Source organism: Salegentibacter holothuriorum (assembly GCF_900168045.1).
Classification (GTDB): Bacteria; Bacteroidota; Bacteroidia; order Flavobacteriales; family Flavobacteriaceae; genus Salegentibacter; species Salegentibacter holothuriorum.
The window spans coordinates 865071-920825 of sequence record NZ_FUYY01000002.1; the positions used below are offsets into that span (position 1 = coordinate 865071).

Consider the following 55755-nt stretch of genomic DNA (forward strand, 5'->3'; position numbering starts at 1 on the left):
CGATGGGGAATAAGGTAAAAGTGATAAAAATAGATGTAGATAAGAATGCGCAACTTGCCGAGGCCCTTAGGGTAAAAGTGTTGCCAACGCTTATAATTTATAAATCTGGCGAAATGAAATGGCGCCAAAGCGGTGAACAGGATGCTGCAACCCTGGTAGGGATTCTTAAGGAATATGTTTAAAGCGCTTTAAAACTAAAGCCTTTTTGAGTATAATAATCCAATACTTTCGGCAACACAAACTTAAGGCTTTCTGAAGCTTTAATGCTGTCGTGGAATACAACAGTACTTCCTGCTGAAACATTTTTCAGCACATTTCTTAAACATTTATTTTTAGAAATTCTGGAATCAAAATCACCACTTATTACGTCCCACATCACTATTTTGTAATTCTGCTTTACAAGTTTTTTAGCCTGGGAGTTTTTAATCTTTCCGAAAGGTGGACGGAATAGTTTTAGGTTTAAGGTTTGGGTTTGAAAGTTGCGGGTTGCGAGTTGCGAGTTTTGCTCCCCGATTTCTCGGTTTCTGGTTTTTGTTTTTTTGTTCTTGTTTCCTGTTTCCTGCCTCTTTCCTCTATTGTCTCTTTTCTCATCTCTATTTTCAAGAAGGGTTTCTTCAGCTTTCAATACATTTTCAACATAAGCATCGGTTTTGGTTTTCCAGCCGTTTAAATGATTAAAAGTGTGGTTTCCTATGCTGTGATTTTCCTCTATTATTTGCTGAAATACTGTGGGATATTTTCTAATATTATCACCTATACAAAAGAAAGTTGCCTTCGCATTATACTCTTTTAAAGTCTGCAAAACCCAGGGGGTGATCTCAGGAATTGGACCATCATCAAAAGTGAGGTAAATAGTCTTTTCTCCTTCAAGCCTGGTGATACGGTTTGGGTAGAGTTTCTTTAAAAGAAAAGGATATTTTATAAAAAACGGGTTCATATAAAAGCGACATTGGTTTTTAGTATTTGCCCATTTAAACCACAAAATATCGTTTATAATTGCATAAATTTCTATGTAAATCCAATACGGTATTTTATAGTACAAATAATATTATAGTTCGATATTTAAGGGGTTATAAAGATTTGGGGATTTTTAATATCCCAAAGAAACCCCTCCGCCTTCGGCACCTCCCCTTGAAAAATAAGGGGAGGACCCAATTCTATGTTTAATTATTATTTGCTGTCCATATATTTTCGGCACTGTTCCTTTAGAAAAATAGATGGAGACCATTTAACTGCATTTTGGTACAATAAATCTTATCTACTTTTCCCTAATAGTTTTTATTGGCACCGCCAAAGGGTATAATACCCAGGGGCTTGCCTCGAAATTAAAAATTTGTTTCCAATGAATGCCTCGTGGGCTTGCCCCGAGATAGTTTATTCCGAAGAATCTATTCTAAGTGAATTGTTTCCTCCATTTAATTCGGAGTTTACTCCTTCTTCAAGTAATATTTCTTCGGGTGTTGCCGGAGTTATTTCTTCTTCCTCTCCATAGAAATGGCGAAACATTTCCAGGTGTTCGTTAAACTCATCGGCTTTTTCTTCAAGGATTTTTTCATCCTGATGCACTACAAGTAAATCTACTAATGCTCTATAGCGTTCAATATTAGAGACAATTTCGTTAAAATATCGATATTGTCTATCTATGTCCCAGCTGCTGTAATACTGTAGATTTTCTTTATAATGCGTGGCGATTTTCTCCCAGATTTCCCTGGCTTTTTCGGGTTCGCCAACTTCATAATAACCGGTTACGTAAGGTTCCAGTAAAGCGTAGTAGTTAAAATGTTCTACCGGCATATTTTCCATAGCAAGATCAAGCACTTTTTTAGCTCTCGTGGTGTCTTGCTCGTTTAGCAGGTTTTCTACCAGCCTGGCCAGGTTACTTCTGTAGGTAATAGAGTTTCTGCGAGTCTCCGGATCGTGGTAAATATCATCTGATCCCATATTGCCCCAATCCCAGTTCATCACGATATCATACATTTTATCTGTATTGATGCGGCCCATATCGTAAGGATTTCTAGGGTCTACCGGGGTTTTTATAGGTACCAGTTTATAAGCAACCCCTTCTAACTGAAGATACTCTTTCATCCAGAGATAATCTTCGTCATTAAAACTTCCGCCAGAGAAATAAATTGGTCTTTCCCAGTTGTTATTAGCCAGAATATCCAGCATCAATAAGGTGTTTTTATAAATAACCTGGGAGTCCAGATTGATCACAATTTCATCTACAATCTGATCGGCAAAACGTTCCTCTACAATTCCGTTTTCTAAAACAGTTTCCTTATTTACCGGAATACTAATGTTTTTTGTAGGGAAGGTATTAATCATTTGTCCGCTTTGTAACTCGGCCTGGGTTCTTGGATCATCATTTTGAATATAGTTAAGCCAGGTTTTAAGCGGAATAGTGTCTTTAGTAACTTCCTTTGCGAAAACCGCGTCATTAACCCCGTTGTAGTCTTCATTTTCAAATTGTGAAGGGATGGGGTCACTTTCAAATGCTTTGCGCTTCATTTGGTCTATGTACCAATCGGTAGCAAAAAGGCTGGTGTTTACAACTCTTACATCGGTGCGGTAACGCTCTATTTGTTGTACATACCACAGCGCAAAAGTATCATTATCCCCAATGGTAAAAATAATTCCGTTTTCATCTACAGAATCCAGGTACATTTTAGCCATAGTAAGGGTAGTGTCCCTGCCGCTACGGTCGTGATCGTCCCAGTTTTCTGAAGCTAAAAGCACCGGTACTGCAAGTATGGAAGTGGCAATTACAATTGGTGCTGCTAGCTTGGGTTTTAAAAACTTTTTAGCCCAATCAAACAGCGCATAAGCGCCAAAACCAATCCAAATGGCAAATACGTAGAAAGAACCTACCAAGGCATAATCACGTTCACGAGGCTCAAAAGGCCGCTCATTAAGGTATATTTTAAGAGCGATTCCGGTGAAGAGGAAAAACACGAGTAATACCCAGAAGTTATTTTTATCTCGTTTAAACTGAAAAACGAGTCCTATTAACCCTAAAATTAAAGGAAGAAAATAGTAGGTATTTCTCGCTTTATTATTTTTAACATCGCTGGGAAGGTTGTCTTGAGGACCAACGTGCATCTCGTCTATAAAATCAATGCCGCTAATCCAGTTCCCATTCATATCGGTATATTTTCCCTGGTTATCGTCCTGGCGTCCAACAAAATTCCACATAAAATAACGCCAGTACATATACCCAATCTGGTATTCTAATAAATAACCAATATTGGAAGCAAAAGATGGCTTTTCTATGTTCAGGTAATCTCCAAATTGACGCAGAAAGCTATGATAATCGGTATTATCAAGTTCGCCTTGTGCATATCTATTTTGGAATTCGTTTACCGCGCTAACCAGTCTTTCTTCGCCTTGATACTCCTGTTTTATGGTGAATTTAAGCGGGCCGGTGAAATCCATATAGTTGGCTGCGTGTTGCGAACTCCACATTCTTGGTAAGAATGCTTTGTGAGAATCATCCAGGTTTTGCTTTGCGTTTTTATAGTCGTTAACTATAATATATTTCCCCGCTTCTTCGTCTTTTTCATATTTAGGTTTGGCATCGGTATAAGGATTGTTTTCATCCAGGCCTGCATACATTTCAGAAAACTGAGGGCCGTAAAATAAATGTGTTTCCCCATATTGCTCCCGGTTGTAATAAGCCAGTAATTCGCGGGCATTATCGGGGCTATTTTCGTTAATAACCGTAGGAGCATTAGATCTTATAGGAAGCATTACCCAACTGGAAAATCCAATTAGTATAAATAAGATACAAAGAAATAAAGTGTTTAGCTGAAAATAATTTTTCTTCCGGGTATAATTAATTCCGAAGTAAAAGAGTGCAACAATCACTAAAAGTGCGATTACGGTTCCGGTATTAAAAGGTAGTCCCAGTGAATTGGTAAAGAATAACTCTGAAGCAGCAAAGAAAGTAAGCGTGTAGGGGAGAAGGAGTTTAAAAATAAACATTAAAACGGCTACTACTACAATATTTGCTATAATAAAATTCTTTACCGTAATTTTTTTATAATTCTTGAAGAAATACAGGAAACCAATAGCAGGAATAGTAAGCAGTCCCATAAAGTGGACTCCAAAAGATAAACCTACCACTAACGAGATTAAAATTAGCCATCTATTCCCTCGGGGTTTAAACATATCGCGTTCCCAAAGTAAACCCAGATAGAAAAGAAGGGCCATAAGGCAGGCCGCCATAGCATAAACTTCGGCTTCTACGGCACTAAACCAAAAGCTATCGGTAAAGGTGAAGGCTAAAGAGCCAACAAGGGCACTACCTAAAACGGCTAGTTTATTTGATGTTTTAAGCTTTTCTACAGGCCCGGCTATTTTTAAAACCAACAAACTTATAGACCAAAACATAAACAGCACTGCAAAAGCACTGGCAGCTCCAGACATAAAGTTTACCATAAGTGCAACTTGGGAGTTGTCTGCCGCAAAAGTAGAAAAGAAAGCCCCCAGCATTTGGTATAATGGTGCTCCGGGGGGGTGGCCTACTTCAAGATTTGCGGAAGTTGCAATGTATTCACCTGCATCCCAAAAACTTGCTGTTGGTTCCAGGGTTAGGGTGTATGTGGTAAGTGCGATTAAAAATACCAGCCATCCCAATATTTTGTTCCACTTCTTAAAGCTAAAATCTATCATTTTGTAGTAAAATTGAATCTTATGTGGCGAATTTAATAATAAAAATAAGAATGCCCGATAATCGGGAATTAATTGAATTGGGGTTAAGTGAACTTACAGCTCATTTTACAACATTGCTGCCTTAAAGCTTGCTGAAGTAGTTTAGTAACGGACTTTAAAACAAGATATTTTCTGAAAAGACTGGAAATAAGGCTGTTTTGCAAGCTTTCTTTTTCATTTTTTTAAAGTGAATTTAGGCCTCAAGAAAAAACTATATTTTTTATAGAGAAAAAGTTTGCGCAATAGAAAGTTTGTTTTAAATTTGCATCCGCATTACAGCAATGGCCTATGGTGTAACTGGCAACACGTCTGGTTTTGGTCCAGAAGAGTCTAGGTTCGAGCCCTAGTAGGCCAACAAAATTAACCGAATTCTGAAAAGAGTTCGGTTTTTTGTTTTTGGAAAAGATTTGGCGAGAAGTTTATCCTGATCAAGCCTAATTGTTGTGTTTAAGCAAAAATTGTAGTCAAAATATTAATAAAGAAACCTCACAGGTTTTGGCAGGCAAGCCTTTTTAAAATGGTTTCAACTTCAATTATGTTTTTTAATTATCAACATACTAGATCCTGAAATAAATTCAGAATGACGGTTTAAAGGTCGGAGCTTTTTGCGGAATATCGGGAAGCCTTAGTCTTGTGCTGAGCGTAGCTGAAGGAAGACCATTAAAAAAAACCGAATTCTGAAAAAAGTTCGGTTTTTTTGTGAATTACTTTAAAACTATTTCTTCATTATCAACTGTGAAATTCAAAGATTTATTCACTAATTGGTTAAGGTTTATTCCTTTTTTAGCGGCCAACATAAATAATTTTTGATGAACGCTTTTATTCACCCGTACATTAAAACTCCCCTTAAAAGTTTTGTTCGGCTCTTTTCCTATTTCTTTGCAAGTTTCCAGGTAATCACTTACAGCCTCTATAAAACTATTTTCTAATTCAGAAACAGATTCTCCTTCAAAAAGAATTAGATCATTTATTCCCTGAATTTTTCCAAAAAAAACTTTATCATCAGCACTGAACTCAACTGTACCTATATAACCTTTATGTTCTAAATAATTTTTCATTACAATCCTAGTTTTTCAATAACCTGTTCAATGATATATCTTTTTACAACATTTTCAGGATGTGGTTTATGCGCTATTATAACATCGTTGTTCTTCTTTCTATTTATAAATTTCCTTCGTGATCCTCCGGTTTTCCCTTTTTTCTTTAGCTCTATATAGCCATAATACTTAAGGACCTTTGAAAACTCCTCCCAGGTCATGTCTTTAGGAACACCTAGAAATTTTTGAACAAGTTTTTCAATTTTAGACATTTACAAATATACGGTTTTTTAAAATGCAACTGAAAGTTAGTTACAAAAATTAATCCTTTAGGTTTTTGAAACCTAAAGGATTAATACCTTCCCGCCTTAATTTTATTTAAAATTAACCGAATTCTGAAAAGAGTTCGGTTTTTTGTTTTTGGAAAAGATTTGGCGAGAAGTTTATCCTGGATCAAGCATGATTGTTGGGGACTAAGCAAAAATTGTAGTCAAAATATTAATAAAGAAACCTCACAGGTTTTCAAAACCTGTGAGGTTTTGGTAGGCAAGCCTTTTTAAAATGGTTTCAACTTCAATTATGTTCTTTAATTATCAACCTACTAGATCCTGAAATAAATTCAGGATGACGGTTTAAAAACCTTTTCTCTCAATAAGATCAAAAGATAAAAAACCCGGAGCAAGTCCGGGTTTTATCTTTCAATTTTTTAAAGTGCAGAACCAATGCATAATGACTGGCTGGGCACTATAATTTAATACAGTTTATAATCTATTCGGGTTTTCTTTTTGTAGAATCCAGACTTATAACAGGCTCTGCCACGAAGAATACTTGGGTGAATACCGATTTTTTCGGCGTATTCGACTATATTTTGGTCATCAAGTGGATTAGCTCCATATTTTTCAAGATACTCCTCCCATTCATTGTCAGAAATTAGATATTGCTCTGCAAACCTGTTTGCTTCTTTTTCTTCACTAGAGTTCTTATATTCTTCATCTTCATTATTGGGATCCAAATCGATAAAGCGGCTTTCATTATTATTAACCAGGTGTTTAAAAATATGTCCTAATTCGTGAAATAGGGTAAAGGCAAAATTATCCAGGCGTTTGTGCCTTATGGACATTCCAATTGCCGGATTGCCATTACTCCAAAAAGAAATTCCATCTACCGGTGTTTTAGCTCCTTTTGTTTGAAGGATTAACTTAATTCCATAATCTGCCAGTAAATTTTGTGTGGTTCTAAGAGTATTTTTATTTTCTTTTAATAGAACTTTCAGTGTATTAATTAATTCATCCTGGCATTTATAATCAAAAGTAGGAACCGATACAAAACTTGCTTTATGTTCTATTAATTTTGCCCATCCTATGATATTTATAGGGTCAACTTTCAATTTTGTTGATTTTCTGAATCGAGAGAAACTAGGTTGTGTTCGCATATTTGCGAATTGCTCAAAATGTTCTACTCCATAAATAATCTTAATAGCCTGTATATCTTTTATTGGGTCGCCCTGAAGGATTTTCTCTTTGCTAAAAAAAGTATATGCAATTTTTTCTTTAATGAAATCTAATTGCTCAATAGCTTCAAGTCTTTCGTTATTCTTTGCTTTAATCCTGGCTAAATCTAAATCATAATTTTTCTGGGCTTCCATCCAATAATCAGCATCTATGCCCAGGGTTTTTTCTAATAGAATAGCGAGATCTGCATTTAGGTTTCTTTTTCCTTTAATGAATTCATTTAGTTGGCTTCTATTAAAGCCTATAGTTTTTGCAAAATCTGACTGAGAAATTTCAGAAGCATCCAGTTCATCCTTAAGAATTTCTCCCGGATGTGTAGCGATTAATGGAGTTAGGTCGGTTGCTTTCATAATTATTGATAGTGCTTGCTGAGTTCTTCTAATTCTAAAATATCGATTTGGAGGGAGTCTTCTTTAGAAGCAACTTCATTGAAAATTATTCGATACTGTTTGTTTATCCAAACGGCACTTTTACCGCTTAAGTTTCCTTCTTTTTTTTTCGTAATGAAGGCTTTTTATTTGATATAGCTGCTCAATTCGGGTAACAGATTTCAGCTTATTGACTGTTTTTACATACTGTTTTACTAAAGCAGGATTAGATTTAAAATCTTTATGCTTTTTAGTTTTGCCCTCATAGAGGTCTTCTAAATACTCTTTTAGAAATACTATGGTCATCTAATCCTTTTGTAAATATAATATTTGTTCACAATATTGTGAACAAATTAATGTTAATAATTATAGAATATTATACGTCGTAATATGTTTCTAGCTCGATATTAGGATGAATATTTTCGGCAAGTTTAGTAATCAGTTCTTTATCAAATTTAGAACTTTCAGATCCAAAAATAATTTTTTTAATTTCAATATCGATATATCCTTGCTTTTCGGTTATTATTCTAAATTCGTTCTCATACTTCCATTCCTTTAACTTATTTAGGAATATGGGCTTTATATCCTCTAATTTATATGGTAAGATTTCTAGACAAGATAACCCGTTATAAACCACTTTATTAACGTTGAATTTTGATTTTGGTAGTTCGAAGCCAATTACTATACCTCTATGGCCATCGGAGGTTGAATTGAATAAAATTTATGGCTTTCGAGCCAATGATTTCTCTTTATATTATCTCTATCCCATCAACCTCCTTCATCAACCTATCAGTTTCCGTTAACGCGACAATTATCTTTTGGTAATGCAAAATATCTTCAAACTTTAATTCCCGGCCTTTGCGGTCTTTTAGCCATTTTTGAGCGGGTTGGTAACCACCTATATAAAACTCCCAGGCAATTTCTGGTACGTTATCAAAATATTGCTGGTCGTTTATCCAGACTTTGCCAAAGCCCCCCTCTAATCCCCCCGAAGGGGGGAAGTTTCTCCTCATTTCGCTCTGGTTCTCGACTGCGCTCGAACTGATAGCAGTATTTTCTGGCTGCTTCCCTTTTGAAGGGGAGCTGTCCGCAGGACTGAGGGGTTTTTGGTTCAATTCAAAACCCGGACTGGTTTTCGTTATTTTCCTGGTAATTATATTATCACCATCTACGGGATAAGTGGTAATAAATTCTTCGGTTTTTGGACTTTCCAGGAGATGAATTTGCCGAAGATCACTACCCAATTTTACCAATTGCCAAAATTGTTCCCGGTCTTTTGGATACGGAACCCTTGGGAAATCTATTTTTAAAAATTCTTTGTAGGTTTCGCGATAGGTGGGAGAATGTAAAACCGCATAAATATAATCCAGCAAATGTATGGGCGCAAAAGTGCTGCGAAAATCACTGCGGACTTCCCCAGAATTTGCCAAACAAACATTGCCGTCTTCGGCTTCCGGAACAAAATCTAAACCAAGGCTTTCTTCTATTTTAGCGAGAATTTTTGGGTCTAAGTTAGGAACACGCCCGGCCTGGGTTTCGGTGCTTTGTTGGCCGGTGGTTTCTGGGTATTGGTAAAGAGGAGCTTGCTGCGGTATTCCCTTGTAGCTAAAATGATAACGGTTATCAATCATGTTTCTCGATATTTGAATTGAAGTCCAATTTTCAGCTGTTGCTTGTCTTGAAAAAACTATTCCTAAATTTTCAAAGAGTAAATGTTTCATTTCTTTCTCTCTACCCCGATCAATCAAATCAGAGGAATAATAGATCCAGTTTTCATCAAACGGTCGGTAAGAAATTTTTTCTATTTTTTCTAAATCAAACTCTCCTATTCGTTTTTCTTCTAGCCAATTATTTTTTGCTTTTAACTTACATTTTAATATTACATCCTGATTAGTATTTTCAATTTTAAAAAAGTATTGAATCCTTTCTTTTAAATTATTTTTATCCGAATCTATGACAAAAGCATCTCGATGGGTTTTAACACCACTTGGTTTAATTTTAAAGAGGTCATTTCATTGAAAGCCAGTTTCATATTTTTCAAAACCATCATAATCCTTATTAATCATGTAGTAATTTGGCTTACGTTTAACCAATTCAGAAAATGTAATATTATCAAGTTTGCTATCTTCAAGGAATCTATATTTGTCCTTTCTTTTTCCAAAACAATCGTAATGAAATACCTGTCCGAGTTCATTCAATTTTTTCTTTCCGGTCTTTATCAAAATGTTAATGGAAACTCCTTGTTGTATATCAAATACGTTTTCGTCTTTGCTTCCATCGGGGGCGGTTTCTTTCTTTTTGGAGTTTCCGTGTAGATCTATCGTGTAGATTTTATCATAAGTTTTTAATAAATTCCAGCGCATTCCTCTAAACGTTGGATTATCTAAAAAGCCGTGCGGGTTGATGAAAGCTAAAATACCTTCGCCATTCTTTTCAATAAAATGTTGTCCATAACGCATAAATTTTACATAATCGTCATTTATTACTTTTGAATTACGCTCCTCAAGTTTTATTTGCCTTCCTGGTTCTTTTTTGTAATCTTCCATTAAGCTGGAAATCCATTTTCCAGTATTAGCGCTACTTACCGCATACGGCGGATTCCCAATAACACACATTACCGGGGTATCGCGTTTAATATGGTTGGCCTCGTTGGCTTCGGTACTTAACCAGTTGGAAAAAAGGGTGCCGGTGTCTTTATGGTGCTCCTCTAAAGAATTGGTGAGATACACATTTAGCCTTTGGCTGCTGTTTTCTTTATAGCCGGTTTCGCGCAGCAGCATATCCAGTTTTAAATGTGCCATAGCATAAGAGGCCATCAATAATTCAAATCCGTTTAAACGGGGAATTAAATGTTGCTCTACATAACCGCTCCACGCGCCCTGCATGGCTTTAAATTTTTTGCTGTAAATATAATTCACCACTTCGGCCAAAAAAGTTCCCGTACCGGTTGCAGGATCTAAAATCTGGACTTTATGAACTTCTTTTTCGGTTTGTTTATAACCGGTGGCAGAACGTTTATCGGCTACATCGGTATTTACCTTTATTTTGGTTTTGGAGGTGTCTGCTAAACCTTGGGGCAGGTTGAATTCGGTTTTTAAAACATCGTCTACCGCACGTACAATAAATTTCACCACCGGCTCTGGCGTGTACCATACTCCGCGTGCTTTTCTAAGTTTAGGATCGTATTCTGCCAAAAAGGTTTCGTAAAAATGAATAATGGCATCCTGGGTTTGGGTACTTTTCCCAAAGTTTTTCAGCAGTTGTTCTACGTTTGTTGCTCTAAAAACATCGGCAAGGTTATCTACGGTGGGTTTTATACGAGCATCAATATCGGGGCCGGCTACATAGCCAAATAATTTCCGAAGAAAGGGATTTGATTTTGGGATAAGCTCGGCGGCTTCCTGCCTGCTAAAATCTTGTAGTGTAGGATCGTGCAAACGGGCGGCAAACATTCCATAAGCCAGGGTTTGCGCATAAATATCGGCAAAACCTTTTGGAGTAAGATCGTGGATAAGGATTTCCTTAAAAGTTTGAAATTGCCCCTGCAACGAAGTGTTTTCCTGGGTTTCCTCATCTGAAGTAATGGCATTTTCCAGGATGTTTTGTAGCAACCGGGCTTTGGCCGCCATCATTTCGGCCAGTCTTTTAGCCGATTTAATGGTTTGACCAATAAAGCTGCAAAAGTTTAAAATAAGATTTTCAAACTGCTGAAAGTTTTCCGGGATGGGAATTATATTTCCGTTTTCAATTTCGGCCAGTTTTATTTCGTGTACCAATTCGCCATTCTGGAAAAACTGAAACCACAGATAATCGGTAATAATTAGGTTATCCAGGGCATTGCGATAGCGTGAAAACTGCTCTTTATAAACTTTAGAATTCAGGTCTTTACCAACATCTTTTGCTTCAATATATCCAATGGGGATTTTTCCGTTGGTCAAGACATAATCGGGGTTTCCACAGTCGGTAACATTGGTCGGTTCGTTGGTAATATCTATATTGGTTAAGATGCTTCTGAGTAAATTCTCTAAGTCGGCCCTGTAGGAATGCTCGCGGGAAATTCCGGAAACATATCTTGAATTCACTATTTCCAGGTAGTTGGTTATTGTCATGTATGTAAAAAAAATAAGGCTTTTGAAAAGAAAAGGGAAGATAAATTAATTAAAGTACTTATAAAATTAAGCGATAGAAAAAATTGCCTCGAATTCACGAATGTTTTTACCCAAACCACAAAAGTTTTAAAACCTGTAAGGTCTTTTATTATTGCTGCCTCCTTTTAAATACTAATCCCAATTCCAATTTGTAATTCAGAGGTGTATTCCCGGGTATTTAAAGGTGTTTTACTGTCAAAATAATAATCGTAGATCATAAAAACTTTAAACCATTCGGCAAGCGGAATATCCAATTTAAATTGATCTAAAACCCGGTGATCTTTAAAATTTTTATAGAGCGGTTGGTAATAAACCGTATTGGTGATAGAGAAACTTTTTGTTTTTGATAAATAAGAAACAGAAAAATAGGTGCTGTTTCTATGGTTATATTCTGTAGTATTTGCTTTATCGCTGTATTCTACTTCATACATATAACTATTACCAATATGTCCGGTAAAGTTTTCCCGGTTAACCCAATTGTATCGTAATCCGGCACCAACAAGGTTTCTTTGCTCTACCACCAAAAGTTGATTGTACTGCCCCTGTAAAAATGCTTCAGAACTCAACTTTGAGATTAATTTGTAATTAAATCTTGTATGCAGAAACCAGGAGTTTTGCAAATTCCCCTCATCGGCATCTATTAACTTGTAATTCCCCAAAAAGAGATAGGTTCTTTTAAAATCTTTTGATTTTAATTGCGTGGTTAGGGTTCCATTTATCTGGTTTACTGAAACCCCGTCGTTATTGGAATGGTTAAAGGCAAATTCGGCATCTAAAACAAAACGTGACGAATCATTTTCTATTCTTTTGGTTTCTATGTTTACCAATTGTGCATTTCCAAAGATTGGAACAAGTAAAAAAACAAAGAGAAGTTTTTGAAACATTAGGTTTATTTGGGGGTAAAGATAAAAACTAAAGGCTGTATGAAAAAGGCCGGGATTTCTAAACGCTTAATTTTTAGTTGTATTACTAAACTACCAATTTTTGCTCCGGTTTTCCTGAGAAATTAAAATCCAGTTTTCTTAATAATTCGTTCAACACTTCGTAATTTAGTTTCCTCAAATCCTAACCTGTAAATTGTGCCTTTAGAATTTTTTAAAGAAAACGAAGAAGTATTTAATACCTTATTTGAAGCGGCCTCAGAAGGTGTTGTTGTAGTGGATGCCGAGCAAATAATAGTTACCGTAAATAAAGCTGCCTTAGACATGTTTGGCTATAAAAAGGAAGAACTTTTAGGCGCACATCTCAATATCCTTATTCCAAAAAAATATAAAGCTAACCACCATGAACATTTTGATAGTTTTATGGAACATAGCGAAAAGCGGCAGATGGGGCATGGCCGGGAATTGTTTGGAGTGAAAAAAAATGGCGATCAATTTCCGGTAGAAGCGGGATTGAATCCGTTTAGAGCAGGTGGAGAACGCTTTGTAATGTCTTTAATAGTAGATATTACGGTTAGAAAAGAAAATCAGCGACAAATTAGGGAATTGAATGCCGAGCTGGAAGGTAAAATAAAGATTAGAACTCAGGAGCTTAGGAACACGGTTGAAGATCTAGAGCAGGAAATTGCAAAACGGAAAGAGGCAGAAAAACGTATTAAGCTTGCTTTAAAGCAGGAAAAAGAACTCAATGAATTAAAAACAAAGTTTCTTTCCCTGGTTTCCCACGAATTTAAAACTCCGCTTAGCGGGATACTTACTTCTGCTGTTTTAGCTGAAAAATATACCCAAACCGAACAGCAGGAGAAACGCACCAAGCATCTTACCACTATTAAAAACAAGGTGCATTATCTTAATAATATTCTTAATGATTTTCTATCCCTGGAACGCCTGGAATCTGGAAATGTAAACTATAAATACACCGCCTTTAGTCTCAATAAATTAGTAAATGAGGTAATTTATAACGCCAATGTAACACTTAAATACGGTCAGGAAATAGAATATGACAATGATATGAAGGATCTTACCCTGTATCAGGATGAAAAAATCCTGGAACTTGTTCTTTCAAATTTAATTGGAAATTCTATTAAATACTCTCCGGAAGATTCTACCATATTTTTTAGAATCTACCCAAAGGATAAAAAAATTATTTTTGAAGTAGAAGATGAAGGAATGGGAATTCCCAAAAAAGATCAAAAACATATTTTTGAACGATATTTTAGAGCCGAAAATGCTTTGTTAAAACAGGGAACAGGTATTGGGCTTAATATCGTTAAAGTGCACGTAGAAAATATGGGAGGAACCATATTTTTTGAAAGTGTAGAAAATAAAGGTTCTAAATTTACCGTAACATTGCCTAATCAAAATAGATAATATTCTCTTTGTTTAGGTAGAATTGAAAATAGCTTAAAATGAAAAAAATACTTTTAATTGAAGACGATGTAACCGTTAGGGAGAATACTGCAGAATTGTTGGAACTCTCAAATTATGAAGTAGTAACTGCCTCTGATGGTAAAAAAGGGGTAGATAAAGCCAAAGAAGAAATTCCCGATATTATTGTTTGCGATATCATGATGCCAGAGCTTGATGGTTACGATGTACTTAGCACGTTATCTGAAGATCCAACAACCAAAGGGATTCCTTTTATTTTTCTTTCAGCAAAAACCGAGCATAAGGATGTAAGAAAAGGGATGGATCTTGGTGCAGACGATTACCTCACCAAACCTTTTGATGAAGAAGATCTTGTAAGTGCTATTGAAAGTAGGCTGGCGAAAATAGAGATCATAAAAGCACAGGGAAAAGATGATGATTTAGAAGCGGTTCAAAATTTATCTGCTTTTAGGGAAATTATGAAAAGCCGGGAGCAGGTTGAATTTAAAGCTGGGGAAAATATTTATGAAGAAGGAAAATCTTCGCTCCATTTTTATATGGTAGGCCGCGGGGTAATAAAAGCTCATAAGTTTGATAGTCGCGGTAAAGAAATGATTACTGAATTATATAAAGAAGATGATTTTTTCGGGAACCTTAGCTTTAATAAGAACTCAGCTTACGGCGAATATGCTACCGCTTTAGAAGATAGTTTGCTATACATGGTTTCTAAAGATGATTTGCGCGATATCTTGAAAAATAACAGCAATATTAGTATGGAATTGCTGCAGGAAATGGGAGACCATTTAATGGGTGTAAAAGAACAATTAATGGAGATTGCTTATGCTTCGGTGAGAAGGAAAACAGCGCGTACCATTTTGTTATTTGCTCATAAAATAAAGAAAAATCCTTTACATAGTATTAGAATTTCCCGGGCCGATCTAGCCGGAGTTGCCGGTATTGCTTCAGAAACTTTAATAAGAACGCTTTCTGATTTTAAGAAAGAAGGGCTTATAGAAATTGAAGGAAGAAATGTTAAGCTTTTGGATGTGCATAAACTGGAGCATATTAGTTAATTCTTAAAAGACCTGACGGGAATCATATTTGGGGTTGATCTTTCAAACTATTTTTGACCAAAATTAGTGCTGAATTTCAAGCTCATGAATGTTTTAATACTTACAGACTTTTCTGCTCAGGCCTATAATGCTGCGAGATATGCCCTGAACTTAACCTCTGGGTCTTCTAAGTTCTATGTGCTTCATGCCTCTAACGGGGAAGCAGCACAAGTAGAGGAGTCACTTTTAGAATTAGTGGATAATCTTAAAGAGCAACCCCAGGCGGTAAATCATGATTTTTCAGCACTTCCTTTTTCTGATAATCTTATCTACGCAACTCGAAAAGCTGTTTTAGAAAAACGGATAGATCTTATTGTTATGGGAGCTTCAGGGAAAAATACGTCTAATTTTCAGGGGCTTGGTGGCAATACCTGTAGCGTAGCCAAGAAAGTGAAATGCCCGGTTTTGGTTGTTCCAAATTGCGACTTTAAACAATGGGAGAGATTATATCTTCCCTTAGATTTGCGTTTCCCTGTGAACACCAAAGCTTTACAATTACTTGAAAAGTTACCGGTGGTAGAAAATGTAGCTTTAAATGTATGGGAATTTGATTTAAATGATTCGGGTGCAAAAATTGATAATTTTAATTTGGTTAATTATCAAATTGAAAGGCAAACCTTAAAGCGTGAATCAGATTTCCTGGAAAAATTTTGGCCAGAAGCAACTGTAAAAGCCAATTTAATCTTATTTTTTGCCCGCCAACTTCATATAACAGAGAAACTTTTGAATAGGCTTTCTACGGTAGAAACACGAAAACAAAATCTTCCGGTACTTATACTCCACGAATAGACTTTTAAGCCTTTACCGGTTAAAATCAATCTAAATTTTTCGCTCTTACCCCTAAATTTCACTCGAAATTTTGCTATAAATTTCCGCCAGGCCAAGGTGAAACTTTATTAAAGTGAGCTTAGAAATTAAAAATTCTTCGGAAACCCTTTTGAATAAAGATCATTGAGGCTTTAAAAAAATATTTAGGACACTATTGGGTGAAAATTTACATTGGGATTCTTTGGTTATATTGGTTTTGCAATTTATCAAAGAAAAACCTAAGTTTATGCGCGTTCCTAAAAAAGGATTATTGCTTTTATTTAGAAGAAAGAATTAAGGCTGAAACTTTTGGGTACAGGATGTTAACTTTATATAACGAAAACAATGAAGATTAAACAGATTTTTGAAAACAATAAGGAGTGGATTCAGGAAAAATTAAAGACAGATTCAGATTATTTTAGCAATCTTTCTAAAGGGCAGGATCCTGATATTCTTTATATAGGATGTTCAGATAGCAGGGTTACGGCTGAAGAATTAATGGGGGTAGCACCCGGCGATGTTTTTGTACATAGAAATATTGCCAATATGGTACCAAATACCGATTTAAGTGCGATGTCTGTAATAGATTATGCTGTTGCACACCTTAAGGTTAAACATGTAGTGGTATGTGGCCATTATTATTGCGGAGGTGTAAAAGCTGCTATGCAATCTCAGGATTTAGGTATTTTAAATCCGTGGTTAAGAAATATTAGGGATGTATACCGTATTCACCAGGCCGAACTGGACGCTATAAAAGACGAAGAAGCACAATATAAAAGACTTGTGGAATTAAATGTGCAGGAACAGTGTATTAATGTTATAAAAACTGCAGAAGTACAGAAGGCAGTTTTAGATAGGGGTATAGCCGTACACGGTTGGGTTTTTGATATTCATTCTGGTAAGTTGATTGACCTGAAAATTGACTTTTCGGAAATATTGAAAGATGTAATGAAAATCTATCATTTAGATAGTTAAACAATACAAATTTTAAGTGCCGGGTTTTCTTTAGAAAATAATTATACAGTTTAAATCCCAGGGAAAACGAAGCATTTTTAAGAAGCTGTCTGAAATAATTTTAAAATTTTTACAGACAGCTTTTTTATGCCTTACTTTCTCTTGCCTGAAACATTTTTAAATATAAATGGGAAGACATCTTCCTGGCGTTATTTTTAGCCCGGTTGGCTAACTCACCTTCAAATAATTCATCTATGGTTTCAAACCACAGGTTTAGCCATATCCCAAAATGATAGGAAGAAATTTCCTGGTTATTTTCCTGGTCTACCTGTACATGAACCTTTTGTGGGTTTCCTTTATACAAAGCTTTAAAAAAGAGGTTGCTCTCCCAGAAATCGGTTAACTTCTCGAGATGGGCATCCCAGTCCCTTATAACCTCATTAAAGAAGTGACCAATCTCAGGGTCTTTTCTTACTTTTTTATAAAAACTGGAAACAAGTAAAAAAACATCTTCCCGGGTTTTAATATCGGCTGACATAAAAAGGTTTTAGAAAATATTAATAATGATAAAGATAGCAGATGTTGCCAGACTTATTAACAACGAATTAAATATTATTTTTGGTTTAAATTGAGCTAAAACCAAAGCGTTATAGCTCATGCAAACACTCACTACAATAAATAGTTGAAACATATCAAAAAGTGTATGCCCATTCATTAGAATTAACATAGCAGCTACAGATCCCAGGCAACTGGAGGCAATAATCCCCAATGTATAATGGGCTAAACTCAATTCTTTAAAATCTGCCAGTAAATTATTATAAAGTTTCATAATTTTTGATTTGGGATCAAAATTACGATTAAGAATAGGCTTGTCTTATGAGTCAAATCATAAGAGGAAAAAGGAGGTTAAAAGATGCTTAAGCCACTTTTGTATGCCGGTTTGTAAAAAATAACTTAACTAAACTGGGTATAATAATCTCTTTCTAATTGCTCTCTGTGATCTGGATGTGCTATAGCAATAAGTTCTTTTGCTCTTTGCTTGAGGTTTTTCCCATAGAGGTTTACAACACCATATTCTGTTGCTATATAATGCACGTGTGCCCTTGTGGTGGTTACACCGGCACCTTCTTTTAAAAAAGGTACTATTTTGGAGATTCCGTTTTTGGTAATAGAAGGCATGGCGATAATAGGTTTGCCGCCTTCAGAAAGGGCTGCACCTCTTATAAAATCCATTTGCCCGCCAACTCCAGAGAATTGATATTTCCCAATCGTATCGGCACAAACCTGGCCGGTTAGATCTATTTCTATAGCCGAATTTATTGCAGTCACTTTTGGATTACGCCTAATAATAGCAGTATCGTTTGTATATGCCGCTTCTTTAAAATGAACTATAGGATTATCGTCTATAAAATTATATAAATCAGGTGAACCCAGCGCAAAACAAGTAACCAGTTTTCCTGTTTTTATTTCTTTGTTTGCACCCGTGATCACACCAGATTCAACAAGTGGTAAAATTCCGTCAGAAAACATTTCGGTATGAATTCCCAGGTTTTTATGGTTTTGAAGGTTGCTTAAAACCACATTAGGAATACCCCCAATACCCATTTGTAGGGTAGCACCATCTTCAATTAATTCGGCAACATGTTTACCTATTTGCTTTTCAATTTCGGTGGGCTCTGTAATGCTTTTGGCAAAAATAGGTTCATTTACTTCTATGGCCGCATCAATTTGGCTACTGTGAATAATCCCGTCACCGTGTGTTCTGGGAACTTTTGGGTTTATTTGTGCAATTACTTTTTTTGCGGTTTGAATAGCTGGTAAAGTGATATCTACGGAAGCCCCAAGTGAGCAATAGCCGTGTTTATCGGGAGGGGAAACCTGTATAAATGCTACATCTAATGGGAGAAGATTTCTTCTGAAAAGATTGTGAATTTCACTTAAGAAAATAGGAATATATGTGCTTTTATTAGAATTAATTGCACTTCTCACGTTTCCGGCAACAAAGCAGCTATTAATATGAAAAGCTTTTGAGTAAGGTTCTTCGGTATATTTTGCTTTTCCTTCTGTATGAATTTGAAGAATTTCTACATCTGTCAATTCATTATAGCGCTCGCATAATGCATTAATTAGTGTTATAGGCGTCATTGCAGCACCCTGAATAAAAATACGATTACCCGAGTTTACTATAGCAACAGCCTGCTGGGCCGATAATATCTTTGGATTGTTCACAATTTTAAGTTTTTATATTTAAATTAAAATCGATCTCAATTTCTTCATCTATTACAATTAAGCCAAAAATTTTGGTAGGTGCTTGTAGATTAAAGTCTTTGATGTTTAGTTCTAATTTGCCTTCAAAACGAATTTCGTTTTTCCAGGTGATTTCAATTGGAAAGCGGTAATCGTTTTCAATTCCTGCAATGGTAAAACTTAATGTTACTGTAGCGTCGTCTTCCTTGTTGAGATCTATTTTTTTTATTTTCAAAAAAATCTCCGGGTATTTTTCAGTTTTGAGAAGGTCGTGAAAATCTTTATTGATTTTCCTGTGTCCACAGTCAAAATTTTTATTTTCCAAGGTAAGGATACTGTTTTTGAAGATTAGGGCACGTTCTTTATCAATATAGTGAACCTTAAAGCTTTCGTTTTTAAAGGAAAGTGGATTAAAATCACATTTAAATTCATTGATGTTTGTAGTGCCGGCAATACTTAGGCTACTGTTGGGCAGGATGACAATTTCGCGGGTCTCTAAGCTAGTTTGTGCCAGGCCCGAAAAACTAAGAAATAAAGCGAATAAAAATAGGAAGTAAGTTTTCATCCTGATTAAATTAGGGCATTTTTATAAAGATATGCAATAGATTTTTACTGAAAACTTGCTGAAATCAGAAAATAAAAAGCCCCGGAGAATCTCTTAGAGATAACATCCGGGGCTCAACATTCAACTTAAAAACTAATCGCTGCTTCTAGCGTAATCCCGTTGAATTGACCTCCATTGTTTATGTCTCCTACAGGGTAGTCGTTGTACTCCTGGTTAACATATTCCAATTTAGCAAGAATGTTCTTTGTCATGAACCAACCTGCACCTAATTGGAAGCGGTTTACGCTAATGTCAGTATTATTGTCAAGTTCACCGTCTACAGTGCTATAACGACCTCCTAAGTAGAAATCTTCGTTTGCACCAAATCTGTAAAGAAGCTCACCTGCATAGTGGTTGTATGTTCTTGAATCAGTATCGTTTTTGTCTTGACCACTTATAGTTTCAATGATTCCGAAGAATTCAAGTCCGCCATATTTAATGAATGGGTTGATCATTACAGATGTCATCTCATTTTTGAAAGATGGGTTGATACGTCCAGCTCTAAATCCAGGCCCGTTTCCATCAACATCAGTCATTACGTTGTAGTAACGAGTACCTGCACGGTCACCTGTGTAAAGGTAGTTACCACGGCCGTAGTTATGTCCACTGTGTAAAAGAGATCCAGTTAATCTAAATCTAAAGTCCTCATTAATTTGGTTGTCATATCCAAGTTTTGCAAGGAAAGTAGGGTCTGTTTCACCATCACCGGCAGTAGACTGGTTTAATTTACCGTTTGTAAATCCTACCATACCTAACCAAGGGCCGTTGAACATATATACTTCAGCACCTACTTCTGTAGTAAAACTGTCCATTAAATAGTTTCCTACAAATGGGTTGTGAAGTGAGTGAGCATTGTCTGTTCTTCTAAAGTGTGCATCACCATAGTTACTTTCCATGTGACCTATTTTAATTCTCAGGTGATCCATAAGACCTTGAGCAAACCCTTCGCTTACGAAGTCTAATTTGTCAATCTGGATATAACCACCTTTTACATAGGCTTCAGTATGGTGTTGAGAAGAAAGATATGTTCTTAAGTGCATTCTAACGCCATCGTAAAGCAATACATCAAGATCAAGGTTAGCAGTTGCAAGGTTAAAGTTAGCTTCAAGATTTTGAAGTTCAGCCGCATCAGATTCGTGATCTAGTGACTGGAACTGGATAGTAGATGCACCACCTACTCTTACCTGTACTCCATCAAACTCAGTATCAGTATCTTTTTTAGCTTCAAAATCATTGACACCGCGTTGGTCTCTTTCTCTAAAGTTAGAAAGATCTCTGTCCCATATAGTTTTTCCTTCTACCTCTTGTGCTTGTGCCTGAAAGCCTGCCGCCATCATTAAGGCAATTCCGAAATATTTAATTGAATTTCTCATTGTAATAGTTTTAAATTGAATAGTTATTTAGAAAATGTTGATTTGAATTTAATAGTTAGTTCTTCTCCTGTTGTAATTGTTCCAAACATAGCAGTAGGAGGGTCTACTTTGAAATGCGTCATATTGATATTTTGTTTGCCATTAATTTGTAATTTATTTCCATTTAATTTAACTGTGAATTCTACAGGAACCTGTTTAGAAACTCCTGAAATTTTTAGTGTAGCAAGACCATCTACCTGGTAAGTGTCGCTACCTTTAGCTTCAATTTTTTTAACTTCTTCAAGTTGAAATTCTATGTTTTTATATTCGCTAGTGTTAAGCGCTTTATAAGCATTTTTGTCCATTCCACCTTTTCCGCTATCTAAACTTTCGGCAGCAACGCTAACCTCTAGGCTGGAAATTCCTGTAAGTTTTCCTTCTTCTGTAGTGATTGTGGCGTTACCTTTTTTAGAATTAGCCTTCATTTCCCAGTCGTGGATATTAGAAGTTCCTTCAACAATAATTTCTGAAGAATTGTCCATTCTAAAATTTTGGCCAATCATACTTCCTGCGGTTAGCAACATAAAAAACACTCCTGTGAGTAGTAATTGATATGATTTTAAAACATTCATGATATTAGGTTTTTAAGTTGATACAAAGTTGGGGTAGAAATTCAGCAGAATTTATGACGAGAGTCAGGTTTGCGCAGATTTAATTTAAGACTTGTTGGGGATTTGCATGGAGTAAACTCCTTGTTTATTAATACTTTACAAGGGCTAAAACGTTTTCGAATCGCCTATTTTAAGATTTTTCTTCTACTGCAAAACTAATAAAACTTGTAGGAATTACATAGAGATTATGTAGGAATAGTGCTGTTTACCTGGTAAATTAAATAGCTTAATAATAAAGCTCATCGGTTTTTAGGTTTAGAAACCTTGAGGTGGCAAAAAAGGTGCTTAACCAGGTAATTAACACTCCCAATGCAAACACCCCTATAAACAAACCGGCAAGTAGTTTAACGTCTGAAGTTAAAGAGAGTTGGGGGAAACTGTTGTTAAGGTAATATAATGCGCCTGCCATTCCTGTAAGGGCAATTATAGCTCCAATTATTCCCAGTTTTACGCTTTGCCAGATAAATGGCCTGCGAATAAATCCTTTGGTAGCACCTACCATTTGCATGGTTTTTATAATAAATCGTTTAGAATATACTGAAAGTCTAATGGAACTGTTTATAAGCAATACCGCAATAAATGTGAAAACTCCGCTGGCAATAAGTACCCATAAACTAATTTTCTTTACGTTTTCATTTAAAAGAGCGATAAGTGGTTTATCGTAAACCACCTCATCTACGAAATTTTTAGAAATAAGATCTGTTGCAATGGCATCTACCTGTTCGCCAGAGACAAAATCGGCATTCATATAAACATCTATGGAATTTTGTAAAGGGTTATAACCTAAAAAGTCCATAAAATCTTCGCCTATTTCCTTGCTATGTGCCTCGGCTGCTTCCTCTTTAGAAACATAGGTGGTAGACTTAGTATAATCTGCCATAGCCAGGCTTTTCTTGAGTTGTTCTATTTCAACTTCTTTGGCATTATCTTTTAAATATACCGTAAGAGCGATTTGTTCTTTAAAATGATCGGCTACTTTTTTGGTGTTTAAAACCAGCAATCCCAGCATTCCCAATAAAAAAAGTACTAAAGCAATACTAATCACTACCGAAAAATAAGAAGATACCAGGCGGCGTTTCTGGTATTTTTCAAAGGATGTGCTCATAGGGCGATTTCAGATTTTTTGTAAAAATAAAAAAGATAAGCGTTCAATATATTTAAAACGTTTAAAGTTTGAAAAAATTAGCGAAGACAAAAAATATTTTTCCCCGAACCTACAATAAGTTATACTTGATAATTTCTAAATTCGTCAAGCTGATTTCTTGTTTCAGCTTCTAATATGTTCATTAACTTAGATGCTGAAATATCCCGAAGTTTCGGGGGAGAATAAGAATTTCAATCAATTTTTAGACATACTTTTTAATTAATCTCAAAAAGCACAAAACTTATGAATATTTTAATCTTCGGAACCGGAGGCGTAGGAGGCTATTTTGGTGGAAAACTCGCTCAAGCTGGTTTTAACGTGACGCTTATTGCCCGCGGTAAACACCTGGAGGCGATTAAGAAAAACGGACTTGAAGTTGAAAGTATCAATGGGGATTTTAAAGTGAAACCTAAACTCGCAACTGATAGTTTAGCTGAAGTTCCTACTCCAGATCTGGTGATTTTAGGAGTTAAATCCTGGCAAATACAGAAAGTAGCAAAGCAACTGAAACCTGTTATTTCGACTGAAACCATGGTTTTACCACTACAAAATGGAGCAAATAATGTTGAAGAATTACTGGAAATTTTACCGAACCAAAATGTGTTGGCCGGGCTTTGCCACCTTATAAGCTTTGTGGAACGTCCGGGAAAGATAAAACACGTTTCTTTTGAACCCAGAATCACTTTCGGCGAAATTGATAATTCAAATTCAGAAAGAATTCAAAGCTTAAAGACGATTTTTGATAAGGCAAAAATCACCAATCTTAATCCTGAAAATATTCAGCTGGAAATTTGGAAGAAGTTTTTGTTTATTGCCACAATTAGCGGTCTTGGCGGGCTAACCCGGGTTTCTATAGATAAAATTAGGGAAGGCGAATATTTATATGATCTATTGCTAAAAACCGCTAGGGAAATTAAATTGGTAGCAAATGCTAAGGGAATTCCACTGGCAGAAGAACATCTGGAAAAGGCTTTTGAGATCATTCAAAATCAATCACAGGGAACTACCGCTTCTACACAACGCGATATTATGGCAGGAAGACCTTCAGAATTAGAGAATTTCAACGGATTTATAGTAAAAGAAGCCCAAAAATTAGGCATTGCAACACCCGTAAATAAAATGATCTACGAGTGTCTATTGCCTATGGAAAAGGAAGCGAGGAATACTTAACTATTCCTCGTTTCCTCCATTTAAATCTAATATAGAAAAGTTTTCATCTATCATTAATGTAAGGCATCCGTTACTATGCAGCTGTTCCAGGGATTTAGTTTCATTGTCCAATTGAATATTTTTTACATCAAACGGCAATCCGTGTATCTGTAGTTTAAATTTCTTACAATCAGATTCAAAAGAACCTTCTTTATGCTGCTGAATAACCAGCTGATTTTTTCTTCCGGTAAGTTTAAAGCTTCTTAAGCAAAAACGCCCTTTGGTATAGTCGTAACCATCTTGAGCATCTTCAAAGAACTGAGAATCTTCCTTTCCTTTTTTGTAATAAATGTCTAAGGTAATTTCCTCTATCTTTTTTTCTCCCACGTATTGTTGCACGGGATATTTCGGGATAATTGCGCCCTCTTTTATAAAAACAGGCATACTATCCAGGTCGGCATCTACCCACATTTCTTTTCCGCCTTTAACCAATTCATCGGTCCAGTAGTTATACCATTGCCCTCGCGGAATATACATACGTCTACCTTTAGCGTTAGGTTCTAGAACTGGGCAGGCAAGTATACTGTTGCCAAAAATAAATTCGTCTATCCTGTAATGGGTGTTCACGTCTTCCTGGTCAAACATTACCAGAGATTTTACCAACGGGATTCCTTTTTCGGTATAATCCCAAAAAGCGGTATATAGATACGGAAGGAGTTGGTAGCGTAATTCAATGAATTTACGTACAATATCGGTAATATCTTCACCAAAAGTCCAGGGTTCCTGGTCGCCGTGATCTCCGGAAGAATGTACTCTGAAAAATGGGTGAAAGGTTGCTAATTGAATCCACCTGGTAAAAAGTTCACCGTGAGGTTGTTCAGCAAAACCACCAATATCACTTCCGGCGAATGAAAAACCGGACATAGCCAGGCGCTGTACCTGCACATTAGCGATCCACAAATGTTCCCAATTCGCGATATTATCTCCGGTCCAGGTTGAGGTATATCTTTGCGTTCCCGAATAAGCCGCTCTTGTAATTACAAACGGACGTTTAGGATGCGAGAATTTTTTTACTCCGTGGTAGGTTGCGCGTGCCATTTGCATCCCATAAATATTGTGGGCTTTTCTATGACTGCAGGGATTTTCATCATAATTGTGCCTTACATCGTGCGGAAAGGTCTTATTGGGTACTTCCATTACCGCAGGCTCGTTCATATCGTTCCAGATACCTTTAACACCTATATCTTCAATTAATTCTTTGAATAATCCAGACCACCATTCTCTTACTTTAGGATTGGTGAAATCTGGGAAATAACATTCGCCAGGCCAAACTTTTCCTTTAATATAAGGACCATCGGCACGTTTACAGAAATAATCGTTTTCAAGTCCTTCTTTGTATACCCAGTAATTTTTATCAATTTTAATCCCCGGATCTATAATTGCTACAGTTTTAAAACCATCATCTTCAAGTTCCTTCACCATTCGTTTTGGATCTGGGAAATATTCTTTGTTCCAGGTAAAGCAACGGAAACCTTCCATGTAATCTATATCCAAATAAATAGCATCACAAGGAATCTGCAATTCCCTAAATTTAGAAGTGATTGCTTTTACCTTGCTTTCAGGATAATAACTCCATTTACATTGGTGAAATCCTAAAGCCCAAAGTGGTGGTAGATCTGGTTTTCCGGTAAGATCGGTATAGTATTCTACAACATCGGTCATTTTTGGGCCGTAGATAAAATAATAATTCATCTCGCCACCTTGTGCCCAAAAACTGGTAACAAAACGTCTTTCCTGGGCAAAATCAAAATATGATCTAAAAGTATTATCAAAGAAGATTCCGTAGGCTTTTTTATTATGAAGCCCGGTGTAAAACGGAATGGTTTTATAAATAGGATCGGTATCTTTTCCGTAGGCATAAGAGTCGGTTACCCAGTTTTCAAAGCGTTTTCCTTTTAAATTTAGATTTCCCGGTTTGTCGCCAAGTCCAAAATAGCTTTCCCCATCGTGAGAAACCTTACTCATTTTTACAATATCACCGCCAAACTCATAACTATCTTCCCAATGGAAACCCAGTTCGTCCTGGTTTATCAAGCTTCCGTCTGCCTTATCATAGATCTTGATGAGTAAACCTTTCTTGGAGACCTCGCATATAATCTTGGAAGTGGTAATACTGTAACAATCTTCCTTTTCTTCAATATCTAACTGGTTGTAACCAATACTCGCATATTTGGTGATTGCATAAGAAAAATCATTAGCAAACATACCGGTTGTAGAATACCTAAACCGCAGTAAGCCATCTCTAAGAATTGTGATTTGTAAAGCCACATCGTTTTCTGTGGTAAAATAAAGCGTATCAACATCTTTGCGAAAAGAAATTACATTAGATGGAAATGCGTTTCCTTTTTGTTCTAACTCGGTATTCGTGATCATATTTTATAATGGATTACTGTAAGGTGAAAAAACAGAATAGTTTGCAAATATAAGTTAGAATTATTAAAGTATTTGTGAGTGTTTATTAAGTGTATCGTTATTGTTTATTTAACTAAGAAGAATATTTTAAGGCTACCATCGCCAAAGGTGGCATATCTATTACTGTTGAATAGTTTCTGGAATGCCATTTGTGCTCTGTGGTTTTAATAGTTTTATTGATGTATTTGCCAGAACCATAAAATTTCTTTTTATCGCTATTAAAAACTTCTTTAAGCACACCTTCTTCTGGTAAACCAATTCTGTAATTTTCCCTCGGAATTGGGGTGAGATTACAAACAATAATTAAATTATCTTTAGGCTCATTTCCTTTTCTAATAAAACTAATAACCGAATTCTCGGCATCGCTGTAATCGATCCATTCAAAGCCATCGGGCACAAATTGATTTTCATATAAAGCGGGCTCAGATCTATAGAGTTTATTTAAAGCTTTAATTACCTTCTGAATTCCTTTATGCGGTGCATAATCCAATAAATGCCAGTCTAAACTATTCTGGAAATTCCATTCTTCACTTTGGCCAAATTCACAACCCTGAAACAGTAATTTGGTTCCCGGATGGGTAAACATATATCCGTAAAGTAGGCGTAGATTGGCAAAACGCTGCCATTCGTCTCCCGGCATTCTACCTAAAATAGAATGTTTGCCGTAAACCACTTCATCGTGGGATAAAGGCAACATAAAATTCTCTGTAAAAGCATAAGTAAGGGAAAAAGTAATGTTGTTTTGATGATGTTTACGGTATATAGGTTCTTTAGAAAAATATTGAAGTGTATCGTGCATCCAACCCATCATCCATTTCATCCCAAACCCAAGTCCGCCTAAAAAAACCGGTTTTGAAACCCCGCTATAAGCGGTAGATTCTTCGGCAATGGTTTGTACATCGGGAAAAGAGGCATAAACTTCTTTGTTCAATTCTTCTAAAAACGAGATGGCTTCCAGGTTTTTATTTTCACCGTACTCATTGGGATCCCATTCACCTTCTTCCCGGGAATAATCCAGGTAAAGAATAGAGGCTACAGCATCTACCCGCAAGCCGTCGATGTGAAATTGTTCTAACCAGAATAAAGCGTTACTAATTAAAAAAGCCCTTACTTCATTTCGACTGTAGTTAAAAATCAAACTTTTCCAATCGGGATGGTAACCTCTTTTAGGGTCGGGGTGTTCATAAAGATGTGTTCCGTCAAAATAACCGAGTCCGTGGCTGTCTTCCGGAAAATGTGAAGGCACCCAATCCAGGATCACTCCAATGTCATTTTCATGAAGTTTATCTACTAAAAATTTAAATTCATCTGGATAGCCAAAACGGGAAGTTGGCGCAAAATATCCGGTAATTTGATATCCCCAACTCGGGTCATACGGATATTCCATAATAGGCATAAACTCTACGTGGGTAAAGCCCATTTCCTTAACATAAGAAACTAAATCGGTAGCAAGTTCCCAATAGGAAAGTGACCGGTTTTCATCTGTTTTTTTCTTCCAGGAAGATAAATGCACTTCGTAAACCGAGTAAGGAGCTTGTAAAGAATTATTCTTTTTTCGTTTTTGTAGCCAGGATTTGTCTTTCCATTTATAGTCGTCTTCCCAAACCACCGAAGCTGTATTTGGCGGATGTTCACAGCGCCTCGCATAAGGATCGGCTTTCTCGGTAATAATTTCGTTATGGTTACTATGGATCTTATACTTGTATAAATTTCCTTTTTCAACATTTGGAATAAAACCTTCCCAAATGCCGCTGCCATCCCAACGCACATCCAAAAGATGTTCGCCATCTTTCCAGAAATTGAAATCTCCAATTACCGAAACCTGTTTCGCACCCGGAGCCCAGACGGCAAAATAAGTTCCTTTAACCTTATTTAAAGTGAGTGTGTGGGAGCCAAATTTCTCATAAAGTCGGTAATGTTTCCCCGACTTAAATAAATTAATATCAAATTCTGAAAATAAACTGTGCGTTATAACTTCTGCCATATTATCCTATAGTTGTTCCGGGTGGAATTACCGCCTCTTTTTTAAGTACTACAATGCCTTCTTTTATCACATAAGAATCTGTTTCTGTATCTTCTAAATGTGCGCCTCCTTTTATAGTAGTATTATCTCCAATTCTACAGTTTTTATCGATTATTGCATTTTCTATCGTGCAATTTTCTCCTATTCCCGCGAGTGTTTCAATTTTATTTTTTTCAATTTCTTCTAAAGATTCATAGAAGTCGGTTCCCATCATATAGCAGTTTTTTATAACCGAACCTTTTCCAATTCTGGACCGGACACCAATCACTGAAGATTCAATTTCATCAGCATGAATAATACAGCCTTCAGCAATAACCGCTTTTTTAAGCTTAGTATTGGTGTATTTCGTAGTTGGAAGAATCCTGGCGTGAGTATACACCTGGTTTTCCATGTCGTAAAGATTGAATTTTGGGATGTCTTCGGTTAAGCCAATATTTGCTTCAAAGAAAGATTCTATATTCCCAATATCTGTCCAGTAACCTTCAAATTGGTAACCGCAAACTTTTTTATTTCCTATGGCCTGCGGAATTATTTCCTTACCAAAATCTACGGTGTTAGGATCATCCATAAGTTTAAATAATAAATCACGATTAAATACGTAAATCCCCATAGAGCCAAGATAATTTCGGCCTTCAGCTTCCATTTCGGGACCTACAGGTGAAGTCCAGTCGGGTAAAAGTTCAGATTTCGGTTTTTCGATAAATGAGGTGATATTATTGTCTTTATCGGTTTTCATAATTCCGAAACCGGGAGCATCTTTAGCGTTAACCGGAATAGTGCCAATGGTGATATCGGCGCCGGAATCTATATGCTGCTGTACCATTAAATTATAGTCCATGTGATAAAGCTGATCCCCCGAAAGAATAAGAAAATACTCGAATTTATGATTTTTAAAATGATGCATTCCCTGTCTAACCGCATCAGCAGTTCCCTGGTACCAGGTTTTATTATTTGGAGTTTGTTCTGCCGCCAGAACATCTACAAAAGCCGAACTAAAAAAGCTAAAATGATAAGTGTTTTTAATATGCTGATTCAATGAAGCGGAATTAAACTGGGTTAACACGAACATTCTTTTAAGCTTCGAATTAATACAATTAGATATGGGGATATCTACCAGCCTATATTTACCTGCAATAGGCACGGCAGGTTTAGACCTGCTTTCTGTTAAGGGATGGAGCCTGGTGCCCTGCCCGCCTCCAAGAATAACCGATAATACTTTGTCGTTTAGCATGATTAGTCGCTTTTTAGTGAATTATACAAATCGATATACTGTTGGGCCGAAACATTCCAGGAATGGTCAATGCCCATAATATGTTTTCTGGTTTTTTTAAATGCGGGTTGATCCTTATAAAATGCTATAGCTCTGTTTAAAGTTTGAAGAATATCAGCTTCTGAAGCTTCCTGGTGCGAAAACCCAAAACCACCATCTTCAACATCTATAACGGTATCTTTTAAGCCGCCTATACTTCGCACAACCGGGATGGTTCCATAACGAAGGGAATATAATTGGTTTAGTCCGCAGGGTTCAACGCGGGAAGGCATTAATAAGAAATCTGCGCCCGCATAGATAAGGTGCGAAAGTTTTTCATCATAACCAATAAAAGTGTTATAAACGCCTTTATGTTTTTTTTCTAATGCTTTTAGATTGTCTTCAACTTCGGGATTTCCAGAGCCTAAAACGAGAATATTGCATTCTTTTTTTGACAGAATTTCATCAAATACTTCCGGTAGTAAATCGGCACCTTTTTCGAAAACCAATCTTCCTATAAAAGCGAATAATGGTTTTGAAGCTGAAAAACCAAATTCTTTACATAGCCATTTTTTATTAGCTGTTTTCCCGGTCTGAATATTTTTTGCTGAATAATTTTTAGCGATAAATTCATCGGTTTCGGGATTCCATACATCAGTGTCAATTCCATTTAGAATTCCAACACATTTTTCATTTTCGTGGCTCAGTAAACTTTCTAAACCATTTGCAGCTTGTTGTAATTCCTGCATATAACTTGGGGAAACCGTAGTTACTCGCCAGGCGCATTTTATTCCCGCAGCCAATGGATTTATAACACCGTCCCAATCCAATAAACCAATATTAGAAATATCAAAAGCCGGTAGATAATGTACTTTATCGTGGGCAAACCAGCCCTGGTATTGCGCGTTGTGAATAGTAAGAATAACAGGAATTTGATTCAGCGCTTCATATTTATAACACTCCTGCGCCATAAAAGGGATCAATCCCGTATGATGGTCGTGGCAGTGAATTATGGAAGGTTTGGTTTTTAGGGTCAACATCCAATCCAATACCGCAATCTGAAAAGCGGTAAAGCGCGCAGTATCATCTGCGGAGTAAACATAATCTTTAAATAAAAGTTCAGGAATATCCACAAACAGGACTTCAATATCCAGGACATCTTTTTTTAATTTCAGAATTTTATAAGGATAAATATCTTGTCCTAAAACCATTTCAGAATTGTAGACACTTTCAAATTTGTGCGCAGCGGTAAATTTATTATCATAAAATGGCATCACTACCTTGGCACCAACTTCCGCCTGTTCCTGATATTTTGGTAAAGAACCTACCACATCTCCCAGGCCACCAACTTTGGCAATAGGGTAACATTCAGCGCTTACGTGTATCACGTTCATATAGAGATTTTTGAAAAAATAGAGTTAGTCAGATTGTTGCGATTTTAAAGGTCTAAATATTGTAAAGCTTCTAGATTCATCCCTCTTTTATCGTCAATTCTCTATAAATTTAATGAAATAAAGAGACAAAGCCTATTGAAAGAAAATAGATGATGTAATAATTTTAAACTTACCTGAATTTTAAAATGAAGAATCCCTGAACTACAAACCCTTCTTAAGGCTTTCGGGATTTTGGCGAGTATCGACAATTGTAACCAGGATGATTTCAGAGTTATTAAACCGATAAAAAAACTGTGGTTTGTTTTGTAATTATAGCGCGTTGTAAACCGGGTTTATCCTGAGATTCTGGAGATATTTCGGGACGGATTTATAATTTTAAGGTTGTGATCTAATTTTCTAAGAAATTCATCTTTCACTTTTTTAGAGCAATTTTCCCTCAAATAATCAAATAGCTTAATAAGCTTTTTCTCAGCAGTTTTTGTGATAATTACCTCCCGAGACATTATCTGTGCTTTTTAATGAAATTTTCATAAGAAGTTGTTTCCTCCCGGGCTATTTCTTTGTCAGCTTCTTCAATTTCAGCTTTTTCTTCAGATGAAAGTTTGTTCCAAAAATCAGATGGTTTTCTTTCTCTTAGAATTTCACGAATAGATCTAATTAATTCAGGATCATTGGTTTCCATTAATATTTGGGCAAGCGATATTTTTTCCTCCTGTAGATTCATTTCGAAATTTTTAAACCTATACTAAGATAAACAATTCGTTTAAATTAATCTGAAAACTAAAATTTTATAGGGAAATCTCAATTAAAAACTTATCTTCTAATCCCTTCTCCCTAAATTCCCATAAGTGGTTTAAAATTGTAAATTTGCAGGCATTAATATAAAGTCGCGTTACGCGTAATTAGCAGGTAAGAAAAACAAAACAATGAGTTACAACTTCAACGAAATTGAAGCCAAATGGCAAAAATACTGGGCCGAAAATCAAACTTTTCGCGCCAGCAATTCATCAGATAAACCTAAATATTATGTGTTGGATATGTTCCCATATCCATCGGGAGCAGGGCTTCATGTAGGGCATCCGTTGGGTTATATTGCCAGTGATATTTATGCACGCTACAAGCGCCACTCAGGTTTTAATGTGCTGCATCCGCAGGGTTACGATAGTTTTGGGCTACCGGCCGAGCAATATGCAATTCAAACCGGGCAACACCCCGCGCTTACCACAGCTAAGAATATTAAAAGATATCGCGAACAGCTAGATAAAATAGGCTTTTCTTTTGACTGGAGTAGAGAAGTGCGCACCAGCGATCCCGAATATTATAAATGGACACAGTGGATATTTATTCAACTTTTTGAGAGTTGGTATGATATGGAAGCTGAAAAATCAAGAAATATTTCAGAGCTTGAAGATATCTTTTCTGCGGAAGGAAATTCTCGTTTAAATGCCGCTTGTGATGATGATGTTGAGGAATTTTCAGCTGAGGCCTGGAATGCTTTTTCTTCGGAAGAAAAACAACAAATATTACTAAAATACCGACTTACCTATTTAGCGGAAACCGAAGTAAACTGGTGCCCACAACTGGGAACCGTTTTAGCTAACGACGAGATTGTGAACGGTGTTTCCGAACGTGGTGGCTATCCCGTGGTTCGTAAAAAAATGACGCAATGGAGTATGCGAATTTCTGCATTTTCAGAACGGTTATTGCAAGGTTTAGATCAATTGGACTGGACGGAGAGTTTAAAGGAAAGTCAGCGTAACTGGATAGGGAAATCGGTTGGGGCGATGGTGAAATTCCCCATCCTATCCTTCCCCGAAGGGGAAGAGAAAGCAGCGCCTGGTTATATGACCGGGGGAAACAACTCTAAACTTTTACTTGAAAAAGCTAAGGAAAACAGAAATAATCCAACTGATGCAGAAAGAATTCTATGGGGCTATCTTAAAAACAAAAATTTAGGATATAAATTCCGTCAACAACATCTAATTGATGATTTTATAGTTGATTTCGTTTGTCTCTCTAAGAGATTGGTAATTGAGGTTGATGGAGGGATTCACGATACTCAAGTTGAGGAAGATGAAAAACGTTCTGAAATTCTTAATGATGAAGGATTCAGAGTTATGAGGTTTAGAAATGAAGAGGTAATTGGAAGTATAGATTCAGTAATTGAAAAAATAGAATTTACGCTTTCGGAACAACCAGATATTAGTGAAAAAGCCCAAAAATCCCCCCCTTCGGGGGCGGGGGGCATTAGTGTTTTCACCACCAGGCCAGATACTATTTTTGGAGTGACTTTTATGACTTTGGCTCCGGAACACGAACTGGTAAAAAAGATAACCACACCTCAGCAAAAAGAAGAAATTGAAGCCTATATCGCTGCCAGTGCTAAACGTAGCGAGCGCGAACGTATGGCCGATGTGAAAAGTATTACCGGGGTTTTTACCGGTGCTTATGCCGAACATCCTTTTACAGGTGAGTCTATACCAATCTGGATTGGGGATTATGTGCTTGCAGGTTATGGGACCGGTGCCGTAATGGCCGTTCCTTGTGGAGACCAGCGCGATTACGATTTTGCGAGACATTTTGATATTCCGATTAAAAATATCTTTGAAAATGCTGATATTTCTGAAGCTGCTTTCTCCGGAAAAGAAGGAACGGTAATCGCAAATTCCGATTTTCTTAGCGGACTCGAATACAAGGAAGCGCTTCAAAAAGTGATTTTAGAATTAGAAAAAACCGGTCACGGTTACGGGAAAACCAATTATAGATTGCGGGATGCGGTTTTTAGTCGTCAGCGTTATTGGGGTGAGCCTTTCCCGGTGTATTACGTAAACGGAATGCCGCAAATGATAGATGCGCAACATTTACCTTTGCATCTTCCCGAGGTTGAAAAATACCTTCCTACCGAAACAGGTGAACCACCATTAGGGAATGCTACCGATTGGGCCTGGGACACAAAATCTAACGAGGTAGTGAATAATGATAAAATTGACGATGAAACGGTATTTCCATTAGAGCTGAATACCATGCCTGGTTGGGCAGGAAGTTCCTGGTATTTATTCCGCTATATGGATGCTGGAAATAATGAGGAATTTGTTTCTAAAGAAGCACAAGACTACTGGGAAAATGTAGACCTATATATAGGTGGAAGCGAACACGCCACCGGTCACTTATTATATTCCCGATTCTGGACAAAGTTTTTACGAGACCGCGGATATCTTTCGGTAGAAGAACCTTTTAAAAAGCTGATTAACCAGGGAATGATTTTGGGGCAGAGTGCTTTTGTTTATAGACTGGAAGGGGAAAATGTTTTTGTCTCAAAAAACCTGATTGGAGAAAATAATATACAGCCAATTCACGCAGATGTTTCTTTAGTAAATCATTCAGATGAATTAGACATCGAAGGTTTTAAAAAATGGCGTCCGGAATTTAAAGACGCGAAGTTTATTTTAGACAATGAGGAAATCTACGGTGCTGACTCCTCCCCTTCGGGGAGGCCGGGAGGGGCTTATATAGTAGGACGCGAAGTCGAAAAAATGTCGAAATCCAAATACAACGTGGTGAATCCCGATGATATTTGTGAAGACTATGGCGCTGATACACTTAGGATGTACGAGATGTTTCTTGGGCCTTTAGAGCAGGCGAAACCTTGGAATACTGCGGGAATCACCGGAGTGCATAATTTCCTTAAAAAGCTTTGGAAACTGTATCACAAGGGCGAGCAGTTTGAAGTTTTAGAAGAAAAAGCTTCAGCCGATTCTTTAAAAAGTCTGCATAAGACCATTAAAAAGGTAACTGAAGATATCGAAGAATTCAGTTTCAATACATCGGTATCTACCTTTATGATCTGTGTAAATGAGCTTGTTGCACAAAAATGTAGCAGTAGAGAGGTGCTTGAGCCTTTGGCTATACTTATTGCGCCTTACGCGCCTCATATAGCAGAAGAATTATGGAACAAGCTAGGGAATCCAGAATCTGTGGTGACTGCAAAATACCCGGTTTTTGAAGAAAAATACCTGGTGGAAAGCACTAAAAATTACCCGGTTTCTTTCAACGGAAAAATGCGATTTACAATGGAGTTGCCGCTGGATATGCAAAAAGATGAAATTGAAAAAACCGTAATGGCAGATGAGCGAACTCAAAAACAATTAGACGGAAGAACTCCTAAAAAAATAATTGTTGTTCCGGGTAAGATCGTGAATATTGTAGGTTAGAAAACATTTGAATATTATATAATTTGAAGATTTGAGAATCCGTTTCCTTAATTGGAAACGGATTTTTGTTTTGGAATTGAATCATTAAATACAAAGTTTTGAGTAGAACGTCATTGAAGGAGGAACGACTGAAGCAATCTTTTGAATTGAAAACAATGGTAACTTTGAGCTTGGTCCAATTTAAATAGAACAGATTTGCCGCGTCACAATTCTCCTACCGTCAAATTGTATCTCGCAATGACAGATTATTTTGAAGCACGTCATTGCGAAGTTGCTTTTTTTGCAACTGAAGCAATCTTTTGAATTGAAAAAGAGAGTGGGCTTCAATGTGTTTCAGTTTAAAAAGGGAAGATTGCCGCGTCAGGCTATCGCCTTTCTCGCAATGACGGAAAATCAACTTCAGCGTCATTGCGAAGCCGTTTTTTTTTACGGCTGAAGCAATCTGCTTCATATTATAGGAAAACCCTTCTAGATTTCATGACAACTTATTAGTTTATTTATCGAATGCAAAAATCCTGGGTGTATATAATTACCAACAAAAACAGTACAGTTCTTTATACTGGAGTTACTTCCAATCTTCAAAAAAGGATGTTTGAGCACAAAAGTAAAGTAAACAAAAGTTTTGCTGCTAAATATAATTGCGAAAAACTGGTTTATCTTCAAGAGTTTAGTGATGTGACTCAGGCGATTGAATATGAAAAGAAAATTAAAGCTGGAAACCGAGCCCGAAAAGAAAAACTTGTAAACGCTCAGAATCCAGATTGGATTGATCTTTCTAAAGATATGATTTTAGGATAAATAACATAAGATTGCTGTGCTCCTTCGTGGCTCGCAATAACTAAAGCAAGTTGGTTGTCATTGGGAAGTCGTTTTTTAAGACTGAAGTAATCTCTATCATAAAAAAATAATTATTGAGAAGATCAGGGAACTAAGAAAAGATTGCCGCGTCACAATTCTCCTACCGTCGAATTGTATCTCGCAATGACGGAAAATAGTTCATTCAGGCGTCATTGCGAAGCTATTTTTTACGGCTGAAGTAATCTCTATCATAAAAAAATAATTATTGAGAAGATCAGGGAACTAAGAAAAGATTGCCGCGTCACAATTCTCCTACCGTCGAATTATTCCTCGCAATGACGAAAATAGTTCATTCAAGTGTCATTGCAAAGCTGATTTTTTTCAGCTGAATCAATCTCTTCAAGAGTAAAAATAAGGAATGCTTATCTATACAAAACATTGCCACGTCTTAATTCTCCTATCGTCGAATTATTCCTCGCAATGACGATTAAAACTTCTGCAAACTGCCAACTAAAAACTGCTAACTGAGATACAGCTCCACCAAACCTTCTGGAGTAGTTAAATAAATGGTGTTGTTTTCCTTATCTATTTTATCTATAAACTCATCGTTCATAGGGATAAGGATTTGTTTTTCCCCCTTTTGAATTTCAAAAAGCGCTTGTGCAGTACTATCGTTTATAGAAGTGATCTTGCCGATATTGCCGTGAGTGGCATCTATTACGTCAAAACCTATAATTTCGTGAAAGTAGAATTGATCGTCTTCCAGTTCCGGAAGCATGGTAAGGGGAAGATAAGTGAGTGCGCCTACAAGGTCTTCGGCATCTTCCTCAGTCTCTATATCCTCAAATTTAACACGTAGTAAGGTGCTTTTTTGTAGGTTACTTCTTTCAATAAAAAATGGAACCAGGTTCTCATTATATTCAATGAGCACTGATTCCATTTCTAAATACATTTCAGGAACATCGGTGTCTAATTTGATAAGCACCTCGCCCTTAAAGCTAAATTTACCAACGATTTTACCTAAAAAGAAACATTCGTCTTTAGTCATCGCCAGTTAAGGTTTTAGCCTTTTTTTTCTTCGATTTTTGCTTCTTCAGCAGTCTCTTGATCAACTTGCTTTTCTGCATTAGCCTCTGGTTCACCTTCTTCGGTTACTGCAGCAGCTTCAGCTTCAGCAGTAGCTGTCGCTTCGGCTTCTTTTGCTTCAGCTTCACGCTTAGCGCTAACCTCTTTTTCAGCGTCAAGAGCTTTCTTTCTTGCGTCTTGTTCTTCTTTAGTCAGGTTGTCTCTCTTAGCAGCGATCTTAGCTTCTTTTTCTTCCAACCAGGCTTCGAATTTCTTCTCAGCTTCTTCTTCAGTTAAAGCACCTTTTTTAACGCCACCGGCAAGGTGTCTTTTAAGTAGAACTCCTTTGTAAGAAAGAATAGCACGAGCCGTATCTGTTGGCTGTGCACCATTTTCTAACCATTTTACCGCTCCGTCTACATCTAACTCGATAGTAGCTGGGTTGGTGTTTGGATTATAGATTCCTAATTTATCTAAGAATTTACCATCTCTTTTTGAGCGCGCATCTGCGGCTACGATCCAGAAAAAAGGTTTTCCTTTTTTACCGTGTCTTTGTAATCTTAATTTTACTGGCATAAAAATTAAATTGTGGGGTTCCCGACCCCGATTATTAATAAGGCTGCAAAGATACTACATTTTTCTAATACACAAGAAGTTGACTGTAAAAAAAACAGCATCAATTAGTGAGCGGAATTAAGGTAAAAATTATGAAGTTTTTTAGTGAAAAAAAGCTGCTGTTGTTAAAAGCAGTTAATTAGTGCTAAACCCTGTTAAACAGCTTTTTGCTGTGAAAATTGCGTTTTATCTTTAAGTTGTAATTTTTAAGTAAAAGTTAGTGACAATGAAGTATTCTGAGAAGGTTGCTAAAGAACTAAATATCTTATTAGAGAAGAATAATGATGCCGAGAAAGGTTATAAATATGCTGCTGAAAATGCGAATAACCCGCAGCTGAAGGCTTTTTTTTCTGAACGTGCTCAAGAGCGTTACGATTTTGGCCACGAGCTTGAAACTGAAATCCGCGATTTTGGGGAGAACCCCGAAAAAGGTTCCAGTTTGGCCGGAGATGCCCATCGTACCTGGATGAATCTTAAAAGCAGCCTGTCTTCTAATAAAGATGAAGCTGCGTTGGAAGAGGCGGTAAGAGGGGAGCAGGTTGCTGCAGATGAATATGAAGAGGTTCTAAAGAATCCTGAAATTCCGCCAACCACAGCAAATTTATTACTAAAACAGAAAAATGGAATTGTTGCTGCACTTAATAAATTAAAATCTATAAAAGCCAAGGCTTAAGATTTAGAAAAAAAACAATTTGAATATGAGGACAAAAGAAGAAATGGGTGAAAAGCTCAATGAATTACTGGAAAAAAGTTATGACGCGAAAGAAGGTTTTAGCTCAGCTTCCGATAATGCTAAAAACAAGAAATTACAGGAATTTTTCAGACAAAAATCTGAAGAAAGAGAAATTTTTATAAAAGAATTGAGAGAGGAAATTACCGGATATGGGCAAGTGCCTAAAGAAAAAGGTAGTGCTACAGGAAATATGCATCGTGCCTGGATGAAACTAAAATCTTCTGTTGAGGGTGATAATGATGAGGCTCTGTTAGAGGAAAGTTTACGTGGTGAAAAAGTGGCTTTAGAAGATTATAAAGAAATAACCAAAGAAAAGGATTTGCCGCCTAGTCTTAGCTCTAAATTAAACAGGCAGCAACAAAATATCCAGGCTAGCATCAATAATGTAAAAGTGTACGAACAGATGTTTGATTGAAGTAGTAGTTTTTAGTGTTCGTATGAGCCTCACAGTATATCGTTTTACGGTTTCTGTGAGGTTTCTTATTATAAAATATGGAAGACACTTTAAAACTGCGGTGGTAGAAATCGTTAATAAATCCTGAAAAATTAACTTGAGGCTGCGCTAAATTATATGTAATTTTAGCCTCAAATCTTGTGATTTTTATTCGTAAATAATCGATTGATATTCAGCTTAATTCCTAATTTTCGCCGCACATGTACCTTATTTTTGATACCGAAACTACCGGTCTTCCCAAACGTTGGGATGCTCCCTTAACCGATTCTGATAACTGGCCAAGATGTATACAAATTGCCTGGCAGTTGCATGATGAAATGGGGAGGCTTGTAGAAAGTCAGGATTACCTGGTAAAGCCGGAAGGTTTTAATATTCCTTATGATGCCGAAAAAGTACACGGGATTTCTACCGAACTAGCTGCGGAAGAAGGGATCTCTTTAACTGAAATGCTAGAGAAATTTCAGGAGGCCTTAAATAAAACCAAGTTTGTGGTAGGACAAAATGTAGGTTTTGACCTGAATATTATGGGAGCCGAATTCCATAGGGAGGCGATGGAAAATAACCTTCAGGAGTTACCGGTTTTGGATACCTGTACCGAAGTAACCGCACAAATGTGTAAAATTCCCGGTGGCCGTGGCGGTAAATTTAAATTACCCACCCTGACCGAATTACACGAATTTCTTTTTGATGAGCCTTTTGGTGAAGCCCACAACGCCACTGCCGATGTGGAAGCGACTACCAGGTGTTTTTTGGAACTGGTGCGACAAAGAGCTTTTACAAAGGAGCAACTAGATGTTTCTGATGATTATTTTGAGAATTTTTCAGAAGCTAATCCACAGCGAATAAAGCTTATTGGGTTAAAGCATATTAACCTTAAAAAAGCTTCCGAGGCAATAAGAAGAAAACTTCAGAAGCAACAACCTACAGAAGAAATTACCACGGAGGAAATCGAGGAAAACCTCGAAAAGCTTGACGAAGTTCTTTTTTCGCATTTACACAATCATTCACAGTTTTCGGTACTGCAATCTACCATTAGTATAAAAGATCTGGTAAATGTTGCTGCTGAAAATAATATGCCCGCTGTAGCGCTTACCGACCATGCAAACATGATGGGTGCTTTCCATTTTGTGAAAGAAATTGGCGATTATAATAAGGCGATTAGGGCAAAAAATGAAGAGGCACTTGCTAATAACGAACCGGCAGAAGCCAGGGAATTAAAAGCTATTGTAGGTTGCGAATTTTTTGTTTGTGAAAATCACGCTGATAAATCACGAAAAGACAACGGCTATCAGGTAGTGATGTTGGCCAAGAACAAAAAAGGCTACCATAACCTGGCAAAGATGTCTTCTAAAGCATATACCGATGGATTCTACTATGTGCCGCGAATTGATAAGGAAATTATAAAGCAGTATAAGGAAGATATTATTGTACTTACCGGTAACCTCTACGGTGAAGTGCCAAGTAAGGTTTTAAATGTTGGGGAGCACCAGGCTGAAGAAGCTTTACTTTGGTGGAAAGAAGAATTTGGCGACGATCTTTATATGGAGATCATGCGCCACGATCAGGAAGATGAAAATCGTGTAAATACGGTTTTAGTAGATTTTGCTAAAAAACATAAGATTAATCTGGTTGCAACTAATAATACCTATTATTGTGCGAAAGAAGATGCCAATGCTCACGATATTTTACTGTGTATAAAAGACGGGGAGAAGCAGGCGACTCCAATAGGTCGTGGTCGTGGTTACCGTTATGGTTTGCCAAACCAGGAATATTATTTTAAGAGTGGCGAAGAGATGAAAAATCTCTTTAAAGATTTACCTCAAGCCATTAGTAATGTGCAGGAGGTTGTAGATAAAATTGAGCCTTTTGAGCTGGCTCGTGATGTTCTCTTGCCTGCCTTTACTATTCCTGAGGAATTTTTAGTAGAAGAAGATAAAAACGATGGTGGTAAACGAGGGGAGAATGCTTATCTAAAACATATCACTTTTGTTGGAGCAAAAGAGCGCTACGGAGACCTTACTTCTGATATTGAAGACCGACTTAATTTTGAGCTGTCGGTTATTGAGAATACCGGTTATCCCGGGTATTTCCTTATTGTGGAAGACTTTATTCGCGAAGCCCGAAATCTTGATGTTTCGGTTGGTCCGGGCCGTGGTTCAGCGGCAGGAAGTGCTGTTGCATACTGTTTAGGAATTACCAATATAGACCCAATTAAATACGATCTGCTTTTTGAGCGTTTCTTGAATCCCGATCGTGTAAGTATGCCCGATATTGATATTGACTTTGATGATGAAGGTCGAAGTCGGGTTATGGATTATGTAATTAAAAAATACGGTGCTAACCAGGTTGCGCAGATTATCACTTATGGTACTATGGCTGCTAAATCTTCTATTCGGGATACCGCCAGGGTGCTGGATCTTCCGTTAGGAGATGCTGATAGGATTTCTAAATTAATCCCTACAATGTCCAAGCTCGGAAAGATCTTTGGAATGGATGAAAAAGACCTGAAAAAGAAATTCAGAAGTGAGGATTTAGAAAAAGTAAACGAACTTTTAAATATTGCTGAAGGAGATGACCTGGAAGCGCAAACGGTAAACCAGGCGAGAATTCTTGAAGGCTCGGTTAGAAATACCGGGATTCACGCCTGTGGCGTAATTATTACACCGGGTGATATTACCAATTATGTGCCGGTTTCGGTAGCAAAAGATTCCGATCTTTATGTAACTCAGTTTGATAACTCTGTTGTAGAGAGCGCCGGACTACTAAAAATGGACTTTTTGGGGTTAAAAACATTAACCCTGATTAAAGACACCGTTCAAATTGTAAAAGGCAGGCATAATATAGACCTGGTGCCCGATGAATTTCCGCTAGATGATGAAGAAACCTATAAGCTCTTCCAACGTGGAGAAACGGTAGGGATTTTTCAATATGAATCGCCGGGAATGCAGAAACACATGAAAGACCTGAAACCTACGGTTTTTGATGACCTTATTGCCATGAACGCTTTGTACCGTCCGGGACCTATGGAATATATTCCAAGCTTTATTGCACGGAAGCATGGGGACGAAGATATCGCTTACGATTTGCCTGAAATGGAAGAATATCTCCAGGAAACCTACGGAATTACCGTTTACCAGGAGCAAGTGATGTTGCTGTCGCAAAAACTCGCCGGATTTAGTAAAGGTGAAGCCGATGTTTTGCGTAAAGCGATGGGTAAAAAAATATTCGCTTTACTGGAACAATTAAAACCTAAATTTTTAGATGGAGGAGAGTCTAAAGGCCATCCAAGAGATGTTTTAGAAAAGATCTGGAAAGACTGGGAGGCTTTTGCGGCTTATGCTTTTAATAAATCTCACTCTACCTGTTATGCCTGGATTGCTTACCAAACCGCCTATTTAAAAGCGCATTATCCTGCGGAATATATGGCTGCGGTGCTTTCTAATAATATGAATGACATTAAGCAGGTTACTTTCTTTATGGAAGAATGTAAACGAATGAAGCTTGATGTACTTGGGCCAGATGTAAATGAATCTTTCTATAAGTTTTCGGTAAATAAAGATTATGCCGTTCGGTTTGGAATGGGCGCCATAAAAGGAGTAGGTTCCGGGGCGGTAGCTACTATTGTGGAAAACCGAAAAACGGAAGCCGGACCTTACAAGTCTATTTTTGATATGGCCAAACGTATTGATTTACGATCGGCTAATAAAAAAGCTTTTGAAAACCTTGCCCTGGCCGGAGGTTTTGATGGATTTGGGGATACACACCGCGCGCAATATTTTCACGACGATGGCGACGGAATTACCTTTTTGGAAAAGGTGATAAAATATGCTGCAAAATTCCAGGAAAATGAGAACTCTTCCCAGGTAAGTTTATTTGGAGAAGCTAGTGAAGTACAAATTCCTGAGCCTGTGGTACCACCTTGTGAAGAATGGGGTACTATGGAAAAACTTAGAAGAGAACGCGAAGTGGTAGGAATCTATATTTCGGGTCATCCATTAGACGATTTTAGGTATGAGATGGATTATTTCTGTAACTCCAAGTTAGGAGAGTTTAACGATCTGGAGAAATGTGTAAACCGTGACCTTACTTTTGGCGGTGTGATAAGTGATGTGCAGCACCGGGTTTCAAAAATGGGTAAAGGCTGGGCGATGTTTAGTGTAGAAGATTATACCGATACCTATGAGTTTAGAATGTTTGGCGAGGAATATTTGAAATTCAGGCATTTTTTGGTGCCGAATTCTTTTGTACATATCAAGATCTTTGTAAAAGAAGGCTGGACCAATAAGGAAACCGGTAAAAAAGGAGACCCAAGAATCCAGTTTAATAATATTTATTTGTTGCACGATGTGATGGATCAGTTTGCGAAAAAGCTCACGATTCAACTGGATATTGCTGATCTACATGAGGAGAAGATCGACTGGTTTAAAGATGTTTTTAGAACCCATAGAGGGGATCATAAATTGAATTTTGTGGTTTATGAAATGAAGGAACAGGTGAAGTTACACATGCCTAGTAAAAAGCAAAAGGTAAAAATATCGCAAGAGCTTTTACATGCTTTGGAGGATGAACAGGTAATGTATAAGTTGAATTGATTTTAGTATTCAGTTCTCAGTTGTGAGTTATGGGTTGTGGGTTGCCACGAATGCACGAATATTTATCCGTCATTGCGAGACCGGTTTTTTAATCGGGTGCGGCAATCTTTTGTTATCTGTTATTTTGGTTTCTTTGGTCAATTTGCAGTGGTTTATTTATAAAGTATAAAAACGAGTGTTTTTTGCCCCATGCCCACTGCGGCTGTGTACTAACTATGGCCTACTACAAATTGAAAACTAAGCTTTTCCGTGCTTTAAAGGAATGTGATGATGGGTTTTGTAATTTTTCATAGTCATCCGGAAATTTTCTATTTTAAGTTTCCAAACGTCAAACTGAGCCTGTCGAAGTTCTTAAGATATTGAATTTCAATAGGATTTCGACAAGCTCAATCTGACGCCCCTTTAATCTTTGAAACATAAAAATTGACAATAAAAATAATGCAATTAATTTAAGATCAAATGCATGGATATTTTAATCACCTATTTATCTTTAACTTTCGGATAGTTGTGATAATTTTTCACTATTCACTATTCACTATTCACTATTCACTGCTCACTGATTTTTCCGGTTAGGGATTGAAGCCGGCTACCGTGTAGCGCTGAAAGCCCGACCCCGCGCTACAAGCGTGGGGAAACCGCCAAATAAATGTGTTGAATAAGCGTATAACCAAATACAATATCACTAGTGTAAGGAAAGCAAAAATATTTGACTAATTTTACACTTTAAGTATAACAGTAAGTATAACAGAAAAAAACAAATAATTATGGCTATTGAAATAACTGATGCAAATTTTGAAGAGCAGGTATTAAAAAGCGAAAAGCCTGTAATGGTAGATTTTTGGGCTGCATGGTGTGGACCTTGTAGAATGGTAGGACCAATTATTGACGAAATTAGTACTGAATATGATGGGAAAGCCGTTGTAGGAAAACTAGACGTTGATGCTAACCAGGAATTTGCAGCTAAGTATGGAGTAAGAAATATTCCAACAGTACTTATTTTTCAAAATGGAGAAGTAGTAGGCCGTCAGGTAGGCGTAGCACCAAAAAATACATACGCAGAGGCTTTAGACGAATTGCTATAAGTTTTAGCATTTTATATAACTATAAAAACCCGGTCTTTTGCCGGGTTTTTTATTGGCGCCGCCAAAGGGTATAAAACTCCCGAGGCTTGCCTAAAAATTAAAAATTTGTTTCCAGCGAATGCGTCGTGGGTTTGCTTCCAGGTTTTTATTTGGTTGTAACTGGCGTGCTTTAACTCAAGCTTTTCTTATATTAGTGGGGTATGAGTTTAAAAGAAAAAATATACAGTTCGGCTGCGGGGTTTACGAAGTTAGAGCTTTTGGCCAGACAAGTGGTGGAAGGTTATATTTCGGGAATTCATAAGAGTCCGTTTCACGGGTTTTCTGCTGAATTTGCCGAACATAAGATTTATAATAATGGCGAAAGCACCAAACATATAGACTGGAAGCTTTTTGCTAAAACCGATAAGCTTTATACGAAGCGTTACGAGGAGGAAACTAATTTGCGTTGTCATTTTATCATGGATAATTCGGCTTCGATGCATTATCCTGAAGTGAAGAAATTTTCAGCAGATTCGCTTAATAAAATCGGTTTTTCGGTGTTATCTATTGCTAGTATAATGCAAATTTTAAAGCGTCAGCGCGATGCTGTTGGGCTTAGCATATATAGCGATGAATTTGAGTTCTACGCGCCTGAAAAAGGCAGTGACCGGCATCAGCATATGTTGTTAGATGCGCTAAATAAGAGTCTGGAGAAGAAAACAGATCATAAAGCGACTAAAACCTATACTTTTTTACACCAGATCGCTGAAAAGTTGAAAAGGCGTTCCCTGGTGTTTTTGTTTACGGATATGTTCCAGGCCGATACTGAAGAAGCAGCCCTTTTTGAAGCTTTACGCCATTTAAAATATAATAGGCATGAAGTGGTGTTATTTCATGTGATGGATAAAAAGCGCGAATTTGATTTCGACTTTGAAAATATTCCAAAACGATTTACCGATGTGGAAACCGGAGCAGAGATAGACCTTTATTCGGAAAACATTCGGGAAAGTTACCAAAAGGCAGTACAAAAATATGTGGCAGACCTAAAATTGGAATGTGCGAAATATAAAATTAATTACGTGGAAGCTGATATTAATAAAAATTTCGATAAAATTTTGACGACCTACTTTATTGAAAGACAAAAGTTTGCCTAATGAGAGTAAAAAAACCTTGAAAAAACTTTTAAAAAAGGTTTGTGTAATTATAAAACAGGTGTATATTTGCACTCGCAATAACGCAACGGTCTGGTAGTTCAGTTGGTTAGAATACCTGCCTGTCACGCAGGGGGTCGCGAGTTCGAGTCTCGTCCAGACCGCTTTTAAAGTACCAAAATATCCCAAAAAGCCTCAAAATCAATGATTTAGAGGCTTTTTTTATTCCCTGAAGTGTCAAAATAACTCAAATAATGCTAAGTGATTGGTGCTGAATTCGGTGCATATTTTTTTATGAAATTATATGCACCTCGAAACTCCTAATTACCTGTTAATAAAATAGTTGCGGCGTTTTTTTAACACTTTAATTTTATACCTTAAGGTGCATATTTAAAACAAGCACCGATGATTAATTCACTATTTATTACTTTTTATCCGAAAAAAACGACTTCTAATCAAAACACGAAGGCCGTTATTTATGCACGTCTTACATATAACAGTAAGCGCACAGATTTTACAACATCAAGAAAAATTGATGCAAGTAAATGGAATAGTCATACCAATAGTGTCCGAGGGAATTCCGTGGAAGCAAAAGCATTAAAGCGATACCTTGATGATATGCGAGCTTCCTTATATGAGATTCACGATCGTTTGGTAAGAGAAGGTAAAAAGATTTCTGCCAAGATTATTAAAGATATTTATTTTGGTAAAGAAGAAAAGCAGTATATGCTGATAGAAATTTTCCAGGAGCATAATGATGAAATGGAAAAACTAATTGGAAAAGGTTATACCAAAGGAACTTTGCAGCGATATAATGCCTGCAAGAAGCACATTGAAGATTACCTGGCGTTTCGATACAAAACAAGAGATATGCCTGTAGAAGAAGTGGATCATCAATTTATTACCGGGTTTGACCATTATTTAAAATCAGAAAAGGACTGTGCTCATAATACAGCACAAAAGTATATTGTAAATTTTAAAAAGATCATTCGAATAGCGTATGCGAATCAATGGATAGAAAAAGATCCTTTTTTCCATTGGAAAGGAAAGTGGAAATCTTCAGAACGCGAATATTTAACAGATGCAGAACTTCAGTGCATGGTGGAACAGGAATTTGACTTACCACGCCTGGATATGGTTCGGGATGCATTTGTGTTTTGTTGCTATACCGGGCTGGCTTTTGCTGATGTAGAAAAACTTTCGGAAGATGATATCATAACAGATATAAATGGAAAGAAATGGATTAAAACAAAAAGGCAAAAAACCAAATCGCTTAGCAGCATACCTATACTGGATGTTCCACAAGTGATATTAGATAAATATAAAGATCACCCTCGAGTAAAATCAGGTAAGGAAGTAATACCAATTTTATCAAACCAGAAGTATAACTCATATTTAAAGGAAATAGCGAATGCCTGTGGCATTAAAAAGAACTTAACTACCCATTTAGCCCGGCACACCTTTGCTACGACTGTAACGCTATCTAAAGGTGTTCCTATTGAGTCTGTAAGCAAGATGTTAGGACATAGATCACTTAAAACAACTCAAATTTATGCTAAGGTTTTAGATGAGAAGGTAGAAAGGGATATGGAGATGCTTCAGAAGCAACTTAGTCTTGCGCAGAAAAAGAATAAATAAGAAAGGTTTTCACCTATTGAACTTTATCTTGGCATATTTTGAATTTATGTGCACTACTGTAACCCAATATAATAAGCTATTTCTGGCTATCTTATTTAATTTAAGAATACCGGATACCTCTTGCCTATTTCAAAAAAGGCCAAAAATTATATGTAGCCTGTATAAGTTTTCCAACAACTGATCATTCAGCTTATTATTTTGAATTTCCTATATGCAAATTCATTTTAAAAGATTTGGGTAATAATACTTATCCTTAATGGATCAAAAATAAACCTGGAATTAATCTAGTACTAAACTTAAATTTCCTCACAAAAAAAATTGATGATTGACCTGTTTTTTTATTTCTAGATTTTTTTTTAGATTTCTTAAAAATTAGTTAAAACACAGTAGCTTTGTTGCTAAATTTCGTTCAAAGACTTTTTTTGTCGACTAAAGGTTAGTAGTTTTTTAAGCTAAGAGGTTTTATTCCTACAAATCAAGTTTGAACTTAAAACAAATATCAAAGATAAATGGATCAGTATTTTTACTAATCATCTAAGCACACAGGATGGAAATACCTAAGAATAACGCATCTTTTCAAGTAAAAAACGAGAAGTTCTCATCAGCATTAGAATTATCAGAACAAACTTTGTTAGCAATAGATAAGCAGAAAAATGAACTAGCTTTAAAATTAGCTAAGGCAGTGAGGGAACTTTCTGTTGAAATAGAAGAGAAAGAGAAAAATGTAACTGAATTAGCCAAAGTCAATGAACAATTAGCTTTTGAGATTAAAGAAAAAGAAAAAAGGACGACTGAATTGGAAGCTGTCAACAAAGAATTGGAGGCTTTTTCTTATTCAGTTTCACATGATTTAAGAGCTCCACTTAGGGCAATTGCTGGATTTTCTGAAGTCTTATCTGCAGATTACAACGAAGAATTAGATGAGGATGCAAAACTTTATTTTTCCGAGATAATTAGGAATGTGAAAAAAATGGGAGATCTAATTGATAACCTATTGGACTTCTCGCGTCTTTCAAAGCAAAACTTTTTTCGTGTTTCAGTAAATGTAGAAGAAATTATTCGTGATTTAATTACAGATCAGAATGAAATGGAGTCAGAAAGAGAGGTGAGTGTTGAGGTAAAGAGCTTACCGGTTATAAAAGGTGATAAAAATATGTTGAAGCAACTATTTTTTAATATTATCTCTAATGCTTTTAAATATACAGGTAAGAGAAAGGATGCAGTAATTGAGATTGGAAGTTACCTGGAAGCTAATCAACAAGTGTATTATGTAAAAGATAATGGTGCGGGGTTTGATTCCAGATATTATAATAAGTTGTTCGGAGTTTTTCAACGTTTACATAGTAGCAATGAATTTGAAGGAACAGGGGTAGGATTAGCTATTGTGCAAAAAATAGTTTCTAAGCACGATGGCAGAGTATGGGCAGATGGTAAGGTAGGCGAAGGAGCATGTTTTTATATCGCGCTACCCACTGGATAATTAAATAAAAGAACGAATTTATGTCAAATGATGAAATCCAGATTTTGTTGGTAGAAGACGATAGATCTGATGCAATGCTCACTATTAGGGCACTTAAAAAACACAATTTGGCCAATAACCTGTTACATCTGCATGATGGTGCGCAGGCTCTTGATTTTCTTTTCGGAAAAGGTGAATTTGAGGGGCGAGATTTAGGAGATAAACCAAAAGTGATTTTTTTAGATCTTAAAATGCCAAAAATAAATGGCCTTGAAGTGCTTAGAGTTATAAAAAGCGATGAACGTACTAAGCTCATTCCTGTAGTAATGATGACTTCCTCGAAGGAAGATAAAGATATTGTTGAGAGTCATAAACTGGGAGTAAATAGTTACATCGTTAAACCTGTCGGATTTGAAAACTTCTCTAAAACAGTGGCTGATTTAGGGTTTTATTGGCTGATAGTCAATCAAACTCCTCCCAAATAAAGCAAACAAATTAGAAACTTAATTTTTTCCCTACAATTTAAGTATTTCTTATGTCAAATAAAATAAAGATTCTCCATGTTGAAGATGAGCCAAGTGATGCCCTATTGATTTCTCATTTTTTACAAAAAAGGAAAGTGGAGTGTGAAATAGTAGTGGCAGATTCAAGAGAAAGGTTTCTAGAAGCCTTGAATGACTTTGGCCCGGATATTATCTTAGCCGATCACTCCCTACCTTCTTTTAACTCTTTTGAGGCATTGGAATTGCTGCAGAACCTAGAAAAACCTATTCCGGTCATTCTGGTTACCGCAACAATGACAGACGAATTTGCGGTATCTATTATAAAAAAAGGAGCAAAAGATTATATTCTGAAAGACAGGTTAGAAAGATTGCCTACAGCTATTGAAAGCGTTCTAAAAACAAACCGTCTAGAATTAGAACGGCAGGATTTTTTAAGAAAACTTGAGAGAAGTGAGCGCAAGTTTAGACGGCTTATAGAAAATTCTGCTCATGCGGTGGCCATTCTCTCATCTAAAGGAGTGCCTCAATATGTTTCACCATCTGTAAAAAATGTCTTAGGTTATTCCGAAAAAGAGAGTCTTCAGATGGATATTCCAGAAATTATTCATGAAGATTATCGTGAAGGTTTTTTTCAAAAAATAGAGGAGTGTAAAGAAAAACCTGAGAAACTATTTTATGGAATCCTGGTAAAGGTAAAACATAAAAAAGGAGAATGGCATTGGTTGGAATCTACTTTAATCAATTTGTTACATGACCCCGATATTAAAGGAATTGTTGTAGACTTTCGGGATGTGACCGATCGCAAAATTGCTGAAAAAGCTTTATTAGAAAGCGAAGAAAAATATAGGGCATTTTTTGAAAATAGCCATGACGGAATTCTACTTACGGTTACCGATGGAAGAATTCTTGCTGCGAATGCTGCGGCCTGTAAAATGTTTCAAAGAACAGAACTGGAAATATGTGAGGTGGGAAGATTAGGACTAGTGGATCCTACAGACCCTATGGTGTTGCAGGCAATTAGAGAAAGACAGAAAAATGGTAAAGTATTGTGTCAAATTAATATGCTGCGTAAAGACGGTAGTATTTTTCCGGCTGCTCTTTCCTCATCTGTTTTTCACAGTTCTAGCGGCGAAAAATTAACTTCTATGATTATTAGGGATAGTTCTGAAGCTAAACGGGCAGAAGAAGAATTAAAAATTTCAGAAGAAAGGTATAGACAGTTGTTTGAAAATAGCCCGCTTCCCAATATTATTTATGATGTAAATACACTTGAACTGGTAGATATAAATCAATCAGCTACTAAACACTATGGCTATAACCGGGAAGAATTTTTAAAATTAAAAATTAGTGAATTTTTGCCGAAAGAAGATATTCAAGTATTTGAAAGCTTGAGAGAGGCAGCAAATAATGATGACGGTTTGATAAGGCAATCTACCGTGAGACACATAAGGAAAGACAATTCGCTTATTACCGTAGAAACTTATGGATATAAATTAAAATATAAAGGGAGAGATTGTCGACTTGAGATTTGTTTAGATGTTACGGAAAAGAATAATCACCTGGAGCGGCTAAGAGATAAGACGGAGAAACTTATTTATGCTGAAAAATTAGCCAAACTTGGTTACTGGGAGGTAGGAATTCAGGAGCCTTATTACTTTTGGAGTGATGAAGTATATCGTATTTGGGGGAGAAAGAAAGAGGATTTTCAAATGGATATAGAAACTTTTGAAAAAACAATCCACCCGAAAGATTTGAAAAAGTTCAGACAAGATCAGATTAAGGCTATTAAAGGTACAAGGGAGTTAGACAATGAACTTCGCATCTTCCTGCCAAATGGAAAAATGAAGTGGGTACATGGGAAAGGAAAAACCATAAGAGATCATAGGGGAAGACCGCTTCGTTTTGAAGGATCTGTACAGGATATTACGGAACGAAAAAACTTTCTGGAAAAACTTATGCGAAGTGAGGCACGCCAGCGTGGAATTCTTCAGTCTCAAACTAATTATTTAACACGTATAGATTTAAATGGCTATTATACTTACAGCAATGAAAAGTTTTTGAAAGACTTTGCATGGGTTTTTCCATCAGGACAAATTGCCGGGGAATATTCATTAAGTACAGTTCACGAGTATCACCGGGAAATGGCAAGAAAAGTTTTCGATAATTGTGTAAATGATCCTGCCACTGTACAACAAATTGAACTGGATAAATTACAAAAAGATGGGACAGTGAAATCTACCTTATGGGATTTTATCTGTCTTACAGACTCAAAGGGGGAGCCTCTGGAGGTACAGGGAGTTGGAATTGATATTACTGAAAGGGTAAAGGCTGAAAAAGCATTAAAAGAAAGCAATCAGCGCTATGAATTAGTGTCTAAAGCTACTTCAGATGCCATATATGACTGGGATTGTGAAACCGGCCAAATCACTTGGAGCGAAGGATATACTAAAATTTTTGGATATCCTACCGAGGAACTTACATCAGACATTGATTCCTGGTGTGCAAACATACACCCTGAAGATAAGCTGGTTCTTGAAGATCTATTTGCTATTATTGAAGGAAAATCTGATACCTGGGAAGCTGAGTATCGTTATAGAAGAGCTGACAATAAGTATGCATTTGTTATTGAGAAAGGTACGATATTAAGAGATAAAAAAGGTAAGGCTATTCGAATGTTAGGCGCTATTCACGATATTACCCATCGTAAACTGGCCATGCAAAAACTTATGAGAAGTGAAGCCAGACATAGAGGCCTTATTCAATCACAAACCAATTACGTGATTAGGGTGGATATGGAAGGGAATTATACCTATTCAAACAATAAATTTCAAGAAGATTTTGGTGAGATTTATCCTGATAAAAATATTGTTGGTAAAAACACCTTGTTATCTATCAAGGAATATCATCACCAACGAGTAATAGACATATCGAAAAAGTGTATAGAAAATCCAGATCGTGTATTCCAGGTTGAGATTGATAAACCTGCAAAAAATGGAAAAGTAAAAACCACACTTTGGGATTTTATTTATTTAAAAGCCTCTCCAGATGATCCAGGGGAGATCCAGTGTGTAGGAATTGACATTACAGCAAGAGTGGAAGCAGAAAAAGAAATTAGGTTTCATGCGAATCTATTGGATAAAATAGGGCAGGCAGTTATAGCTACAGATAGTGATGGAAATATAAATTACTGGAACAAAGCCGCAACCACTATTTATGGTTGGCAGCCAGAGGAGATGAAAGGCAAAAATATTTTGGAACAGACTCTCTTAGGTGTTAAAACACTACACGCACTAGAAATAATAGGAGGTTTAAAGTGTGACGAAACCTGGTCAGGAGAATTACTGGTAAAAAGAAAAGGTGACATTGAGTTTCCAGCTCTTGTAACCGGAGCTCCAATTTGTGATGATGAATTTAATTTAAAAGGATTTATTGCTGTTTCTTCAGATAATACTGAACGTAAAAAAGCTAATCTTAAGTTAAAGGAATTAAATAAAAATCTTCGCGATTATACACAGGAATTGGTAACCGCTAATAAAGGTCTGGAGCAATTTTCTTTTATAGTGTCCCATAATTTACGTTCGCCAGTGGCTAATATCATTGGATTGGGGGATTTATTGAAACAAGAAAGCTATCCTGCCGAAGTGAAATTGAAATTTCAAGAGGAACTTTTGGATAATGTAAAGCGTCTTGACAATGTGGTTCAGGATTTAAATGCCATTTTACAGGTGAAAGTAGAGCTTAATCCTAAAAGGGATCTTGTTCTTTTAGATAAACTTGTTAAAACTATTGAAGGAGGGATTAGCAACATTATGCAGGAACATGAAGTACAAATAACCACTGATTTTGATGAAGTTCCTGAAATAGAAACGGTGCAAACTTATTTACATAGCATTTTTTACAATCTTATAACCAACAGTATAAAATATCGACATCCGGAAAGGAAACCAAAGCTTCATATTCAATCCCGAAGAAGAAATAATAATATTATTTTAACCTTTAAGGATAATGGCTTAGGCTTTGATACATCTAAAGGAGAACAAGTATTTGCGCTATATAAACGATTTCATCGTCACATAGAAGGTAAAGGAATGGCGCTATTTATGGTAAAGACTCAAGTAGAGCTTTTGGACGGTAAAATATCTGCCTATAGCGAAGTGGAAAAAGGAAGTGAGTTTAAGGTTGAGTTTAAAGAAAAGTTGAACGAAGATTTAGAGCATGAAAAAATTGCAGCAATATATAGTAGTTGATGATGACCGAACTAATAATCTTATTTGTGAATATGTTATAAAAGATTGGGATCCTCAGGCAAGGGTTCAGCTTTTCCTGGAACCAGAATTAGCATTGAAAAATATTGAGGAAAATCACAAAGATTTTGGTTTCCCGGTTTTACTTTTTTTAGACGTAAACATGCCGTCAATGTCTGGATGGGAATTTTTAGATATTTTTAAAACCTTTGATGATGATATAAAAAAATCTTTTGTGATTTATATACTTACCTCCTCTACTGAAGATTTTAGCAGAGAAGCGGAAGAATATCCATTTGTTTCAGGCTTTTTATCTAAGCCGTTGAAAAAGAAATATCTTGAAAATATTGAATTAGAAATGGAGGCTATCAGTGAATGAAAAAATAAGATTTGGGATACTAATGGTCAATAATAGTTATAAAACGAATCGAATTGATTTCTCTTGATTATTTTAAAAAATTTCTCAAATCCCTACTGCCGTGAAGTAATCTTACTATTCTTATATGATTTTTAAAAATCCGGTAGAAGATAATGTGAGAAGCATATGGAAAACTATATAAGCCTTGCCTAATTTCATTGCGTTTCTTTCCTATTTCTGGATTCTCTAACAAAAGATCAAAATAAGAACTTAATTCAATTAGATATTTAATTGCCTGATCTTTGCCAGACTTTTGAAATCCAAAATCATAAATAGCCTCAATATCCTCCTGTGTTTTTTTAGATAAGGTATAATGATTCATCGAGATTTTTTCTTGGATTCAATAATTTGATCCATAGTCATTGAACTATCGGGACCATCCCAACCTAACTCAATTTCTTTCCTTAAGTCCTGAATTACTTTTTCGCGATAGATTGTGTGAAGTCTTAAAGCATCTCTAATTACTTCGCTGTTATTCTGATATTCTCCTGATGCAACCTGGTCGGAGATATATTTTTCTTGCTTTTTGGTAAAACTTATATTCATAATATGTCTATATATATCAAATATAGATATATTAGATTTAAAAATTGAATTTATCTGAAAAATTTTTATTTCGGTTGGAAGTTAAATACTTTCCGGTTGTATAATATATTGCGTTCGATAGTTTATTCAAAGGTAAATTTATATAGCGGTAGTAGTATCGGAGATTTATACTACGAAAATCTTGTAAGATACAACTAGTCCAAAAAATGAACAAGTTAGAAACAAGTAGGGCACAAGCTATAACCTAGTTATAAACTAGCTTTGGTACGGTTCTGTCCCAAAAATTAAACAAAGGCGCTATCGCGCTTAAACAAACCAAACATTGGCCAAAAAGATTTTTTATTTTAATTCTTTCCATAAACCTTTCCTTTATGTTTTCAATTTTTGCCGTCTTTTAAAAAGAAAAAGAGGGAAAATAGTATCAATTAGCTGAAAACGATAGCTTCCTTCTACAAAGACAATATTGTTCGGCTTATCATTGTAGTCTAAGCATAGTTCCATGGCTTTTTTGTTTGGTATAAACTCCCCATAATTCTTTTGGACCTCCAGCAGTTTATGCTTTAGGGCACATTTTTTAAGCCTGGAAGCAGTTGCCGGTGAAACTTGAAAGATAGTACCGATACCTAAAACAGAAAGGGGAGCGGGTGCTTCTTTATAATTAAAGTGAGGGGATAGAAAATGATAGGTACTGCCTTTTATCTGTACGCTTTTCTTTCTCCTTACTTTTCTCCAGAAGTCTTTATGAAGATATCCATAAATAATTGCCCCGGTAATTGCTTTAATATTTTGGTAGGAATTAAAATCTACCGGATAGGAAAGCCGAACCCTCCAGTTGTTTTCACTTCGTATTCTGTCAAAAGATTTAATGATATAATACCCGGTTTTTGTATTATAAGTTAACCATCCTTTTTCCAAAAGGAATTCAATGTATTTGAGCGTGGTCTTCCGGGAGCCGATCTCTTCGGTTAATTCTAAAAATAAGAGTTCCCCATCATCCAGTTTAGTT

Annotated in this window: 44 protein-coding genes and 2 tRNA genes (1 of these 46 cut by a window edge); 20 read left to right on the forward strand and 26 right to left on the reverse strand. The window is 36.4% G+C overall.

The window, feature by feature from the left end; translation table 11 throughout:
- A protein-coding gene (locus B5X51_RS08275) for a thioredoxin family protein (RefSeq protein WP_079720674.1) crosses the window boundary here: on the forward strand, positions 1 to 182 show its 3' portion. 115 nt of this gene lie to the left of the window's left edge; 182 of the gene's 297 nt are visible here — the last part of the coding sequence; its start codon lies beyond the left edge, outside the window; it ends in the stop codon at positions 180 to 182.
- Here the strand turns inward: B5X51_RS08275 and B5X51_RS08280 are convergent.
- Together B5X51_RS08280 and B5X51_RS08285 are read right to left on the reverse strand one after the other, a co-directional pair.
- Entirely contained in the window at positions 179 to 937 is a 759-nt protein-coding gene (locus B5X51_RS08280; RefSeq protein ID WP_079720675.1) for a polysaccharide deacetylase family protein, read from the reverse strand. The two genes, B5X51_RS08275 and B5X51_RS08280, sit on opposite strands and share 4 nt — an antisense overlap.
- A gap of 437 nt (positions 938 to 1374) precedes the next feature.
- The gene (locus B5X51_RS08285; RefSeq protein WP_079720676.1) at positions 1375 to 4671 is read right to left on the reverse strand and encodes a DUF2723 domain-containing protein; all 3297 of its coding nucleotides are present in this window, start codon (positions 4669 to 4671) and stop codon (positions 1375 to 1377) included.
- A gap of 321 nt (positions 4672 to 4992) precedes the next feature.
- On the opposite strand from B5X51_RS08285, the gene B5X51_RS08290 reads away from it, so the two are divergent.
- Positions 4993 to 5065: transfer RNA gene (locus B5X51_RS08290), tRNA-Gln, on the forward strand.
- 349 nt (positions 5066 to 5414) lie between these two features.
- Here B5X51_RS08290 and B5X51_RS08295 read toward each other — a convergent pair.
- The 7 genes from B5X51_RS08295 to B5X51_RS08330 all read right to left on the reverse strand — a co-directional run bounded on the left by B5X51_RS08295 (position 5415) and on the right by B5X51_RS08330 (position 12658).
- Positions 5415 to 5768 carry a type II toxin-antitoxin system HicB family antitoxin gene (locus tag B5X51_RS08295; protein ID WP_079720677.1) on the reverse strand — a complete coding sequence of 118 codons (354 nt, stop codon included), beginning with the start codon at positions 5766 to 5768 and terminating at the stop codon, positions 5415 to 5417.
- Positions 5768 to 6019 (reverse strand): type II toxin-antitoxin system HicA family toxin, encoded by a 252-nt coding sequence (locus B5X51_RS08300; protein ID WP_079720678.1) that lies wholly within the window; start codon positions 6017 to 6019, stop codon positions 5768 to 5770. The genes B5X51_RS08295 and B5X51_RS08300 overlap by 1 nt, the downstream gene beginning before the upstream one ends.
- 479 nt (positions 6020 to 6498) lie before the next feature.
- Entirely contained in the window at positions 6499 to 7608 is a 1110-nt protein-coding gene (locus B5X51_RS08305) for a HigA family addiction module antitoxin (RefSeq protein ID WP_079720679.1), read from the reverse strand.
- Positions 7609 to 7728: 120 nt separating this feature from the next.
- Positions 7729 to 7932, reverse strand: a complete 204-nt coding sequence (locus B5X51_RS15905) for a hypothetical protein (RefSeq protein WP_079720680.1) — start codon at positions 7930 to 7932, stop codon at positions 7729 to 7731.
- Positions 7933 to 8375: 443 nt separating this feature from the next.
- The gene (locus B5X51_RS15990; protein WP_217699538.1) at positions 8376 to 9623 is read right to left on the reverse strand and encodes a type ISP restriction/modification enzyme; all 1248 of its coding nucleotides are present in this window, start codon (positions 9621 to 9623) and stop codon (positions 8376 to 8378) included.
- Positions 9624 to 9638: 15 nt separating this feature from the next.
- Entirely contained in the window at positions 9639 to 11735 is a 2097-nt protein-coding gene (locus B5X51_RS15995) for an N-6 DNA methylase (RefSeq protein ID WP_217699535.1), read from the reverse strand.
- A 164-nt stretch (positions 11736 to 11899) separates the two neighbouring features.
- Positions 11900 to 12658, reverse strand: a complete 759-nt coding sequence (locus B5X51_RS08330; protein WP_079720683.1) for a DUF481 domain-containing protein — start codon at positions 12656 to 12658, stop codon at positions 11900 to 11902.
- A gap of 195 nt (positions 12659 to 12853) precedes the next feature.
- Here B5X51_RS08330 and B5X51_RS08335 point away from each other — a divergent pair, with 195 nt between their 5' ends.
- The 4 genes from B5X51_RS08335 to B5X51_RS08350 all read left to right on the forward strand — a co-directional run bounded on the left by B5X51_RS08335 (position 12854) and on the right by B5X51_RS08350 (position 16977).
- Positions 12854 to 14086, forward strand: coding sequence for a PAS domain-containing sensor histidine kinase (locus B5X51_RS08335; RefSeq protein WP_079720684.1), 1233 nt, complete (start codon positions 12854 to 12856; stop codon positions 14084 to 14086).
- 38 nt (positions 14087 to 14124) lie between these two features.
- Positions 14125 to 15156, forward strand: a complete 1032-nt coding sequence (locus B5X51_RS08340; RefSeq protein WP_079720685.1) for a response regulator — start codon at positions 14125 to 14127, stop codon at positions 15154 to 15156.
- An 84-nt stretch (positions 15157 to 15240) separates the two neighbouring features.
- Positions 15241 to 15984, forward strand: a complete 744-nt coding sequence (locus B5X51_RS08345; protein ID WP_079720686.1) for a universal stress protein — start codon at positions 15241 to 15243, stop codon at positions 15982 to 15984.
- A gap of 363 nt (positions 15985 to 16347) precedes the next feature.
- Positions 16348 to 16977 (forward strand): carbonic anhydrase, encoded by a 630-nt coding sequence (locus tag B5X51_RS08350; protein ID WP_079720687.1) that lies wholly within the window; start codon positions 16348 to 16350, stop codon positions 16975 to 16977.
- A 124-nt stretch (positions 16978 to 17101) separates the two neighbouring features.
- On the opposite strand, the gene B5X51_RS08355 is transcribed toward B5X51_RS08350, so the two are convergent.
- From B5X51_RS08355 to B5X51_RS08385, 7 genes are all read right to left on the reverse strand, one after another.
- A complete protein-coding gene (locus tag B5X51_RS08355) occupies positions 17102 to 17494 on the reverse strand; it encodes a group III truncated hemoglobin (protein ID WP_079720688.1) in 393 nt (130 codons plus the stop codon).
- A 9-nt stretch (positions 17495 to 17503) separates the two neighbouring features.
- Positions 17504 to 17785, reverse strand: coding sequence for a hypothetical protein (locus B5X51_RS08360; RefSeq protein ID WP_079720689.1), 282 nt, complete (start codon positions 17783 to 17785; stop codon positions 17504 to 17506).
- Between the two features lie 125 nt (positions 17786 to 17910).
- On the reverse strand, positions 17911 to 19185 hold the full coding sequence (locus tag B5X51_RS08365) for an acetyl-CoA hydrolase/transferase family protein (RefSeq protein WP_245828718.1): 1275 nt from the start codon (positions 19183 to 19185) through the stop codon (positions 17911 to 17913).
- 4 nt (positions 19186 to 19189) lie between these two features.
- A complete protein-coding gene (locus B5X51_RS08370; protein WP_079720691.1) occupies positions 19190 to 19768 on the reverse strand; it encodes a YceI family protein in 579 nt (192 codons plus the stop codon).
- Between the two features lie 125 nt (positions 19769 to 19893).
- The gene (locus B5X51_RS08375; RefSeq protein WP_245828719.1) at positions 19894 to 21144 is read right to left on the reverse strand and encodes a hypothetical protein; all 1251 of its coding nucleotides are present in this window, start codon (positions 21142 to 21144) and stop codon (positions 19894 to 19896) included.
- 59 nt (positions 21145 to 21203) lie between these two features.
- Entirely contained in the window at positions 21204 to 21791 is a 588-nt protein-coding gene (locus B5X51_RS08380) for a YceI family protein (RefSeq protein ID WP_079720693.1), read from the reverse strand.
- A gap of 265 nt (positions 21792 to 22056) precedes the next feature.
- Entirely contained in the window at positions 22057 to 22935 is an 879-nt protein-coding gene (locus B5X51_RS08385) for a cell division protein FtsX (protein WP_079720694.1), read from the reverse strand.
- Positions 22936 to 23217: 282 nt separating this feature from the next.
- On the opposite strand from B5X51_RS08385, the gene B5X51_RS08390 reads away from it, so the two are divergent.
- Complete coding sequence (locus B5X51_RS08390; RefSeq protein WP_079720695.1) at positions 23218 to 24144, forward strand: ketopantoate reductase family protein; 927 nt, start codon at positions 23218 to 23220, stop codon at positions 24142 to 24144.
- Here the strand turns inward: B5X51_RS08390 and B5X51_RS08395 are convergent, their stop codons facing one another.
- The 5 genes from B5X51_RS08395 to B5X51_RS08420 form a co-directional block, all read right to left on the reverse strand.
- Positions 24145 to 26556 (reverse strand): glycoside hydrolase family 31 protein, encoded by a 2412-nt coding sequence (locus B5X51_RS08395; protein ID WP_079720696.1) that lies wholly within the window; start codon positions 26554 to 26556, stop codon positions 24145 to 24147.
- Between the two features lie 112 nt (positions 26557 to 26668).
- Entirely contained in the window at positions 26669 to 28579 is a 1911-nt protein-coding gene (glgB, locus tag B5X51_RS08400) for a 1,4-alpha-glucan branching protein GlgB (protein ID WP_079720697.1), read from the reverse strand.
- A gap of 1 nt (position 28580) precedes the next feature.
- Entirely contained in the window at positions 28581 to 29849 is a 1269-nt protein-coding gene (locus B5X51_RS08405) for a glucose-1-phosphate adenylyltransferase (protein ID WP_079720698.1), read from the reverse strand.
- Between the two features lie 2 nt (positions 29850 to 29851).
- Positions 29852 to 31261, reverse strand: coding sequence for a glycogen synthase (locus B5X51_RS08410; protein WP_079720699.1), 1410 nt, complete (start codon positions 31259 to 31261; stop codon positions 29852 to 29854).
- A 502-nt stretch (positions 31262 to 31763) separates the two neighbouring features.
- A complete protein-coding gene (locus B5X51_RS08420; protein ID WP_079720700.1) occupies positions 31764 to 31985 on the reverse strand; it encodes a hypothetical protein in 222 nt (73 codons plus the stop codon).
- A gap of 202 nt (positions 31986 to 32187) precedes the next feature.
- Here B5X51_RS08420 and leuS point away from each other — a divergent pair, with 202 nt between their 5' ends.
- Together leuS and B5X51_RS08435 are read left to right on the forward strand one after the other, a co-directional pair.
- Positions 32188 to 35472 (forward strand): leucine--tRNA ligase, encoded by a 3285-nt coding sequence (gene leuS, locus B5X51_RS08425; RefSeq protein WP_079720701.1) that lies wholly within the window; start codon positions 32188 to 32190, stop codon positions 35470 to 35472.
- A gap of 504 nt (positions 35473 to 35976) precedes the next feature.
- A complete protein-coding gene (locus B5X51_RS08435; protein ID WP_079720703.1) occupies positions 35977 to 36270 on the forward strand; it encodes a GIY-YIG nuclease family protein in 294 nt (97 codons plus the stop codon).
- 520 nt (positions 36271 to 36790) lie between these two features.
- Here the strand turns inward: B5X51_RS08435 and rimM are convergent.
- Both rimM and B5X51_RS08445 read right to left on the reverse strand, forming a co-directional pair.
- Positions 36791 to 37318, reverse strand: coding sequence for a ribosome maturation factor RimM (rimM, locus tag B5X51_RS08440; protein ID WP_079720704.1), 528 nt, complete (start codon positions 37316 to 37318; stop codon positions 36791 to 36793).
- Positions 37319 to 37332: 14 nt separating this feature from the next.
- Positions 37333 to 37911, reverse strand: a complete 579-nt coding sequence (locus B5X51_RS08445; RefSeq protein WP_079720705.1) for a 30S ribosomal protein S16 — start codon at positions 37909 to 37911, stop codon at positions 37333 to 37335.
- 265 nt (positions 37912 to 38176) lie between these two features.
- Here B5X51_RS08445 and B5X51_RS08450 point away from each other — a divergent pair, with 265 nt between their 5' ends.
- The 11 genes from B5X51_RS08450 (at position 38177) to B5X51_RS08500 (ending at position 54164) form a co-directional block, all read left to right on the forward strand.
- Positions 38177 to 38623, forward strand: coding sequence for a ferritin-like domain-containing protein (locus B5X51_RS08450; protein ID WP_079720706.1), 447 nt, complete (start codon positions 38177 to 38179; stop codon positions 38621 to 38623).
- A 25-nt stretch (positions 38624 to 38648) separates the two neighbouring features.
- Positions 38649 to 39098, forward strand: coding sequence for a ferritin-like domain-containing protein (locus B5X51_RS08455; protein WP_079720707.1), 450 nt, complete (start codon positions 38649 to 38651; stop codon positions 39096 to 39098).
- 239 nt (positions 39099 to 39337) lie between these two features.
- Entirely contained in the window at positions 39338 to 43729 is a 4392-nt protein-coding gene (gene dnaE / locus B5X51_RS08460) for a DNA polymerase III subunit alpha (protein WP_079720708.1), read from the forward strand.
- 713 nt (positions 43730 to 44442) lie between these two features.
- On the forward strand, positions 44443 to 44811 hold the full coding sequence (gene trxA / locus B5X51_RS08465) for a thioredoxin (RefSeq protein ID WP_262506823.1): 369 nt from the start codon (positions 44443 to 44445) through the stop codon (positions 44809 to 44811).
- Positions 44812 to 45011: 200 nt separating this feature from the next.
- On the forward strand, positions 45012 to 45944 hold the full coding sequence (locus B5X51_RS08470; protein ID WP_079720709.1) for a DUF58 domain-containing protein: 933 nt from the start codon (positions 45012 to 45014) through the stop codon (positions 45942 to 45944).
- 87 nt (positions 45945 to 46031) lie between these two features.
- Positions 46032 to 46105, forward strand: a tRNA-Asp gene (locus B5X51_RS08475).
- A 241-nt stretch (positions 46106 to 46346) separates the two neighbouring features.
- On the forward strand, positions 46347 to 47579 hold the full coding sequence (locus B5X51_RS08480; protein ID WP_079720710.1) for a site-specific integrase: 1233 nt from the start codon (positions 46347 to 46349) through the stop codon (positions 47577 to 47579).
- 547 nt (positions 47580 to 48126) lie between these two features.
- Positions 48127 to 49059 (forward strand): sensor histidine kinase, encoded by a 933-nt coding sequence (locus B5X51_RS08485; protein ID WP_079720711.1) that lies wholly within the window; start codon positions 48127 to 48129, stop codon positions 49057 to 49059.
- Between the two features lie 20 nt (positions 49060 to 49079).
- Complete coding sequence (locus B5X51_RS08490; RefSeq protein ID WP_079720712.1) at positions 49080 to 49523, forward strand: response regulator; 444 nt, start codon at positions 49080 to 49082, stop codon at positions 49521 to 49523.
- Between the two features lie 50 nt (positions 49524 to 49573).
- Complete coding sequence (locus B5X51_RS08495; protein WP_079720713.1) at positions 49574 to 53788, forward strand: PAS domain S-box protein; 4215 nt, start codon at positions 49574 to 49576, stop codon at positions 53786 to 53788.
- A complete protein-coding gene (locus B5X51_RS08500) occupies positions 53757 to 54164 on the forward strand; it encodes a response regulator (protein ID WP_079720714.1) in 408 nt (135 codons plus the stop codon). Before B5X51_RS08495 ends, B5X51_RS08500 begins: the two co-directional genes overlap by 32 nt.
- A 67-nt stretch (positions 54165 to 54231) precedes the next feature.
- On the opposite strand, the gene B5X51_RS08505 is transcribed toward B5X51_RS08500, so the two are convergent.
- From B5X51_RS08505 to B5X51_RS15910, 3 genes are all read right to left on the reverse strand, one after another.
- The gene (locus B5X51_RS08505; RefSeq protein WP_079720715.1) at positions 54232 to 54525 is read right to left on the reverse strand and encodes a type II toxin-antitoxin system RelE/ParE family toxin; all 294 of its coding nucleotides are present in this window, start codon (positions 54523 to 54525) and stop codon (positions 54232 to 54234) included.
- A complete protein-coding gene (locus B5X51_RS08510) occupies positions 54522 to 54749 on the reverse strand; it encodes a type II toxin-antitoxin system ParD family antitoxin (protein ID WP_079720716.1) in 228 nt (75 codons plus the stop codon). Before B5X51_RS08510 ends, B5X51_RS08505 begins: the two co-directional genes overlap by 4 nt.
- Positions 54750 to 55118: 369 nt before the next feature.
- Positions 55119 to 55755 (reverse strand): hypothetical protein (locus B5X51_RS15910; RefSeq protein ID WP_176132741.1); only part of this gene is annotated, 637 nt, incomplete at its 5' end.

What these genes read in the sequence shown, in the direction of transcription:
- B5X51_RS08355 (WP_079720688.1), bottom strand. Translation starts at nt 17,494, where the DNA reads ATGTCAGCCGATATTAAAACCCGGGAAGATGTTTTTTTACTTGTTTCC.
- B5X51_RS15995 (WP_217699535.1), bottom strand. Translation starts at nt 11,735, where the DNA reads ATGACAATAACCAACTACCTGGAAATAGTGAATTCAAGATATGTTTCC.
- B5X51_RS08495 (WP_079720713.1), top strand. Translation starts at nt 49,574, where the DNA reads ATGTCAAATAAAATAAAGATTCTCCATGTTGAAGATGAGCCAAGTGAT.
- B5X51_RS08405 (WP_079720698.1), bottom strand. Translation starts at nt 29,849, where the DNA reads ATGCTAAACGACAAAGTATTATCGGTTATTCTTGGAGGCGGGCAGGGC.
- B5X51_RS08450 (WP_079720706.1), top strand. Translation starts at nt 38,177, where the DNA reads ATGAAGTATTCTGAGAAGGTTGCTAAAGAACTAAATATCTTATTAGAG.
- B5X51_RS08390 (WP_079720695.1), top strand. Translation starts at nt 23,218, where the DNA reads ATGAATATTTTAATCTTCGGAACCGGAGGCGTAGGAGGCTATTTTGGT.
- B5X51_RS08455 (WP_079720707.1), top strand. Translation starts at nt 38,649, where the DNA reads ATGAGGACAAAAGAAGAAATGGGTGAAAAGCTCAATGAATTACTGGAA.
- B5X51_RS08435 (WP_079720703.1), top strand. Translation starts at nt 35,977, where the DNA reads ATGCAAAAATCCTGGGTGTATATAATTACCAACAAAAACAGTACAGTT.
- B5X51_RS08470 (WP_079720709.1), top strand. Translation starts at nt 45,012, where the DNA reads ATGAGTTTAAAAGAAAAAATATACAGTTCGGCTGCGGGGTTTACGAAG.
- B5X51_RS08280 (WP_079720675.1), bottom strand. Translation starts at nt 937, where the DNA reads ATGAACCCGTTTTTTATAAAATATCCTTTTCTTTTAAAGAAACTCTAC.
- rimM (WP_079720704.1), bottom strand. Translation starts at nt 37,318, where the DNA reads ATGACTAAAGACGAATGTTTCTTTTTAGGTAAAATCGTTGGTAAATTT.
- B5X51_RS08360 (WP_079720689.1), bottom strand. Translation starts at nt 17,785, where the DNA reads ATGAAACTTTATAATAATTTACTGGCAGATTTTAAAGAATTGAGTTTA.
- B5X51_RS08485 (WP_079720711.1), top strand. Translation starts at nt 48,127, where the DNA reads ATGGAAATACCTAAGAATAACGCATCTTTTCAAGTAAAAAACGAGAAG.
- B5X51_RS08370 (WP_079720691.1), bottom strand. Translation starts at nt 19,768, where the DNA reads ATGAAAACTTACTTCCTATTTTTATTCGCTTTATTTCTTAGTTTTTCG.
- leuS (WP_079720701.1), top strand. Translation starts at nt 32,188, where the DNA reads ATGAGTTACAACTTCAACGAAATTGAAGCCAAATGGCAAAAATACTGG.
- B5X51_RS08330 (WP_079720683.1), bottom strand. Translation starts at nt 12,658, where the DNA reads ATGTTTCAAAAACTTCTCTTTGTTTTTTTACTTGTTCCAATCTTTGGA.
- glgB (WP_079720697.1), bottom strand. Translation starts at nt 28,579, where the DNA reads ATGGCAGAAGTTATAACGCACAGTTTATTTTCAGAATTTGATATTAAT.
- B5X51_RS08350 (WP_079720687.1), top strand. Translation starts at nt 16,348, where the DNA reads ATGAAGATTAAACAGATTTTTGAAAACAATAAGGAGTGGATTCAGGAA.
- B5X51_RS08420 (WP_079720700.1), bottom strand. Translation starts at nt 31,985, where the DNA reads ATGAATCTACAGGAGGAAAAAATATCGCTTGCCCAAATATTAATGGAA.
- B5X51_RS08395 (WP_079720696.1), bottom strand. Translation starts at nt 26,556, where the DNA reads ATGATCACGAATACCGAGTTAGAACAAAAAGGAAACGCATTTCCATCT.
- B5X51_RS08375 (WP_245828719.1), bottom strand. Translation starts at nt 21,144, where the DNA reads ATGATGGCGGCAGGCTTTCAGGCACAAGCACAAGAGGTAGAAGGAAAA.
- B5X51_RS08380 (WP_079720693.1), bottom strand. Translation starts at nt 21,791, where the DNA reads ATGAATGTTTTAAAATCATATCAATTACTACTCACAGGAGTGTTTTTT.
- B5X51_RS08500 (WP_079720714.1), top strand. Translation starts at nt 53,757, where the DNA reads ATGAAAAAATTGCAGCAATATATAGTAGTTGATGATGACCGAACTAAT.
- B5X51_RS08480 (WP_079720710.1), top strand. Translation starts at nt 46,347, where the DNA reads ATGATTAATTCACTATTTATTACTTTTTATCCGAAAAAAACGACTTCT.
- B5X51_RS08345 (WP_079720686.1), top strand. Translation starts at nt 15,241, where the DNA reads ATGAATGTTTTAATACTTACAGACTTTTCTGCTCAGGCCTATAATGCT.
- B5X51_RS08385 (WP_079720694.1), bottom strand. Translation starts at nt 22,935, where the DNA reads ATGAGCACATCCTTTGAAAAATACCAGAAACGCCGCCTGGTATCTTCT.
- B5X51_RS08490 (WP_079720712.1), top strand. Translation starts at nt 49,080, where the DNA reads ATGTCAAATGATGAAATCCAGATTTTGTTGGTAGAAGACGATAGATCT.
- B5X51_RS08300 (WP_079720678.1), bottom strand. Translation starts at nt 6,019, where the DNA reads ATGTCTAAAATTGAAAAACTTGTTCAAAAATTTCTAGGTGTTCCTAAA.
- B5X51_RS08510 (WP_079720716.1), bottom strand. Translation starts at nt 54,749, where the DNA reads ATGAATATAAGTTTTACCAAAAAGCAAGAAAAATATATCTCCGACCAG.
- B5X51_RS08445 (WP_079720705.1), bottom strand. Translation starts at nt 37,911, where the DNA reads ATGCCAGTAAAATTAAGATTACAAAGACACGGTAAAAAAGGAAAACCT.
- B5X51_RS08305 (WP_079720679.1), bottom strand. Translation starts at nt 7,608, where the DNA reads ATGAAAGCAACCGACCTAACTCCATTAATCGCTACACATCCGGGAGAA.
- B5X51_RS15905 (WP_079720680.1), bottom strand. Translation starts at nt 7,932, where the DNA reads ATGACCATAGTATTTCTAAAAGAGTATTTAGAAGACCTCTATGAGGGC.
- B5X51_RS08285 (WP_079720676.1), bottom strand. Translation starts at nt 4,671, where the DNA reads ATGATAGATTTTAGCTTTAAGAAGTGGAACAAAATATTGGGATGGCTG.
- B5X51_RS08340 (WP_079720685.1), top strand. Translation starts at nt 14,125, where the DNA reads ATGAAAAAAATACTTTTAATTGAAGACGATGTAACCGTTAGGGAGAAT.
- B5X51_RS08295 (WP_079720677.1), bottom strand. Translation starts at nt 5,768, where the DNA reads ATGAAAAATTATTTAGAACATAAAGGTTATATAGGTACAGTTGAGTTC.
- B5X51_RS08505 (WP_079720715.1), bottom strand. Translation starts at nt 54,525, where the DNA reads ATGAATCATTATACCTTATCTAAAAAAACACAGGAGGATATTGAGGCT.
- dnaE (WP_079720708.1), top strand. Translation starts at nt 39,338, where the DNA reads ATGTACCTTATTTTTGATACCGAAACTACCGGTCTTCCCAAACGTTGG.
- B5X51_RS08410 (WP_079720699.1), bottom strand. Translation starts at nt 31,261, where the DNA reads ATGAACGTGATACACGTAAGCGCTGAATGTTACCCTATTGCCAAAGTT.